Annotated in this window: 56 protein-coding genes, 2 tRNA genes and 3 rRNA genes (1 of these 61 only partly in view); 56 read left to right on the forward strand and 5 right to left on the reverse strand. The window is 40.2% G+C overall.

Annotation, left to right across the window (positions count from 1 at the left end):
* The 12 genes from MKZ25_RS00215 to rsmI all read left to right on the forward strand — a co-directional run.
* A 23S ribosomal RNA gene (locus MKZ25_RS00215) occupies positions 1 to 1480 on the forward strand; it begins 1449 nt to the left of the window's first position.
* Between the two features lie 109 nt (positions 1481 to 1589).
* Positions 1590 to 1705, forward strand: a 5S ribosomal RNA gene (rrf, locus tag MKZ25_RS00220).
* Between the two features lie 252 nt (positions 1706 to 1957).
* Positions 1958 to 3370, forward strand: coding sequence for an aminotransferase class I/II-fold pyridoxal phosphate-dependent enzyme (locus MKZ25_RS00225; RefSeq protein ID WP_340799629.1), 1413 nt, complete (start codon positions 1958 to 1960; stop codon positions 3368 to 3370).
* 18 nt (positions 3371 to 3388) lie between these two features.
* Positions 3389 to 4018 (forward strand): dTMP kinase, encoded by a 630-nt coding sequence (tmk, locus tag MKZ25_RS00230; RefSeq protein ID WP_340799630.1) that lies wholly within the window; start codon positions 3389 to 3391, stop codon positions 4016 to 4018.
* A 195-nt stretch (positions 4019 to 4213) separates the two neighbouring features.
* A complete protein-coding gene (locus MKZ25_RS00235) occupies positions 4214 to 4543 on the forward strand; it encodes a cyclic-di-AMP receptor (RefSeq protein ID WP_079523149.1) in 330 nt (109 codons plus the stop codon).
* Positions 4544 to 4669: 126 nt separating this feature from the next.
* Positions 4670 to 5110, forward strand: a complete 441-nt coding sequence (locus MKZ25_RS00240; protein ID WP_340799631.1) for a YaaR family protein — start codon at positions 4670 to 4672, stop codon at positions 5108 to 5110.
* Between the two features lie 109 nt (positions 5111 to 5219).
* Positions 5220 to 6242, forward strand: a complete 1023-nt coding sequence (gene holB, locus MKZ25_RS00245) for a DNA polymerase III subunit delta' (protein WP_445326845.1) — start codon at positions 5220 to 5222, stop codon at positions 6240 to 6242.
* The gene (locus MKZ25_RS00250; RefSeq protein ID WP_008408311.1) at positions 6235 to 7050 is read left to right on the forward strand and encodes a PSP1 domain-containing protein; all 816 of its coding nucleotides are present in this window, start codon (positions 6235 to 6237) and stop codon (positions 7048 to 7050) included. Before holB ends, MKZ25_RS00250 begins: the two co-directional genes overlap by 8 nt.
* Before the next feature lie 24 nt (positions 7051 to 7074).
* Positions 7075 to 7434 carry a DNA replication initiation control protein YabA gene (gene yabA, locus MKZ25_RS00255; RefSeq protein WP_079523146.1) on the forward strand — a complete coding sequence of 120 codons (360 nt, stop codon included), beginning with the start codon at positions 7075 to 7077 and terminating at the stop codon, positions 7432 to 7434.
* Positions 7435 to 7522: 88 nt separating this feature from the next.
* Positions 7523 to 8272, forward strand: a complete 750-nt coding sequence (locus MKZ25_RS00260) for a tRNA1(Val) (adenine(37)-N6)-methyltransferase (RefSeq protein ID WP_340799632.1) — start codon at positions 7523 to 7525, stop codon at positions 8270 to 8272.
* On the forward strand, positions 8256 to 8534 hold the full coding sequence (locus MKZ25_RS00265) for a GIY-YIG nuclease family protein (RefSeq protein WP_340799633.1): 279 nt from the start codon (positions 8256 to 8258) through the stop codon (positions 8532 to 8534). The genes MKZ25_RS00260 and MKZ25_RS00265 overlap by 17 nt, the downstream gene beginning before the upstream one ends.
* Positions 8515 to 9384: a 16S rRNA (cytidine(1402)-2'-O)-methyltransferase gene (gene rsmI, locus MKZ25_RS00270; RefSeq protein WP_340799634.1), complete on the forward strand. Its 870-nt coding sequence runs from the start codon at positions 8515 to 8517 to the stop codon at positions 9382 to 9384. The genes MKZ25_RS00265 and rsmI overlap by 20 nt, the downstream gene beginning before the upstream one ends.
* A gap of 115 nt (positions 9385 to 9499) precedes the next feature.
* On the opposite strand, the gene MKZ25_RS00275 is transcribed toward rsmI, so the two are convergent.
* A complete protein-coding gene (locus MKZ25_RS00275; protein ID WP_008408305.1) occupies positions 9500 to 9778 on the reverse strand; it encodes an AbrB/MazE/SpoVT family DNA-binding domain-containing protein in 279 nt (92 codons plus the stop codon).
* Between the two features lie 342 nt (positions 9779 to 10120).
* Between MKZ25_RS00275 and metG the strand changes: the two genes are divergently transcribed.
* From metG to mfd, 18 genes are all read left to right on the forward strand, one after another.
* Complete coding sequence (gene metG, locus MKZ25_RS00280; RefSeq protein ID WP_340799635.1) at positions 10121 to 12082, forward strand: methionine--tRNA ligase; 1962 nt, start codon at positions 10121 to 10123, stop codon at positions 12080 to 12082.
* A 252-nt stretch (positions 12083 to 12334) separates the two neighbouring features.
* Positions 12335 to 13108 carry a TatD family hydrolase gene (locus MKZ25_RS00285; RefSeq protein WP_340799636.1) on the forward strand — a complete coding sequence of 258 codons (774 nt, stop codon included), beginning with the start codon at positions 12335 to 12337 and terminating at the stop codon, positions 13106 to 13108.
* 213 nt (positions 13109 to 13321) lie between these two features.
* A complete protein-coding gene (locus MKZ25_RS00290) occupies positions 13322 to 14521 on the forward strand; it encodes a ubiquitin-like domain-containing protein (protein WP_340799637.1) in 1200 nt (399 codons plus the stop codon).
* Between the two features lie 402 nt (positions 14522 to 14923).
* Positions 14924 to 15487, forward strand: a complete 564-nt coding sequence (gene rnmV / locus MKZ25_RS00295) for a ribonuclease M5 (RefSeq protein WP_340799638.1) — start codon at positions 14924 to 14926, stop codon at positions 15485 to 15487.
* On the forward strand, positions 15480 to 16367 hold the full coding sequence (gene rsmA, locus MKZ25_RS00300) for a 16S rRNA (adenine(1518)-N(6)/adenine(1519)-N(6))-dimethyltransferase RsmA (RefSeq protein WP_340799639.1): 888 nt from the start codon (positions 15480 to 15482) through the stop codon (positions 16365 to 16367). The genes rnmV and rsmA overlap by 8 nt, the downstream gene beginning before the upstream one ends.
* A gap of 138 nt (positions 16368 to 16505) precedes the next feature.
* Complete coding sequence (gene veg, locus MKZ25_RS00305) at positions 16506 to 16763, forward strand: biofilm formation stimulator Veg (protein WP_008408296.1); 258 nt, start codon at positions 16506 to 16508, stop codon at positions 16761 to 16763.
* A 107-nt stretch (positions 16764 to 16870) separates the two neighbouring features.
* A complete protein-coding gene (locus MKZ25_RS00310; RefSeq protein WP_079523137.1) occupies positions 16871 to 17059 on the forward strand; it encodes a small, acid-soluble spore protein, alpha/beta type in 189 nt (62 codons plus the stop codon).
* Positions 17060 to 17315: 256 nt separating this feature from the next.
* Positions 17316 to 18182: a 4-(cytidine 5'-diphospho)-2-C-methyl-D-erythritol kinase gene (gene ispE / locus MKZ25_RS00315; RefSeq protein ID WP_340799640.1), complete on the forward strand. Its 867-nt coding sequence runs from the start codon at positions 17316 to 17318 to the stop codon at positions 18180 to 18182.
* A 71-nt stretch (positions 18183 to 18253) separates the two neighbouring features.
* Positions 18254 to 19081 carry a pur operon repressor gene (gene purR, locus MKZ25_RS00320; protein WP_340799641.1) on the forward strand — a complete coding sequence of 276 codons (828 nt, stop codon included), beginning with the start codon at positions 18254 to 18256 and terminating at the stop codon, positions 19079 to 19081.
* A gap of 1 nt (position 19082) precedes the next feature.
* Positions 19083 to 19457 carry a RidA family protein gene (locus MKZ25_RS00325; RefSeq protein ID WP_251691549.1) on the forward strand — a complete coding sequence of 125 codons (375 nt, stop codon included), beginning with the start codon at positions 19083 to 19085 and terminating at the stop codon, positions 19455 to 19457.
* Between the two features lie 320 nt (positions 19458 to 19777).
* Positions 19778 to 20077 carry a septation regulator SpoVG gene (gene spoVG, locus MKZ25_RS00330; protein WP_008408289.1) on the forward strand — a complete coding sequence of 100 codons (300 nt, stop codon included), beginning with the start codon at positions 19778 to 19780 and terminating at the stop codon, positions 20075 to 20077.
* A gap of 284 nt (positions 20078 to 20361) precedes the next feature.
* A complete protein-coding gene (gene glmU / locus MKZ25_RS00335) occupies positions 20362 to 21732 on the forward strand; it encodes a bifunctional UDP-N-acetylglucosamine diphosphorylase/glucosamine-1-phosphate N-acetyltransferase GlmU (protein ID WP_340799642.1) in 1371 nt (456 codons plus the stop codon).
* A 26-nt stretch (positions 21733 to 21758) separates the two neighbouring features.
* Positions 21759 to 22718, forward strand: coding sequence for a ribose-phosphate diphosphokinase (locus MKZ25_RS00340; protein ID WP_079523132.1), 960 nt, complete (start codon positions 21759 to 21761; stop codon positions 22716 to 22718).
* Between the two features lie 166 nt (positions 22719 to 22884).
* The gene (locus MKZ25_RS00345) at positions 22885 to 23538 is read left to right on the forward strand and encodes a 50S ribosomal protein L25/general stress protein Ctc (protein WP_340799643.1); all 654 of its coding nucleotides are present in this window, start codon (positions 22885 to 22887) and stop codon (positions 23536 to 23538) included.
* 127 nt (positions 23539 to 23665) lie between these two features.
* Positions 23666 to 24877 (forward strand): MFS transporter, encoded by a 1212-nt coding sequence (locus MKZ25_RS00350; RefSeq protein ID WP_340799644.1) that lies wholly within the window; start codon positions 23666 to 23668, stop codon positions 24875 to 24877.
* A 72-nt stretch (positions 24878 to 24949) separates the two neighbouring features.
* Positions 24950 to 25513: an aminoacyl-tRNA hydrolase gene (gene pth / locus MKZ25_RS00355; RefSeq protein WP_340799645.1), complete on the forward strand. Its 564-nt coding sequence runs from the start codon at positions 24950 to 24952 to the stop codon at positions 25511 to 25513.
* Positions 25514 to 25572: 59 nt separating this feature from the next.
* On the forward strand, positions 25573 to 25800 hold the full coding sequence (locus tag MKZ25_RS00360; protein WP_079523129.1) for an anti-sigma-F factor Fin family protein: 228 nt from the start codon (positions 25573 to 25575) through the stop codon (positions 25798 to 25800).
* Between the two features lie 84 nt (positions 25801 to 25884).
* On the forward strand, positions 25885 to 29397 hold the full coding sequence (gene mfd / locus MKZ25_RS00365; RefSeq protein WP_340799646.1) for a transcription-repair coupling factor: 3513 nt from the start codon (positions 25885 to 25887) through the stop codon (positions 29395 to 29397).
* A 79-nt stretch (positions 29398 to 29476) separates the two neighbouring features.
* Here mfd and MKZ25_RS00370 read toward each other — a convergent pair whose 3' ends face one another.
* A complete protein-coding gene (locus MKZ25_RS00370; protein WP_340799647.1) occupies positions 29477 to 29788 on the reverse strand; it encodes a hypothetical protein in 312 nt (103 codons plus the stop codon).
* A 246-nt stretch (positions 29789 to 30034) separates the two neighbouring features.
* On the opposite strand from MKZ25_RS00370, the gene spoVT reads away from it, so the two are divergent.
* The 8 genes from spoVT (at position 30035) to MKZ25_RS00410 (ending at position 36053) form a co-directional block, all read left to right on the forward strand.
* Entirely contained in the window at positions 30035 to 30571 is a 537-nt protein-coding gene (gene spoVT, locus MKZ25_RS00375) for a stage V sporulation protein T (protein ID WP_340799649.1), read from the forward strand.
* Between the two features lie 114 nt (positions 30572 to 30685).
* Positions 30686 to 32290 (forward strand): putative polysaccharide biosynthesis protein, encoded by a 1605-nt coding sequence (locus MKZ25_RS00380; protein WP_340799650.1) that lies wholly within the window; start codon positions 30686 to 30688, stop codon positions 32288 to 32290.
* 9 nt (positions 32291 to 32299) lie between these two features.
* The gene (mazG, locus tag MKZ25_RS00385; protein ID WP_340799651.1) at positions 32300 to 33766 is read left to right on the forward strand and encodes a nucleoside triphosphate pyrophosphohydrolase; all 1467 of its coding nucleotides are present in this window, start codon (positions 32300 to 32302) and stop codon (positions 33764 to 33766) included.
* A gap of 4 nt (positions 33767 to 33770) precedes the next feature.
* Positions 33771 to 34061, forward strand: coding sequence for an RNA-binding S4 domain-containing protein (locus MKZ25_RS00390; protein ID WP_340799652.1), 291 nt, complete (start codon positions 33771 to 33773; stop codon positions 34059 to 34061).
* Positions 34062 to 34146: 85 nt separating this feature from the next.
* Complete coding sequence (gene yabP, locus MKZ25_RS00395) at positions 34147 to 34446, forward strand: sporulation protein YabP (protein WP_008408271.1); 300 nt, start codon at positions 34147 to 34149, stop codon at positions 34444 to 34446.
* Complete coding sequence (gene yabQ / locus MKZ25_RS00400) at positions 34443 to 34904, forward strand: spore cortex biosynthesis protein YabQ (RefSeq protein WP_340799653.1); 462 nt, start codon at positions 34443 to 34445, stop codon at positions 34902 to 34904. The genes yabP and yabQ overlap by 4 nt, the downstream gene beginning before the upstream one ends.
* A 47-nt stretch (positions 34905 to 34951) precedes the next feature.
* A complete protein-coding gene (locus MKZ25_RS00405) occupies positions 34952 to 35386 on the forward strand; it encodes an FtsB family cell division protein (RefSeq protein ID WP_340799654.1) in 435 nt (144 codons plus the stop codon).
* Between the two features lie 238 nt (positions 35387 to 35624).
* Complete coding sequence (locus tag MKZ25_RS00410) at positions 35625 to 36053, forward strand: S1 domain-containing RNA-binding protein (RefSeq protein ID WP_008408265.1); 429 nt, start codon at positions 35625 to 35627, stop codon at positions 36051 to 36053.
* 121 nt (positions 36054 to 36174) lie between these two features.
* On the opposite strand, the gene MKZ25_RS00415 is transcribed toward MKZ25_RS00410, so the two are convergent.
* The 3 genes from MKZ25_RS00415 to MKZ25_RS00425 form a co-directional block, all read right to left on the reverse strand.
* On the reverse strand, positions 36175 to 36366 hold the full coding sequence (locus MKZ25_RS00415) for a sodium:potassium antiporter (protein ID WP_340799655.1): 192 nt from the start codon (positions 36364 to 36366) through the stop codon (positions 36175 to 36177).
* 128 nt (positions 36367 to 36494) lie between these two features.
* Positions 36495 to 36566 (reverse strand) — tRNA-Glu (locus MKZ25_RS00420).
* Between the two features lie 6 nt (positions 36567 to 36572).
* Positions 36573 to 36649 (reverse strand) — tRNA-Met (locus tag MKZ25_RS00425).
* 255 nt (positions 36650 to 36904) lie between these two features.
* Between MKZ25_RS00425 and MKZ25_RS00430 the strand changes: the two genes are divergently transcribed.
* From MKZ25_RS00430 to MKZ25_RS00515, 18 genes are all read left to right on the forward strand, one after another.
* Positions 36905 to 39259 (forward strand): SpoIIE family protein phosphatase, encoded by a 2355-nt coding sequence (locus MKZ25_RS00430; RefSeq protein ID WP_340799657.1) that lies wholly within the window; start codon positions 36905 to 36907, stop codon positions 39257 to 39259.
* A gap of 21 nt (positions 39260 to 39280) precedes the next feature.
* Positions 39281 to 40687, forward strand: a complete 1407-nt coding sequence (gene tilS / locus MKZ25_RS00435) for a tRNA lysidine(34) synthetase TilS (RefSeq protein ID WP_340799658.1) — start codon at positions 39281 to 39283, stop codon at positions 40685 to 40687.
* A 32-nt stretch (positions 40688 to 40719) separates the two neighbouring features.
* Complete coding sequence (gene hpt, locus MKZ25_RS00440; protein WP_339174675.1) at positions 40720 to 41262, forward strand: hypoxanthine phosphoribosyltransferase; 543 nt, start codon at positions 40720 to 40722, stop codon at positions 41260 to 41262.
* Between the two features lie 184 nt (positions 41263 to 41446).
* Positions 41447 to 43483: an ATP-dependent zinc metalloprotease FtsH gene (gene ftsH, locus MKZ25_RS00445; protein WP_340799659.1), complete on the forward strand. Its 2037-nt coding sequence runs from the start codon at positions 41447 to 41449 to the stop codon at positions 43481 to 43483.
* Positions 43484 to 43733: 250 nt separating this feature from the next.
* Positions 43734 to 44501 (forward strand): type III pantothenate kinase, encoded by a 768-nt coding sequence (locus tag MKZ25_RS00450; RefSeq protein ID WP_340799660.1) that lies wholly within the window; start codon positions 43734 to 43736, stop codon positions 44499 to 44501.
* Between the two features lie 17 nt (positions 44502 to 44518).
* A complete protein-coding gene (gene hslO, locus MKZ25_RS00455; RefSeq protein WP_340799661.1) occupies positions 44519 to 45400 on the forward strand; it encodes an Hsp33 family molecular chaperone HslO in 882 nt (293 codons plus the stop codon).
* Positions 45384 to 46361, forward strand: a complete 978-nt coding sequence (locus MKZ25_RS00460) for a peptidyl-prolyl cis-trans isomerase (RefSeq protein WP_340799662.1) — start codon at positions 45384 to 45386, stop codon at positions 46359 to 46361. Before hslO ends, MKZ25_RS00460 begins: the two co-directional genes overlap by 17 nt.
* Before the next feature lie 390 nt (positions 46362 to 46751).
* Positions 46752 to 47687: a cysteine synthase A gene (gene cysK, locus MKZ25_RS00465; RefSeq protein ID WP_340799664.1), complete on the forward strand. Its 936-nt coding sequence runs from the start codon at positions 46752 to 46754 to the stop codon at positions 47685 to 47687.
* A 148-nt stretch (positions 47688 to 47835) separates the two neighbouring features.
* On the forward strand, positions 47836 to 49245 hold the full coding sequence (locus MKZ25_RS00470; protein ID WP_340799665.1) for an anthranilate synthase component I family protein: 1410 nt from the start codon (positions 47836 to 47838) through the stop codon (positions 49243 to 49245).
* Positions 49242 to 49811 (forward strand): aminodeoxychorismate/anthranilate synthase component II, encoded by a 570-nt coding sequence (pabA, locus tag MKZ25_RS00475; protein WP_340799666.1) that lies wholly within the window; start codon positions 49242 to 49244, stop codon positions 49809 to 49811. The genes MKZ25_RS00470 and pabA overlap by 4 nt, the downstream gene beginning before the upstream one ends.
* 13 nt (positions 49812 to 49824) lie before the next feature.
* A complete protein-coding gene (pabC, locus tag MKZ25_RS00480) occupies positions 49825 to 50688 on the forward strand; it encodes an aminodeoxychorismate lyase (protein ID WP_340799667.1) in 864 nt (287 codons plus the stop codon).
* A complete protein-coding gene (folP, locus tag MKZ25_RS00485) occupies positions 50672 to 51532 on the forward strand; it encodes a dihydropteroate synthase (RefSeq protein WP_340799668.1) in 861 nt (286 codons plus the stop codon). Before pabC ends, folP begins: the two co-directional genes overlap by 17 nt.
* A gap of 10 nt (positions 51533 to 51542) precedes the next feature.
* Positions 51543 to 51911, forward strand: a complete 369-nt coding sequence (gene folB, locus MKZ25_RS00490) for a dihydroneopterin aldolase (RefSeq protein ID WP_340799669.1) — start codon at positions 51543 to 51545, stop codon at positions 51909 to 51911.
* A complete protein-coding gene (folK, locus tag MKZ25_RS00495; protein ID WP_340799670.1) occupies positions 51908 to 52432 on the forward strand; it encodes a 2-amino-4-hydroxy-6-hydroxymethyldihydropteridine diphosphokinase in 525 nt (174 codons plus the stop codon). The genes folB and folK overlap by 4 nt, the downstream gene beginning before the upstream one ends.
* A complete protein-coding gene (locus MKZ25_RS00500; protein WP_340799671.1) occupies positions 52384 to 52587 on the forward strand; it encodes a helix-turn-helix domain-containing protein in 204 nt (67 codons plus the stop codon). Before folK ends, MKZ25_RS00500 begins: the two co-directional genes overlap by 49 nt.
* A gap of 21 nt (positions 52588 to 52608) precedes the next feature.
* Complete coding sequence (gene dusB / locus MKZ25_RS00505; RefSeq protein WP_340799672.1) at positions 52609 to 53619, forward strand: tRNA dihydrouridine synthase DusB; 1011 nt, start codon at positions 52609 to 52611, stop codon at positions 53617 to 53619.
* Between the two features lie 175 nt (positions 53620 to 53794).
* Positions 53795 to 55297 carry a lysine--tRNA ligase gene (gene lysS, locus MKZ25_RS00510; protein ID WP_340799673.1) on the forward strand — a complete coding sequence of 501 codons (1503 nt, stop codon included), beginning with the start codon at positions 53795 to 53797 and terminating at the stop codon, positions 55295 to 55297.
* 567 nt (positions 55298 to 55864) lie between these two features.
* A 16S ribosomal RNA gene (locus MKZ25_RS00515) occupies positions 55865 to 57421 on the forward strand.
* The last annotated feature ends 250 nt before the right edge of the window (positions 57422 to 57671 follow it).

Here is a 57671-nt window from a genome sequence, read left to right on the forward strand (position 1 = left end):
CCTCCTCACCGTTTGAGAAATGGGGGGACGCAGTAGGATAGGGTAAGCACGCCGTTGGTTGCGCGTGTTCAAGCAGTAAGGCGTGTATGTAGGCAAATCCGCATACTATAACGTTGAGCTGTGATGACGAGCTCGTATGAGCGAAGTTCCTGATTTCACACTGCCAAGAAAAGCCTCTATCGAGGTGAGAGGTGCCCGTACCGCAAACCGACACAGGTAGTCGAGGAGAGAATCCTAAGGTGTGCGAGAGAACTCTCGTTAAGGAACTCGGCAAAATGACCCCGTAACTTCGGGAGAAGGGGTGCTTCTTTGGGTGCATAGCCTAGAGAAGCCGCAGTGAATAGGCCCAGGCGACTGTTTAGCAAAAACACAGGTCTCTGCAAAACCGTAAGGTGACGTATAGGGGCTGACGCCTGCCCGGTGCTGGAAGGTTAAGAGGAGCGGTTAGCGCAAGCGAAGCTGTGAATTGAAGCCCCAGTAAACGGCGGCCGTAACTATAACGGTCCTAAGGTAGCGAAATTCCTTGTCGGGTAAGTTCCGACCCGCACGAAAGGCGTAACGATCTGGGCACTGTCTCAACGAGAGACTCGGTGAAATTATAGTACCTGTGAAGATGCAGGTTACCCGCGACAGGACGGAAAGACCCCGTGGAGCTTTACTGTAGCCTGATATTGAATTTTGGTACAACTTGTACAGGATAGGTAGGAGCCAGAGATCTCGGAGCGCCAGCTTCGAAGGAGGCGTCGGTGGGATACTACCCTGGTTGTATTGAACTTCTAACCCATGCCCCTTAGCGGGGTAGGAGACAGTGTCAGGCGGACAGTTTGACTGGGGCGGTCGCCTCCTAAAGAGTAACGGAGGCGCCCAAAGGTTCCCTCAGAATGGTTGGAAATCATTCGTAGAGTGTAAAGGCATAAGGGAGCTTGACTGCGAGACCTACAAGTCGAGCAGGGTCGAAAGACGGGCTTAGTGATCCGGTGGTTCCGCATGGAAGGGCCATCGCTCAACGGATAAAAGCTACCCCGGGGATAACAGGCTTATCTCCCCCAAGAGTCCACATCGACGGGGAGGTTTGGCACCTCGATGTCGGCTCATCGCATCCTGGGGCTGTAGTCGGTCCCAAGGGTTGGGCTGTTCGCCCATTAAAGCGGTACGCGAGCTGGGTTCAGAACGTCGTGAGACAGTTCGGTCCCTATCCGTCGTGGGCGTAGGAAATTTGAGAGGAGCTGTCCTTAGTACGAGAGGACCGGGATGGACATACCGCTGGTGTACCAGTTGTCTTGCCAAAGGCATCGCTGGGTAGCTATGTATGGACGGGATAAGTGCTGAAAGCATCTAAGCATGAAGCCCCCCTCAAGATGAGATTTCCCATTACGCAAGTAAGTAAGACCCCTGAAAGACGATCAGGTAGATAGGTTCGAGGTGGAAGTGCGGTGACGTATGCAGCTGACGAATACTAATCGGTCGAGGACTTAACCACATTTTATTGCATAATTCAATGAAACGTTTATCCAGTTTTGAAAGAATGAAATTTCTTTTAAAAAACAAGAGGGTTTCAAGACACACTCGTGGATTGGAAGCCGTAATAGTGAAGTGATGATGGCAAAGAGGTCACACCCGTTCCCATACCGAACACGGAAGTTAAGCTCTTTAGCGCCGATGGTAGTTGGGGGCTTCCCCCTGTGAGAGTAGGACGTCGCTTCGCACATGTAGACCCACTGAGAAATCAGTGGGTTTTTTGTTTTGTTTAAAAGCTTATACTATATATTATTTTACTGCAGACAGTAATCATTTTAGTTTGTTCAAAAATGGTTTTGTTGTCATTGAGTATTGGGGAAATGAAAGCCTAGAAGCAATGATGGATGCAGTTACTAATAGTCGTAATTCCAACGCCAATGGTGGTCTGAAAGATGGATGCATCTTATAATAGAAGGACAATGAAAATGAGGTGAACGTGGTGAACAATGATCGACCAATCGTTCAAGCATTAAAAAAGTTTGTTGCGGATGATCCGCAATCTTTTCATGTGCCTGGACACAAAAATGGGTTGCTTTCGAATTTGCCCAATGAAATAAAAAAGGCATTAAAGTACGATGTAACTGAACTGACAGGACTGGATGACTTCCATCATCCAGAAGAAGCCATTCAACAGGCAGAGCAGCTCCTCGCATCAACATATGGAGCAAGTCGTAGTTTCTTTTTAGTGAATGGCTCAACAGTTGGAAACTTGGCTATGATCTATGCAACATGTGAAAAGGGAGATACAGTACTTGTTCAAAGAAATGCACATAAATCTATTTTTCATGCATTGGAACTTGTAGGAGTGAACCCTGTATATGTTTCACCAAAATGGGATATAAAAAGTCAGACAGCAGGTTGTATTGATTTTAAAACATTAGAGCAAGCGGTAGCGAGCTATCCCAATGCGAAAGCTGCTATTTTTACGTATCCGACGTATTACGGGGTAACAGCAGATGATTTGGCAAAACAAATTGAATTGTGCCACGCATATAACATTCCTGTTCTAGTTGATGAGGCACATGGAGCCCATTTAACTGTATCTGAGAAGCTGCCCGCATCGGCACTGGAGCTAGGTGCAGATATTGTTGTCCAGTCCGCACATAAAACATTACCCGCTATGACCATGGCTTCCTTTTTACATATGAAATCATCATTAGTAAATGAGCAGAAAGTAAACCGTTATTTACGTATGTTACAATCGAGTAGTCCGTCGTATTTACTGTTAGCTTCCCTAGATGATGCAAGAAGTTATGTGGCGAATTACACGGAAGCTGATTACACGTATCTTATGGAGAAACGTAAGGTATTTATTGAGTCTTTAATAGATTTGCAGGTTGTTGAAGTGAGTGATCCATTAAAACTATTAGTCCGTGCTCCGGGTTATACAGGATTTCAATTAAAAGAGGCATTAGAGAAATTTCATGTATATGTAGAATTGGCAGATGTAAAACAAGTACTTTTAATTTTACCATTGTTAAAGCAGGGGGACTCTTATTCGATTGCGGATATATGTAACCGTATGAAAGAGGCATATACACATTTAAAAAAGTTTCTAACCATTGAAAATACAAATGAAATCGATGGCTTTGAAACGACGGCTATTACACAACCTCAGTATAGCTTTGATGAAATAGAGAGGGCAGAAAAAGAATGGATACCCTACAACCGAGCTATCGAACGTATTGCAGCTACAACACTTATTCCGTATCCGCCTGGAATTCCATTACTTGTACAAGGTGAAAAAATTACGGGAGTACAAATTGGCCGGTTAGAGGAGCTGCTTGCCATCGGGGCAATGTTCCAGGGAGATCATAGATTACAGGAGAAATTAATACAAGTCATAATATAGATGCAGGGAGAATATAAAATGCAAAGGAATTTATTTGTTACGTTTGAAGGCGGGGAAGGTGCCGGAAAAACAAGTGTATTAAAGGCAATCGGCGAGCGTTTAATAGAAAAGCGTATTGAAGCCTTGCTTACGCGTGAACCAGGCGGGATTGAAATTGCCGAGAAAATACGGGCGGTTATTTTAGATCCGGCACATACAGAAATGCATGAACGCACAGAGGCATTATTATATGCAGCAGCACGGGCACAACATTTTTACGAAAAGATTATGCCGGCATTGCAAGAAGGGAAGCATGTATTATGCGATCGGTTTATTGACTCGTCATTGGCATATCAGGGCTATGCAAGGGAAATCGGAGTCGATGATGTACTTTCCATCAATGAATTTGCGATAGGAAAGCGCTTGCCGGATGTAACGATTTTCTTTAATATTGCACCGGAAAAAGGATTAGCGCGTATTCATGCGACACGCAGTGATGAAATTAACCGACTGGATGCGGAAGGGTTGGCATTCCACCAAAAAGTATATGAAGGGTACGAGGAAGCGATGAGACGATACCCTGAGCGTTTTAAAATGGTGAATGCCGACCAGGATATTGATAAGGTCATTGAAGAAGTATGGGGGATTTTAAATCCGTTATTAGGGTAAAAGTAAATGAAGTGGACCTTTTATGTGTTCAGCGGGTTTCTAGAACAACCGCTGAATAAAAATAAGCTTCTGGCAGATGTCACAGATTTTTAAAGGTGATTTTTTGAGTAAACTCAAAAAAAATCCGGACACATTACACCGAGGCGTAATTGATGATATAATAGAGGAACCAATTCAATGAAGGGGTGAGTACGGATGAAGTTAGTAGTAGCAGTAGTGCAAGATCAAGATAGCAACCGCTTATCGAATGCATTGACAAAAAACAACTATCGTGCGACAAAATTAGCGAGTACAGGTGGATTTTTACGATCGGGGAATACGACATTTTTAATAGGTACGGATGATTCTTTAATTCCGAAGTTATTAGATATTATTCGCGAAAACTGCCGATCACGTGAGCAAATGGTTGCTCCTGTATCTCCAATGGGGGGAAACGCAGATTCATACATCCCGTACCCTGTTGAAGTTGAAGTTGGAGGAGCGATTGTATTTGTATTACCAATCGAACAATTCCATCATTTTTAATTTCTTTTCAGCAGACTGAAGGAAATTGAATCCCCATTCGGTATTGGTAAGTTCGTGCAACTATTTATTGTGCGTATAAAACCGAGTAGTATAGTGGGGCGTTATTTTTATGGAGGCGAATGGTAAATGAAGATTAATCAAGATCTCCGTACAAGTTTAAATGCGAATCGCAATGATTTGCGTCCGGCAAATCAAAACGGCAATCGCTTTGGTGACATGATTGTAAAGCAAGAGTCCAAAATGCAGTCAGAGCAGCTCACAAGATTAATGGGTGATATTTCTACAGCGGGAGACCGAGTAGCACGATCACGGAATCTACGTGAATTAGCGCGCTTTAAAATGCTTGTGAAACGTTTTTTACAGGAAGCAGTAGATTATGGGCTTGAGACAAAGCAATCACATACATGGAACCGTTTTGGAGAAGGGCGCCGCTTAAAAATTGTCGAAACAATTGATGAGCGTCTTGTCGAATTGGCAGAAGATATTTTAAATGAAGAAAAAGAGTCTATTGATTTATTGGCGAAAATTGGCGAGATTAAGGGACTATTAATAAATCTGTATATGTAAAAAATGCCCGTGTCTTTGTTGTGCACTAGACACGGGCATTTTTCCAAGCAGAATATATATTGTTTGAATTGTACATAGGGGCATTCATTCAAATAAATAGAAGCAGGAAATGAAAAAGGTGAAGGAATTGACACGAACTATTGAAGAGCTTACGAAACTGCAACCAGTAGTGATGAAGCAACTACAAACAATTGTAGATAAAAATCGTTTAGCACATGCCTATATATTTGAAGGTGAAAAAGGTACGGGTAAGCGAGATATCGTCTCTTTTTTTATGAAACTTCTTCTTTGCGGAAATTTGTCAGAAAATGTTCCATGTGAAACATGTCGAAATTGCAGACGGGTCGATTCGGGAAACCATCCGAATATTTGGCAAGTAGAGCCTGATGGACAATTTATTAAAATTGATCAAATAAGAGATTTAGTTGCGGAAATGAAGATGACAGGTGTAGAGGAAGGCAAGAAAATTTATGTGCTTCATCATGCAGATAAATTAAATATTGCTTCTGCTAATATGCTTTTAAAGTTTTTAGAAGAACCGGACGGACAGGTCGTGGCGATTTTATTAACTGAGCAAATTCAATCTATCATTCCGACGATTCGTTCTCGTTGTCAGCATATTAAATTTGCTAAGGCCCCTCGTACTACTATGCTGGAACAGCTTGTGGAGCAAGGGATTACAAATTCAATGGCATCGACAACAAGCATGGTGACAAATGATCTTGAAACAGCTATTGCACTTGCAAATGATGAGCAATTTGTACTTGCACGAAAAACAGTGTTAAAATTAGTAGAGATTGTTCATCAAAATGTTCATGAAGCACTATTATATATTCATGAAGAATGGCTCCCGCTCTTCAAAGAAAAAGAAGATATGGAGCTAGCACTGGATTTGTTGCTGTTTGCATACCGCGATATTGTAGCGATTAAGGCAAATCAGCAAGCAAAGTGCACGTATCCCGATATGTATCAACGATTTAGTGAACTGGCACTCGTATTGACATATGAAAAACTGTCACGCCAAATGCAATCTATTTTGCAGGCCCGCACGAATTTAAATCGTAATATGAATCGTACGTTATTGATGGAACAGCTTATGCTGAATCTTCAGGAGGGATATACATTTGTATAATGTAGTCGGAGTTCGCTTTAAAAAAGCGGGTAAAATATATTATTTTGATCCAGCCGCTTATATTTTGGAAGTTGGCGAATATGTAATCGTAGAAACTGCGCGGGGAATTGAATATGGCAAAGTAGTTGTGCCAATGCGCCAAGTCGGCGAGAATGACGTTGTTTTACCATTAAAACAAGTAGTTCGACCAGCCGATGAACGTGATCGTTTCCAGGTAGAAGAAAATACAATTGAGTCAAAACGTGCTTTTGAGTTAGCGAATACGAAAATTGTTGAGCATTCGTTGGATATGAAGCTCGTTGACGTTGAATATACATTTGATCGCAATAAAATTATTTTTTATTTTACAGCAGAAGGACGTGTAGATTTCCGGGAATTAGTAAAGGATTTAGCTAGTGTGTTCCGTACGCGAATCGAGCTGCGTCAAATTGGTGTTCGCGATGAAGCTAAACTGCTCGGTGGAATTGGTCCATGTGGAAGAATGCTTTGCTGTTCGACATTTTTAGGCGATTTTGAGCCTGTGTCGATTAAAATGGCAAAGGACCAGAATTTATCGCTGAATCCGACAAAAATCTCCGGTTTATGCGGACGTTTAATGTGTTGTCTAAAATACGAAAATGATGATTATGAAATTGCAAAAGAAGGTATGCCGGACATCGGTGATTTATCAATGACACCAGAAGGCGAAGGCAAAGTCGTCGGATTAAATGTATTAGAGCGACTCATTCAAGTATATTTGACTAAGCAGGAGCGTATGGTTGAATATACGCTTGAAGAGCTTATGCAATATGAGAAAAATCTGATATAGATAGAAATTAATGGGGTGGCTTGAGTGAAGGACCGTAATTTTTTGGATACTGTTATGGAGTTCGAACAACAGCTTGAATCAATGCAACAGCAATTTAGCGCACTTAAGCAATTTGTTGCGCATATGATGGAGGAGCATCAGACGCTTCAAACAGAAAACCTTCACCTACGTACGCGCTTGGAAGAACTATTAGCGAATGAAGCAACTGCAAGTAAACGAGTGGAAGAGCTGAAAAAAGAACCAGTAGATATTGGCGAAGGTTACGATAATTTAGCAAGGCTTTATAATGAAGGCTTCCACGTATGTCATGTACATTTTGGAAGCTCGCGTAAAGGTGAAGATTGTTTGTTCTGTCTATCATTTTTAAATAAACAAAATGGTTAAAAACAAAAGGCTGAATCTGCTAAAGTAGATATCAGTCTTTTGTTTAGAAAAGACTGGTTAAAATAGCAGTTAAGTGGAGGATTTAAGAGTGGAGCAATGGTTGAAGGATGATGAACGATTAGATTATTTACTGGCGGAAGATTTAAGAATTATTCAAAGCCCATCCGTCTTTTCGTTTTCATTGGATGCAGTATTATTGGCGCGATTTGTACAAATCCCGAAAAATAAAGGACATATTATTGATTTATGTTCAGGAAATGGGGTAATCCCATTGTTTCTGAGTGCACGGACAAATGCAAAAATTACAGGTGTAGAATTACAGCCACGCCTGCATGATATGGCAACACGCAGTATTGCATACAATAATTTGACGCAACAAATCGACATGCAGCTTGGTGACGTGAAAGATGCGCCTGGAACACTTGGTATTGAAAAGTACGATGTTGTCACATGCAATCCTCCTTATTTTTTGGCGCATGAGTTAAGTGAAAAAAATATAAGCGAGCACTATGCGATTGCGAGACATGAGCTGTATTTAACGCTTGATGAGGCAATCGAAGCAACAAGTCGTCTATTAAAACAAGGCGGAAAGGCAGCCTTTGTACACAGACCAGGCAGGCTTTTGGATATTGTCAGTGCAATGCGCGCAAACCGGCTGGAGCCAAAGCGCATACAGTTTGTCTATCCAAAACGCGGGAAAGAGGCAAATACATTACTGATTGAAGCAATTAAAGACGGCAAGCCGGATTTAAAAGTGTTGCCTCCATTATACGTGTATGAGGATAACAATGAGTATACGCCAGAAGTGAGGGCACTTTTATATGGAGATGGAAACTAAGCATTACTTTTATGTATTAGAGTGTCGTGATGAATCACTATATGCTGGCTATACGAATAATTTAGAGAAGCGAATTGCAGCACATAATGCAGGTAAAGGGGCAAAATATACACGGGCACGCATTCCGGTAACGTGTATCTATTTTGAAACATTTGAAACAAAACAGCAGGCAATGTCCGCTGAATATGCATTTAAACAATTAAAACGTCCCCAAAAAATAAAGTATATAAGGAGTGCTACAGATGAACTCACAAAAAAGTAGCCAGCATGAACAAGGAAGCTGCCTGTATTTAGTAGCGACACCTATTGGCAATTTAGAAGACATGACGATGCGTGCACTGCGTATTTTAAAAGAAGTCGATATTATTGCTGCAGAAGATACGCGCAATACGAAAAAGCTATGTAATTATTTCGATATTCAAACACCGCTCATTAGTTATCATGAGCATAATATTGAAGTAGGCGGCGAGAAACTGCTTGGCTATTTACAAGAAGGGAAATCCATCGCATTAGTAAGTGATGCAGGTTTACCATGTATTTCGGATCCTGGTGCAGATATTGTCGTAAAAGCAATTGCTGAAGGATTTGCTGTCGTACCAATTCCTGGAGCAAACGCTGCTTTAACCGCATTAATTGCATCCGGTCTTTCCCCACAGCCATTTTATTTCTTCGGCTTTTTAAAGCGAAATAAAAAGGACCGTCGAGAACAGCTGGAAAAATTGGCGAAACGAGAAGAGACGTTGATCTTTTATGAAGCACCACATCGTTTAAAGGAAACATTAAAAGACTTGCAGCTCGTATTAGGTGATCGCAAAATTACATTGGCGCGGGAGCTAACGAAGAAGTTTGAAGAGTTTTTACGAGGTACAATAGAAGAAGCGATTGTATGGGCAAGTGAAAATGAAATTCGCGGTGAATTTTGTATCGTGCTGGAAGGCAATACTTCAGATGAAATCGATGAAGAAGAAGCGTATTGGACGACAATGTCATTGAAAGAGCATGTTACTTATATAATAGAAGAAACTCAAATATCTTCAAAGGAAGCCATTAAAGAAGTGGCTAAGTTACGAAACTTGCCAAAACGTGATGTTTATCAGGCATATCACCAATAAAAAAGCGTTGAAAAGTCAACATACTTTTCAACGCTTTTTATATTTGGTAAAATAATACTTTGCATTACATAAACTAGTGAACGCGTAACCGCTTCAGTTGTTTAAATAAGTGTTATTATTTCTTTAAGTTTTCTTGAATTTCTTTCATTAATGCTTCTGCACCTTCAGAAGACAAGATTAATTTACCGCCTACTAAACGCATGTTTTCATCAGAAACTTCACCAGTTACTGCACATGTCATGTTAGGCATATATTTTTTTAAGATGATTTTGTCGTCATCCACATAGATTTCTAAAGCGTCTTTTTCTGCAATACCTAATGTACGGCGTAATTCGATTGGAATTACTACACGTCCTAATTCGTCTACTTTACGTACGATACCTGTTGATTTCATATTAATATTTCCTCCTATATAAAAAAAGTTATTTAAATTCGTCAAAATTCGACATTCATCTTGATCTAGTTAAAATCATAACAATTAATACCATAAACGTCAATAATTTAGCATTCATATTTCCTTCGTTTAAGAAACTTTTTTGTCATATTTGTACTTTTTAAGGAAATTATAAAAAATATTTACTATAGAATATTTCGAATAGTCGGAAAGATTTAAACAATTACCAAGAATTAGTTTAGATTTTTCGACAAAACTGAAATCCAATAAACTTTCATTGAAACAATTTTCGTACTTCGTTAGAATAAGGATTATACTTAACAAACAAATGGAGGCACTTTCGTGAGTGAACAACAAACATTCTATATAACAACCCCAATTTATTACCCGAGTGGAAAATTCCATATCGGTACTGCATATACGACGGTTGCATCTGATGCAATAGCGCGATATAAGCGTTTAAAAGGATTTGATGTCCGTTTTTTGACAGGCATGGATGAACACGGACAAAAAATTCAGGAAAAAGCACAAGAAGCTAATATGCATCCACAAGATTATGTAAATGAGATTGCAGAAGGCGCCAAAAAATTATGGAATACTATGGATATTTCCTATAATGACTTTATTCAAACCACTGAAACACGTCATAAAGAGTCTGTAGAGAAAATTTTCCGGAAATTTTTAGACAACGGCGACATTTACAAAGGCGAGTATGAAGGACTTTATTGTGTACCTTGTGAGTCTTATTATACTGAGACGCAATTAGTCGATGGAAAGTGTCCGGATTGTGGACGAGATGTGCAAAAAGTTAAAGAAGAGTCATATTTCTTTAATATGAAGAAATACGCAGACCGCCTGCTTGCTTATTATGAAAATAATTTAGAATTTATCGAGCCGGAATCTCGCAAAAATGAAATGATCAATAACTTCATTAAACCGGGTTTGGAAGATTTATCTGTATCCCGTACATCATTTGACTGGGGAATTAAAGTACCAGGGAATCCTAAACATGTTATTTACGTATGGGTCGATGCATTATCGAACTATATTACTTCATTAGGATACGGTTCTGACAATGAAGAACTATTCAATAAATACTGGCCGGCAGATGTCCATGTAGTAGGGAAAGATATTGTTCGTTTCCATACAATTTACTGGCCGATTTTCTTAATGGCATTGGATTTACCATTACCTAAGAAAATTTTTGCACACGGTTTCATTATGATGAAAGACGGAAAAATGTCGAAATCTAAAGGGAATGTCGTGTATCCGGAAATGTTAATCGAGCGATATGGTTTAGATGCAACACGTTATTTCTTATTGCGTGAGCTGCCATTTGGTCAAGATGGCGTATTTTCACCTGAATCATTTGTTGAGCGTACAAATTTCGACTTGGCAAACGATTTAGGAAATCTTTTAAATAGAACAGTTTCCATGATGAATAAGTATTTCGATGGGGTAATTCCTACTGAAAACTTGGAAGCAACACAATATGATGCAGCATTAAAAGAACATGCTGAAAATGTACGTGTTAAATATGAAGAAAGTATGGAAAAAATGCAGTTTAGTGTCGTACTTTCTGAAATATGGTCATTAGTTTCACGCACAAATAAATATATTGATGAAACTTCTCCATGGGTATTGGCAAAAGAGGAATCTGACAAAAATAAACTTGCCGCTGTTATGAATAATTTGGCAGAAAGCTTACGTCATATTGCAGTTATGATACAGCCATTTATGACAAATGCGCCAAAACAAATTATTGAACAATTAGGTCTTGATGAAAAATCATTACATTGGGACACAATTGAAACATTCGGTAATGTTATTCCGAAAAACATAAAAGTTGCAGAAAAAGGAACTCCAATCTTCCCACGCCTTGATACAGAAGTGGAAGTTGCTTACATTCGTGAGCAAATGCAGAGCTCTGTAAAAACAGTACAGGAAGAGGAAACAACAACGGTTGAAGCACCGGATACAGAAGAAATTACAATTGACGATTTCATGAAAGTAGATTTACGTGTTGCAACAGTAGTAGCATGTGAACCAGTTGCGAAAGCTAAGAAGTTATTAAAGCTTCAGGTTGATTTAGGTTATGAACAACGTCAAGTTGTATCGGGTATTGCAGAGCATTACAAACCGGAAGAACTTATCGGTAAAAAGGTAATTGTCGTTGCCAATTTAAAACCTGTTACGTTACGCGGCGAATTATCTCAAGGGATGATTTTAGCAGGCTCACATGACGGAGTTTTAACATTAGCCACTGTTGATCCGAAATTAGCAAATGGTGCACAAGTGAAGTAATGTGAAAAGAGTCTGTTGGACCAGAAGAGTTCAGCAGACTTTTTCATTATTTTAAAAATAGTATTACAATAAAACTATTTTAATATAATTTATATTTGGTTGAAAAAGGATTTTAAGTGGCTTTTTGGGACTTAACTCCCCACTTTATAACACTTATACAATAATAAATATGTATTTTGTAACCTATATGTAATAATACTGAAAACTAAGAAATATGACCAATGAGTACAATACACGATAGGAGAAATGAAGATGAGCACATTTATAGATACACATGTCCATTTAAACGCAGATCAGTATGATGAGGATTTACAGGAAGTAATTGACCGTGCTATTGAAGCCAATGTAGAAAAGATGGTTGTAATCGGATTTGACAAAAAAACGATAGAGCGCGCGATGCAGCTAATAGAAGATTATGATTTTATTTATGCAGTAATTGGTTGGCACCCGGTAGATGCAGTTGATTGTACAGATGAGTATTTAAACTGGATCGAACAACTGGCACAGCACCCTAAAGTTGTCGGGATTGGTGAGACAGGACTGGATTATTACTGGGATAAATCTCCGAAAGATGTTCAACAGTATTGGTTCCGTAAGCAAATCCAATTGGCAAAAAAACTCGAATTACCAATTATTATTCATAATCGCGATGCAACAGGGGATGTCGTGCGGATTTTACAAGAGGAAAACGCAGCTGCTGTAGGCGGGATTATGCATTGTTTCGGCGGTAGTGTTGAAACAGCTCGCGAATGCATAAACATGAATTTCATGATTAGTCTTGGAGGACCAGTTACATTTAAAAATGCACGTCAGCCAAAAGAAGTCGCGGCAGAAATTCCACTGGAACATTTGCTGATTGAAACAGATGCGCCGTATTTAGCGCCCCATCCATTTCGAGGAAAACGAAATGAACCGGCATTCGTTACGTTAGTGGCAGAGGAGATTGCTCGTCTGAAGGAATTGCCTGTGGAAGAAGTTGCGTATAAAACAACGGAAAATGCAAAGCGCTTTTTTAAAATTCAATGATGAAACTATCAAAATAACGGCAGAAATAGATTCAGGACTTTTGCGTTAAGATGATATTTCAACGTGCAGAAGGTTTACCATGATAAGTCGCCTCCAATACTAGTTGCAGTACGAGTTCAAGCAAAATGCCCAATTTTTGATAAATTCTTTTTTATTGACAGTAGGAAAACTAGTACGTATAATCCAACTTTGTATTAAGGAGGCGTTATTTTCATGTCAAATCAATCCATGAAAAGCCAGTTCTTAGGATCATTGAGGAGTAAGCAAACAGGGGTCCGAATTCTTTCTGTAGTCCTGTTTGTATCTGTAATTGCATTTGTTCTATATCACGGAACTAAAACTCCCGTTATGTTAACAGCAGACGGAGAGACCACAAAAATTTATACACACGCAACTACGGTTGATGAGCTTCTGACAGCTCAAAATATAGATTATACAAAATATGATAAAGTATCACCCTCACTGAGTACCAGTATTGATAGTGGAATGTCAATAGAATGGGAACAGGCAAAAGAAGTAGTAATTTCAGTTGATGGAAATCAGTCTAAAGTTTGGACAACTGAAAATGTAGTGAAGAACATTTTGGAAGAAGCAAATATTGAAGTAACAGAGCATGATCTTGTATCACAAAGCTTGGATACAGAAGTAGGAGCCGATAACAAAATCGATATTCAAAAAGCGTTTCAGTTAACGCTTGTCGATGGCAAAAAAGAGAGACAAGTATGGTCCACTTCGACTACGGTCGCTAACTTTTTAAAACAACAAGAGGTTCAATTAGGTGAATCGGATCGTGTCGACAAAGGTTTGGAAGAAGTTATTGCTCCAAATGATAAAATCGCAGTTGTTCGCGTAGAAAAGGTTACCGATGTAGTGGAAGAATCAGTAGATTTCGCAATTGAAAAGAAAAATGATTCTTCTTTATTAAAGGGCAAAGAAAAGGTTGTTTCAGAAGGTAAAAAAGGTAAGGTAGAGCGTACATACGCTATCGTTAAAGAGAACGGAAAAGTCGTCTCGAAAAAGCTTGCTTCTGAAACGGTAATTGAAAAACCAAAAACAAAAGTTGTATCTGTAGGGACAAAAGTTGTCACTGCAAACGTTTCCCGTTCTAGTGAACCGAGTTCCGGGAAAGAGTTTTATGTAACTGCAACAGCATATACACCAAATTGTGCAGGCTGCTCGGGTATTTCGGCAGCAGGTCTTAACCTGCGCGCAAATCCGGATATGAAAGTCATTGCAGTAGACCCTAAAATTATCCCATTAGGAACAAAAGTATGGGTTGAAGGTTACGGGAATGCTGTAGCTGCTGACACAGGCGGTGCTATAAAAGGTAATAAAATCGATGTTTTAGTACCGACAACGTCCAAAGCAAAGAGCTGGGGACGTAAAAAAGTACGTATTAAAGTACTTAAATAAATTTTATCTTCATTGATTAACAATCCAAAATGTATATACGGCTTTCTCGCTTTTTGACTGATGGCGAGGGAGCTTTTTTCATTGTGAAGGAAATATAGATTTTAGCATTGGGTATAACTTTGTAAGAAAGTTTTGTCCCCGTCTAGGCTAAATCGCCAGCTCCTCGCACCATTAGGTCCCTCGTGCAAAAGTGGTGAAGCGTTTACTTTTGCGTCGGGCCCTCCTAGTCTTGCGGCTCACACGACGTGAGTCATTGGGGGCATGCCACATGGATGTGGCGTTTTGCCCACTCGGAGCTAAACGGGCGCTTGAGCACTTTTGTTCTTGAAGTTAGCACAGCGGTAACAAAGTACAATCTATGGTAAAATAGCGAAAGACTATGTTGGAAATGAGGAACGTTTCTTGGATATACAAGAGATTATAGTTGTAGAAGGAAAAGACGATACAACAGCGATTAAGCGTGCAACAGGAGCAGATACTATCGAAACTAACGGCTCTGCCATTTCAGATGAAGTGCTGCGCCGTATTGCACATGCCCAGAAAAAAAGAGGCGTCATTGTATTCACTGACCCGGATTATCCAGGCCGCCGTATTCGCGCGATTATAGAAGAGCGGATACCAGGTGTGAAGCATGCGTTTTTAGCAAAGGCGAAAACAATTGCCAAAAATGGCAAAGGGTTAGGTATTGAACACGCAAACGATGAAGATATCCGTGAAGCGTTAAGCAATGTTTATACATTGGCGGATTCACAAATTGAAGAAAAAATTACACTGGAAGATTTAATGACAGCTAAACTGATAGGACACCCGCAATCAAAAAAACGGCGTGACCAGTTAGGTGAAATTTTAAATATAGGTATGACAAATGGTAAACAGCTTCATAAACGGTTGATGATGTTTCAAATTACAATCGAGCAGTTTGCAGAGGCAATTTCGCAATTAGATCAGGAGGATATGCATGCATAAAGACATTGCTACACCGGTACGTACAAAAGAAATTTTAGAAAAATACGGATTTTCATTTAAAAAGAGCCTAGGGCAGAACTTTTTAATCGACCCGAATATTTTACGTAATATCGTCAGCCACGCTAATTTAACGGAAAATAGTGGAGCGATTGAAGTCGGGCCGGGAATTGGTGCTTTGACAGAGCATCTGGCCCGCGAAGCAAAAAAAGTCGTATCGTTTGAAATCGATCAGCGCCTTTTACCTGTTCTGGAGGATACATTAAGTCCTTATGACAATGTAAAAATTGTTCATTCGGATATTTTAAAAGCGGATGTTGTAAAAGTAATCGAAGAAGAAATGCCAGGTATTGAAGATATTATGGTTGTGGCTAATTTACCTTATTATGTAACAACGCCGATCTTAATGAAACTTTTAAACGATCGTTTACCGATCCGCGGCTTTGTCGTGATGATGCAGAAGGAAGTAGCGGACCGTATTACTGCAAAACCGGGTACGAAGGCATATGGATCTTTATCAATTGCCATTCAATATTATGTAACGGCGGAAATCGCGATGGTAGTACCGAAAACCGTTTTTATGCCACAGCCGAATGTAGATTCAGCTGTCATCCGCTTAATCAAACATGAGAATCCGCCGGTGAAAGTAATTGATGAGGACTTTTTATTTGAAGTATCCCGTGCATCTTTTGCGCAGCGTCGTAAAACAATATTGAACAATTTACAAAACGGACTTGTAAATGGAAAGCAAAATAAAGAACTTATTTTAAAAGCGTTAGAAGAAGCTGGAATTGAACCATCACGCCGTGGTGAAACATTGTCGATCCAAGAATTCGGAAAATTAGCGGACTGCTTATATCCAACCTTTTGTGTACGACAATAAAATGAAATTACATTAAAAAATTTTAAGAAATCTTAAGAAAAAAGTTGACGACTCTGTATCCCGGTGATAAAATATTATATTTTATTGACATTTTAACTACATCATGGTATACTGTTTTATAGTGAGGTGTATGCAAAAATGCCAAAAACGTTAGCAGACATTAAAAAATCATTAGATAGTCATTTGGGTAAACGTTTGCAATTAAAAGCAAATGGTGGTCGCAAGAAAACGATTGAATGCGAAGGCGTCTTAAGTGACACTTACCATGCGGTGTTCGTCATTGAACTAAAGCAGGAAGATAATGCGTGTAAACGCGTATCTTACAGTTACACAGATATACTTACTGAAGCAGTAGAGATTACTTTTTTAGATGATGCTGTAGCTACCATCAAATAGTTTTTCTAGTACTTATTTTAATATTTTAAAAAAAGCGCTCATTTAAAGTGAGTGTTTTTTTCTTTTTTGCACATGCTAAAAGCGTCAACGAAAAGGAGGTTTTTTGCATGGCAAGACAAAAAATCATGTCGAGTCGTCTAAAGGAAGAGATTGCAAAAGAACTTGGATTTTACGACGTAGTTCAACGTGAGGGTTGGGGCGGTATTAAAGCTCGTGATGCAGGAAACATGGTAAGACGTGCGGTTGAAATGGCTCAGGAAAACTTGGCTAGACAATCGCAGAATAACCAAAAATAAGTTGACACAAAGATGGCACCATCGTAGGTTCTCGCTTACGGTGGTGTTATTTTAATTGTAGTTAAGCATTTTACATAGCTTACATAGAAACTCTAACTACTGGATTATCCGGCGAGCATTTTTTAACGGTAATTTGCATAGAAAAGTGAATGTTTATGTGCATAATACACGGCTTTCGTATGGTAAAATAGGGGCAATAGAATTTTAATCGCGTATTACATACTATGCGTGCCTTATACAGTAGGAGGAATTTTTAATGTTATACGTAAAAGCACCCGCAAAAATTAACTTAACACTCGATGTGCTTTATAAACGACCAGATCAATATCATGAAGTGGAAATGATTATGACAACGGTCGACTTGGCCGATCGAATTGGACTGGAATCACGAGCAGATGGCCAAATTAAAATTGTTTCGACAGATAATTTTGTTCCGGACGATCAGCGGAATTTTGCTTATCAGGCAGCAGAGCTTTTAAAAAATACATACAGTATTAAAGAAGGCGTAACCATTTCAATTGAGAAGCAAATTCCTATAGCGGCGGGTCTAGCTGGTGGAAGCAGTGATGCAGCGGCTACATTGCGCGGTTTAAATGAGCTTTGGGATCTGAATTTAACGTTGGACGAGCTGGCGGAACATGGAGCAAAAATTGGTTCGGATGTTTCATTCTGCGTCTATGGCGGTACAGCATTGGCTACAGGGCGCGGAGAAAAGATTAAAGAACTATCCGCACCTCCAACTTGCTGGGTCGTTTTGGCCAAACCGAAAATTGGCGTATCGACAGCAGATGTATACGGTGGACTCAATATAGACGGGCTACAACATCCAAACACGAAAGAAATGATTAAGGCAATTGAAACGGAAGATTATGAGCTAATGTGCAACTCACTTGGAAATGTTTTGGAAACTGTAACATTTAAGCTTCATCCGGAAGTAATAACAATTAAAGAACAAATGCAGCGCTTTGGTGCCGACGCGGTACTGATGAGCGGCAGTGGTCCGACAGTATTTGGGCTAGTGGAAAATGAAGCACGTGTCAGCCGGATTTATAATGGATTACGTGGTTTTTGTGAGGAAGTTTACGTAGTACGTATGTTAGGGGAACGAAATCCACTTGCATAAATACGTATAATTATGGTAATTTGACTATTAAATATTCGTATTTTAATAATTAATGTTTAGGAGAGGGTCGCATGAAATGGAAGCGCAGTGAACGCCTTGTAGATATGACTTATTATCTACTTGAGCATCCACATCAGTTGATCCCGCTAACTTATTTTTCTGAGCTTTACAGTTCTGCAAAGTCTTCAATCAGTGAAGATTTAACAATTGTAAAGGAAACATTCGAAGAAAAAGGAATTGGGCTTTTAATTACCGTACCTGGAGCAGCAGGCGGTGTTAAATATATCCCTAAAATGGCGGAACAAGAAGTTCGTGATATAATTGGGGAATTTATGGGAGAACTTAGTCAATCCGATCGACTATTACCCGGTGGTTATTTATTTATGACGGATCTTTTAGGAAATCCGGAATTGATGAATCGCGTAGGTAAAGTATTTGCGAGCGTGTTTGCAGATCGTAAAATTGATGTCATTATGACCGTAGCAACAAAGGGAATTTCAATTGCACATGCGATTGCAAGACATTTAAATGTCCCGGTTGTTGTTGTCCGTCGTGACAGCAAAGTGACTGAAGGTTCAACGGTGAGTATTAATTATGTATCAGGATCTTCTCGTCGTATTCAAACGATGGTTTTATCAAAACGTAGTATGAAAAGTGGCCAGCGTGTATTAATTACCGACGATTTCATGAAAGTCGGAGGCACGATGAACGGTATGAAAAACTTACTGGAAGAATTCGAATGTGAGTTGGCAGGTATTGCTGTATTAGTAGAAACACAGCATGCTGATGTTTCATTAGTAGATGATTACTATTCTTTAGTAAAACTACAGGAAGTAAATGAGAAAGATCGCACAATTGCATTAAGTGAAGGTAATTTTTTTCAAAAGGAGAGAAATTAAAATGAAAACAGTTTCAACAACAAATGCACCAGCAGCAATTGGTCCATATGCACAAGGTATTGTAGTAAATAACATGTTTTATTCTTCAGGTCAAATTCCACTGACAGCTTCAGGGGAACTTGTGGAAGGCGATATCGAAGTACAGACAAATCAAGTATTCGAAAACTTAAAAGCTGTTTTGGCAGCAGCCGGTTCTTCTTTAAACCAAGTAGTTAAAACAACAGTATTTATGAAAGATATGAATGATTTCGCTATAATGAATGAAGTGTATGCAAGCCATTTTGGAGAGCACAAACCAGCTCGTTCTGCAGTAGAAGTTGCTCGTTTACCAAAAGATGTAAAAGTTGAAATTGAAGTCATTGCATTAGTAAAATAATAATTTCTTAGTTGTAATTTTGAATAATCTAGTTTATAGCTTAAATCCACGGCTTTCTAATTTTAGAAAAGACGTGGATTTTTTTTATTAAGAAAATATTTCGACTCTATTTCCGGCATTTATTAAGAAAATTCATATAAATAAGTAGAATATTTAGTTTATTTTAATAATTATAAAAATTGTAGATAGAAAAAAATTACATTATATTGTATTCTATTGATAAATGATGTATTTTTAGAAATTTACTGGATGATAGAAGGAATATAATCTTTCATCCCGAATACTAAAAACTACGCATCAAACTACAGGGGGTATAAATAATGGAAGTTACTGACGTAAGATTACGACGTGTTCAAACAGAAGGACGTATGCGTGCAATTGCCTCAATTACACTAGATGATGAATTTGTCATCCACGATATTCGTGTAATTGATGGGAATACTGGTTTATTTGTAGCTATGCCTAGCAAAAGAACACCAGATGGCGAATTCCGCGATATTGCACATCCGATTAATTCGAATACGCGCAATAAAATTCAGGAAATCGTTTTGGAAGCTTTCCATGCATCTGCTGAGGAAAATACAGAGGAAACTTTGGAGCTTGAAGAAGTGAATGTTTAATATAAATTAGGGTCACTCATATGAGGAGGCTCTTTTTTTTTATGAATTATTTTTTATGCAGAAATGTTCTATAACAGAAAAATAAAATGAGAATATGTTCGAAAATATACTGATTATTTACTTTTTAACGTTAAATTTTGCTGAATTAGTACACAAAAGAAATTGTGTCAAACTAATATAGATATTTTAAATTCAAACATTTGTCAAGTCTGAATACCTTGAAAAGATTATGAAATTGCTTTATAGTCATAAGAGAAAATGAGCTAAAATGGAGGACTTGTAATATGACGAATATTTTTGCGGTCGTGCTAGCGGCTGGTCAAGGTACACGAATGAAGTCCAAATTATATAAAGTGCTTCACCCAGTATGCGGAAAGCCAATGGTGGAACATGTAATCGACCATATCAGCTCATTAAATGTCGAGCGTGTCGTATCTGTTGTAGGACATGGCGCGGAGCTGGTAAAAGAAACTCTTGGAAATAAGAGTGAGTATGTTTTACAGGAAGAACAACTAGGTACAGCACATGCAGTTCAGCAAGCTGAGCCGATTTTAAGCGGACTTAGCGGAACTACACTTGTCGTATGTGGTGATACTCCCTTAATTCGCCCTGAAACAATGCAGGCCCTGCTTGATCAACATGCATCTCAAAATGCAAAAGCTACTATTTTGACAGCGGTTACAGAAGACCCGACTGGCTATGGTCGTATTTTACGTGACGAACATGGACAAGTGTCACAAATTGTTGAACAAAAAGATGCTACATCTGAACAGCAGCTTGTAAAAGAGATTAATACAGGCACATACTGCTTTGATAATGAAGCGCTGTTTGAAGCACTTAAGCTCGTAAAAAATGAAAATGCACAAGGTGAATTCTACTTGCCTGATGTTATTGAAATTTTACAAAAGCAAGGTGAAACAGTTGCAGCTTATGTAACAGAAAACTTCGATGAAACGCTTGGCGTAAATGATCGTTTTGCACTGTCTCAGGCAGAAGAGCTAATGCGTGCGCGTATTAACGAACGTCATATGCGCAATGGTGTAACGATTATTAATCCGAATTCTACACATATTAGTGCAGACGCAGTAATCGGCAGTGACACGGTTCTTTTACCTGGAGTGATCATCGAAGGAAAAACGGTTATTGGCGAATATTGTAAAATTGGCCCGAATAGTCATATTGTGAACAGTCAAATTGGAAATGCAACAACGATTCATAGTTCAGTCGTGCTAGACAGCCAAGTCGGCAACGAAACAGCAGTAGGTCCGTTTGCACATTTACGTCCGGAATCTTCATTAGGAAACCATGTGAAAATCGGTAATTTCGTTGAAGTGAAGAAGAGTACGCTAGGTGATGATACAAAAGTGTCTCATTTAAGCTATATCGGCGATGCGGAAGTCGGCAGTAACGTAAATATTGGCTGTGGTTCAATCACTGTTAACTATGACGGTAAAAACAAATATAAAACAACTATTGAAGACGATGTATTCATTGGATGTAATTCAAACTTAGTTGCTCCGGTAACATTGAAAAAAGGTTCTTTCATTGCTGCGGGATCGACAATTACTAAAGAAGTACCGGAAGATGCATTGGCAATTGCACGTGCTCGTCAGGAAAACAAATTAGGCTATGTGAGTAAATTAAATTCAAAATAAAATTAACTAAAATACAGGAGGCCATCATGCCGTATCAATACGCTGACTCAAAATTAAAAATCTTCTCATTAAATTCCAACAATCCCCTTGCTAAAGAGATTGCCGATGAAATGGGTCTAGAACTAGGAAAATCATCTGTTAAACACTTCAGTGATGGAGAAGTCCAAATTAGCATTGAAGAAAGTATTCGAGGAATGGATGTATTTATCGTTCAATCTACTTCTGCCCCTGTTAATGAGCATTTAATGGAACTTTTAATTATGATTGATGCTGTTAAACGTGCATCTGCTCGTACAGTAAACGTTGTTATGCCATACTATGGCTATGCACGTCAAGACCGTAAAGCAAAAGCGCGTGAACCAATCACTGCTAAATTAGTAGCAAACTTACTTGAAACTGCCGGTGCAACTCGTGTAATCGTATTGGATTTACATGCACCTCAAATTCAAGGTTTCTTTGATATTTTAATCGACCATTTAGTGGCTGTACCACTGCTTGCTGAACATTTCGGAACAAAAGGATTCAATGAAGAGGAATTGGTTATTGTTTCTCCAGACCATGGTGGTGTAACTCGTGCGCGTAAATTGGCAGAGCGTTTAAAAGCTCCGATCGCAATTATTGATAAGCGCCGTCCAAAACCAAACGTGGCAGAAGTAATGAACATTGTTGGTAATGTAGATGGTAAAGTATGTATTTTAATCGATGATATTATCGATACGGCAGGTACGATTACGATTGGTGCAGAGGCATTGATTAAGAGCGGTGCTAAAGAAGTTTACGCATGTTGTTCACACCCTGTATTATCAGGTCCGGCAATTGAGCGTATTGAAAATTCTCCGATTAAAGAATTAGTTGTAACAAACACAATTCAGTTATCTGAAGAAAAACTTTCTCCAAAAATTCAACAGTTATCAGTTGCGAAGTTAATGGCAGATGCAATCTCTCGTATTTACGAAAATAAATCTGTTAGTACATTATTCGATTAATCAAATGCAAAACAGCTTAGGAATATTATTTCCTAGGCTGTTTTTTTATGTCTTTGTATTTTTATAAGCAAATATTTGCAAAAAATCTGACAATTGATTATGTTTAGGGTGGACAAAGGTAGGGTAAATGTATCTTTGTATAATTATTTAAGGGGGACGATGGAATATGACTACAGTATTACAAGCAACGAAGCGAGAAACTGGGAAACGTTCGATATTAACCCAACTAAGAAATGAAGGCCAACTGGCAGGTGTGCTGTATGGCTATGAAACTGAAACAACACCAATTTCGTTGGATTATAGAGACACTGCTAAAGCAGTTCAAACATATGGTTCAACAAGTGTGTTTAAAATTGAAGTAGGCGGGAAAAGAGTCAATGCAGTACTTACTGATATCCAACGTGATGCACTAAAAGGACATGTGAAGCACGTTGACTTCCTTGCTATCAATATGAAAGAAGAACTTGAAGTGGATGTTCCAATCGTATTTATCGGAACTTCAGTTGGTGTAAAAGAAGGTGGAGTAATTACTCAACCGAACCATACATTGAAAATTAAAGTGAAACCAAGTGAAATTCCAGACACTATAGAAATCGATGTATCCGAATTAGCAGTTGGTGAATCGTTATCTGTGGGTAATGTTCGTGATCAATTTACAGCGTTTACGATTGTAGATAATGACGACTATACATTAGCAACAGTAACACCGCCAGCAGCACCAGTTGAAGATGTTGATGCAAATGCGGAAAATGTAACAGCCGATGATCTTGATGCAACGGGAGAAAAATTATCGCCTGAAAAACCAGGTAGAGAAGATTAAGCAATTGGACAGGCCGCTCTATTATATAGAGCGGTTTTTTAGTGTTTAAAAAATACTTCGACATCCGAAAGAAAATCAGTATAATAATAGGGAGATGAGTAAATATTAAGAAAAATTAGAGGTCTTTATGAGAACACATAATGAAAAAATGAGTATTTATCACGGAATGGCATCTGCTGTTGCACAAAATACTTCAAGCAGCTACATTCCGATTTTTGCAATGACGATTCTTGGTGCGACAAACTATCAGGTCGGGCTGATCAGTTCTTTGCCGCCGCTAATTACACTGTTAATGACATTGCCTGCTGCGATTTTACTAAACCGTGCATTCGAGCAAAAAAGGCTTGTTGCTTTTTCCATATTAACAGCACGCTTTGTTTTCCTGCTCATTGCCTTTATTAGTTATGTACCGGGTAGTTTTGGTTCATGGTTGCTGCTGGGCCTGATTGCTGCAATGAGTGTACCGAATACGATGGCCAATATGGGCTGGCAGTCTTTTATCGGCAGTATTATCGAAGAATCACGGAGAGCCCAGTTTTTCAGTGACCGTAATCGCTTGCTGACAGTAGTTGGCCTATTTGTTACATTAACAATCGGTATTGTTATGAAAGATATGACCGCTAATCGGATAGCTTATCAAGTGCTATTTATGTTTACGTTTGTTGTCGGGGTTGTTGAACTGTATTTTTTATTGAAGCATGATGAACCCGTGCGTGAGCGTAATTTGGAAAAGAACCGTGCAATGGACTGGTCGATTTTTAAAAACAATAAATATGTCCTGTTTTTAATTGTTGCGCTTGTTTTTAACTTTGGCTGGCAAATGGCTTGGGGTGTTTTTAATATTTATAATGTTCGTTATGCGGAAGCGACAATCTTCTGGATTAGTATGTTCAATGTTGCAAATATGATTGCCCAAATTTTTTCATTTTCACTTTGGCGTAAATGGTCTCAAAAATACGGTAACATGAGTGTATTCGTCTGGGTTGCCTTTGGGATGTCGACAGCACCATTACTGATGGTTTTATCGACAAACCTTTATTATTTAGTTGCGATGTCTTTTCTTTCCGGACTGTTTGTTTCAGGAACGGTTTTAATATTGTTTAATTTACTGCTGGAAAATTCACCGCAGGAGGTCCGCACATATTGTATAACAACATATAATGTGCTGCTTGCCGTCGTTGCGTTTTCTTCCCCGCAAATTGGAATTTGGCTGCTCGAAACGTACTCGATGGAAACGGCGATGTATTTATCGACAGCAGTTCGCTTTTTTGCAGCAGTAGGCTTTTTAGTGCTCTTCATTGTAAGGAAAATGCGCGAGAAATCATTGGCACAATACTAGAGGACGATACATACTTTTCAGAAGCATATATGATAAAATAAAGGCGATCAGAGAAAAAGGATGCGATTACTAGTGAAATTAATTATTGGTTTAGGAAATCCGGGAAAACCATATGAACATACACGCCATAATATAGGTTTTGATGTGATTGATGAATTAGCCAATCGATGGAATGCACCATTAAACCAAACTAAATTTAATGGTATGTATGCAACGGTTCATCGTCCTGAAGGAAAAGTCATTTTATTGAAGCCGCTAACATATATGAACTTATCAGGAGAATGTGTTAGACCTCTAATGGATTATTTTGATATAGAAATTGAAGATATTATTGTTATTTATGATGATTTAGATCTGGAAACGGGTAAGTTAAGATTACGTGGCAAAGGAAGTGCTGGAGGACATAATGGGATTAAATCATTAATTCAGCATTTGGGGACACAGGAATTTAACCGAATCCGTGTCGGAGTAAGTCGCCCGCCAGCGGGTATGAAAGTTGCGGATTATGTATTGGCCAAATTTTCAAATGAGGATCAGCCAATTGTAAAAGAAGCTGTCGAAAAGAGCTGCGATGCTGTTGAGACAGCTTTAGCAAAGCCGTTTTTAGAAGTGATGAACAAATTTAACGGCGCATAAATTAATCAAAAAATGGTTAGACTTTAATATACATAAGTGTTTAAAGGAGGCCATGGGAGATGCCTGTACGCTACCGCTGCAGACATTGTGAGGTAGAGATTGGTACTTTGCCTTTCGATGCAGAAGAAACGGTTCAAAAGCTTCATTTGTTTGAAATAGGTGAAATCGATGAATTCATAAAGAAAAATGAGCGTGGAGAAACGACCGTTTACAGCATTTGTGAGCATTGTGAAGATTCATTGCGTCAGTTTCCCGATTACTATGCGTTAAAAAGATGGTTACAGTAAAGGAGTTGCTTTGGTCGCATAAACTGCGCCAAGGCTTTTTCCATTTCCGTTTTCATTTATCGAAAAAGAGAAGGGGGACTAGACGTGGATACGATACATCAAATATTTATAAAAGATAAACAGATTAATAATATGATAGAGCAAATTCAGAAAGAACAAGCAAACGATCACCTTATTACAGGGTTAACAGGAAGTGCAAGACCTGCTCTGATCCATACAATCTATCAAGAGACAAATAAACCGATTTATATCGTGTCCTCAAATTTACTGCAGGCACAAAAATTAGTAGATGATCTGACTGCGTTAGTTGGTGAAGGGCATGTCCATTATTACCCGGCTGAGGAATTTATCGCAGCGAATATGACGACTTCTTCCCATGAACTGCGTGCACAGCGTATTGCAACTTTAGGGCGTTTAGTCAATCAGGAACGCGGTATCTATATTATTCCCGTTGCAGGTATGCGCAGCATGCTAAATGCACCTTCAAAGTGGCTTGGATACGAACTTTCAACTTCTTTAGGCCAAGATGTCGACATCAATATTTGGCTGGATAAGCTTGTTGAAATGGGCTATACGAGAAGTGAAATGGTTACAACACCAGGTGAATTTACAATGCGCGGCGGAATTTTGGATATTTATCCGCCATATGCACAAGATCCGATCCGTATTGAGTTATTTGATACGGAAGTGGATTCGATCCGTACTTTTTCTGCCGATAACCAACGCTCGATTGAAAAATTAAATGAAATCCAAATTTTCCCTGCTACAGAGCTGCTTTTAACGAAAGAGGAACGTATAAAACTTGCAGAACGCCTTGAAGTATCATTGGCAGCCAGCTTAAAAAAGGTCCGTAAACAGGAAACACAGGAATTGCTCATGCAAAATATTCAACATGATATTGAGCTGCTGCGTCTTGGCCATCTGCCGGATCATATTGCAAAATATGGCTCGTTGTTATTTGAGCAGCCGTATTTTTTGGGTGATTACTTCAAAGAGAACGGCCTTGTCCTCTTTGATGAATTGGGCCGCATTCAGGAAGTGATGGAGGCTTGGGAACGCGAAGAAAACGAGTGGTTTATTTCATTGATCGAATCGGGCAAAATGCTTCATGATGTAAAGCCCTCCCATTCGTTAAAAGAAGTGCTTTCAATGCTGAAACAGCAGAAAATGTATTTCGCATTATTTACAAGAACATTTGCAGGCGTCACTCTTAAAAAGACTATCAACATTTCCTGTAAACCGATGCAGCAATTCCATGGACAAATTGCATTACTGCAAAATGAAATTGAACGTTGGACCCATGAGAAATTTGTCGTGCTATTTACGGCCAGTTCAGAAAGCCGGATAAAGGCGATGCAAAATTTACTGGATGACTATCATATTGCGTCAACAATCGGCTATGCTGATGCACCGGGGATTTATTTAGTTAACACGGCATTGTCTTCAGGCTTCGAGCTGCCATTGCAGAAAATAGCGGTTGTCACGGATGATGAGCTCTTTAAACAGCAGGCAAAGAAAAAATCACGTCCGCAGCAGATGACGAATGCTGAGCGAATCAAGTCTTATACTGAAATTAAATCAGGAGACTATGTTGTTCACGTACATCATGGGATCGGGAAATATATTGGCATTGAAACACTTGTTGTGAATGGCACGCATCAAGACTATTTGCATGTACGCTACCGTGAGGACGATAAGTTATATGTACCTGTAGATCAAATCGAACTGATTCAGCGTTATGTACCATCAGGTGAAAAAGAACCGAAACTTCATAAACTGGGCGGTACGGAATGGAAGAAAACCCATAAGAAAGTTTCGAATGCGGTCCAGGATATTGCGGATGACCTAATCAAACTTTATGCAAAGCGCGAAGCAGAAAAAGGTTATGCCTTTTCTCCGGATTCCGATGAGCAACGAAGCTTTGAGGCTGCTTTCCCATACGAGGAGACGGAAGATCAGTTACGCACAATCGCTGAAGTGAAAAAAGATATGGAACGAGAACGTCCAATGGATCGCCTCGTTTGCGGGGATGTAGGATACGGAAAAACAGAGGTTGCCATTCGAGCTGCATTTAAAGCCATTTTAGATGGCAAGCAAGTTGCCTTCTTAGTACCGACTACCATTTTGGCGCAACAGCACTATGAAACGATCTCGAAGCGTTTTGAAGACTATGCAATCAATGTAGGTCTGCTCAGTCGGTTCCGCTCCAAAAAGCAGCAGACAGATACGTTAAAAGGTCTAAAAGAAGGAACAGTGGATATAGTGATCGGTACACACCGCATTTTATCCAAGGATGTAGTGTATCAGGACTTAGGTTTGCTTATCGTTGATGAAGAGCAGCGATTTGGTGTTACGCATAAGGAAAAAATTAAGCAACTTCGAACGAATGTCGATGTGCTGACATTAACCGCAACACCAATTCCGCGTACACTTCATATGTCGATGGTTGGTGTGCGTGATTTATCGGTTATCGAAACACCGCCGCAAAACCGTTTCCCTGTCCAAACGTATGTAATGGAGCATAACGGCGCGCTTGTACGTGAAGCAATCGAGCGTGAAATGGCGCGCGGTGGACAAGTATTTTATTTATATAATCGTGTAGAGGATATTACAAGAAGAGTAGAAGAAATTCAGATGCTTGTTCCGGATGCACGAGTTGCCTTTGCGCATGGTAAAATGACGGAGGCAAAGCTTGAATCGGTTATTTTATCGTTTATCGAAGGTGAGTATGATGTACTTGTCACGACAACGATTATCGAAACAGGTGTAGATATTCCGAACGTAAATACTTTAATTGTGCACGATGCGGACCGTATGGGTCTTTCCCAGCTTTATCAGCTGCGAGGGCGTGTAGGGCGTTCCAATCGTATTGCCTATGCGTACTTTATGTATGAACGTGATAAAGTTCTTACGGAAGTGGCAGAGCAGCGTTTGCAAGCAGTAAAAGAGTTTACGGAATTAGGATCAGGATTCAAAATTGCGATGCGTGACTTATCGATTCGCGGAGCGGGGAATTTACTGGGTGCGCAGCAACATGGCTTTATTGATTCAATCGGTTTTGATCTGTATTCGCAAATGCTGGAAGAAGCAGTGGAAGAACGTCGAACAGGTGTGAAGAAAGAAGAGAAGCAGGATGTCGAGATTATGCTGCATGTTGATGCGTATATTCCGGATGCGTATATTCCGGATGGCTATCAGAAAATCCAAATGTATAAACGGATTAAGGCGATGGAACGCATAGAAGATTATTTGGAAATCATCGATGAACTGCAAGACCGCTTTGGAGATTTACCGGTTGAAACAGAACGATTGATGCGTGTGGCCCGTATGAAAGTTTGGGCAAAAGAGGCTAATGTGCTTTCAATAAAAGAAAAGCAGCAAGTTGTATCTATTATCCTTTCCGAAGAAGGAACGACCAATACAAATGGTGCTCAAATTGTCGAGCAGTCGATGGAGTTTGGTCGTGCGGTCGGCTTCGGAATGGACGGAACACAACTTGTAATTACAGTAGATTACAATAAGTGCGGGAACCACCTGCCATTTGAAGTAGTAGAAAAAATGATGCAGATTATCGCATCTGCAAAAAAAGATTCATAAAATAAGAGAAAGAGAGGAAAAATTAAAAGTTTCGGGCTTTTAATATTTCCTCTCCTTTCGTTTGGAAACAAGGAATGGATTATAAGAAAGAATGTTGCACACTATAATGTACTCCATTCGAATAATTTAAACGTTGAAGCAATTCTTCGCGGTTATGGTGTTCTTCACGCATGGCCAAAAATTGTTTTTCTCTTGTAGTGGAAGCGGAAACTAAATCGCGCTGACCATTTGGCTTTTCTAAATAACGTTTGAAAATACCGTTTTCAAATTTTGAAACAGATGTTGAACGTTCTTTCGACAAATCGGGGTAATAGGCTAAATGAGTACCTGCGTAATACTGATGCTGACGATATGCATCAGGTGTTGACGTAATAGGGTCGACTCTTACCATTACTGCACCTCCAAAAAGTTTGTTTTATTTTGTTTATTGCCTCTTTCATAAAAATAAAACTTAAAGTGAACGAACGCGTTGTAATTTCCTATACGGTGTTTCAAAAAAATAGGTCCTTCATCATATTCATTGCAACATGTACGAAATATTATTTTATCGATTTCAAACAATGCATAGTTTCATGTATTTCTTTCCATACTAGTAGCATCATGCTGTGAATTGATGGAAAGTGAGGGAACATGAACGATGAAAGCAACAGGAATAGTTCGCCGCATCGATGATTTAGGTCGTGTTGTTATCCCAAAAGAAATTAGAAGAACACTTCGTATCCGTGAAGGGGATCCCCTTGAAATTTATACGGACCGCGAAGGAGAAGTGATTTTGAAAAAATATTCGCCAATTAATGACTTAGGCGAATTTGCGCAACAATATGCGGAATCATTATTTGAAACAATAGGTACCCCAACATTAATAAGTGACCGAGATGAAGTAATTGCTGTTGCAGGCGTTTCGAAAAAGGATTATGTGTCGAGACGTTTAACTGTATTTGCAGAAGATATTATTAAAAACAGGTCACCTGTAAGTGAAAAGCTGGAGATGTCGATCGAACTTGTAGCAGGACAGTATGAACAGGTGAAATCGTATTGCATCGTACCAATAGTTTCGAATGGAGATCCGATAGGTGCTATTTATTTAATATCACGGGCCCATTTCATCGGTGAAGTCGAACAAAAAACAGCTGAAACAGCAGCCAATTTTTTAGCAAAACAAATGGAAAACTAAAATCACTTCAAAACGTCCATATTAATGGGCGTTTTTTTAATTCCTCGAGTAAAATTAGCAATTGGTTTTCGTGATATAATTAGTACATTGTATGAAATAGAGGAAGGAAATAGAATGACTTCGCAAAGTTATGGTATGAAAAATTATATGAAGGGCGCTCTTCTCCTGACAGTTGCGGCGCTATTAGTAAAAATATTAAGTGCAATCTACCGTGTTCCTTATCAAAATTTAGTAGGTGACCAAGGGTTTTACGTATATCAGCAAGTGTATCCATTTATTTCGTTTTTTGTCGTATGGACATCCAGCGGGTTTGCTGTTGCCATTTCAAAAATGCTCGCGGATGTTGAAGGTCGTGGTGGTACATATGAGGAAAAACGGTCTGTATCCCGCATCATCTTTTATTATTTAACAGCATTGGCTCTTATCTTCTTCTGCCTTTTATTTTTTGGAGCACAGCCATTAGCTGATTTGATGGAAGATCCTCAGCTGGCAGGGCTATTAAAAGTTGGCTCATTTATTACGCTATGTATGCCACTTTTAGCTGTTTTAAAAGGCAACTTTCAATCGGAAAGTAAGATGCAGCCGGTTGCCTATGCTCAAGTGTTTGAACAAATGATTCGGGTAGCGATCATATTGGTCGGAACAATTGTTTTGCTGCAGTACACACAATCTGTTTACGCAGCGGGGAAAATGGCGATGCTCGGTACAGTTGTCGGAGAAATAGCAGGGATTATCCTGTTGCTCTACTTTATGAAACGTCAGTATCAGCCAACCGGGAAAAGAGCCTGTGTAAAAATTTGGCCAATCCTAAAAGAGGTTACATTATACAGTATCGCGATCAGTATGAGTGCGCTGCTCCTATTATGTTTCCAGCTTGTGGATTCCTTTACGATTTACAAAATGCTTGTCCATTCGGGAATGAGTACACTCGAAGCAATGGAAGTGAAGGGGATTTATGACCGTGGCCAACCACTTGTCCAGCTGGGAATCGTTATTGCAACTTCTTTATCGCTGGCAATAGTGCCGCTTGTTGCATTAAAGGCAAACCAGCCAAATGGTCGAGGTGTAAAGCCATTTATCCAATTGACATACCGGAGCTCCCTCATATTCGGTGTAGCTGCGGCACTCGGATTAATACTTGTTATGCCTTATGTGAATCAAATGCTGTTTAAGACGGATGCCTACTCGAATGTATTGAAGCTATATTCGTTTCAAATTGTTCCATTATCGGTTATTTTAACATTTACAGCTATTTTACAAGGGTATAGTAAATTAAAAGGTCCTGCCGTTTTTTTAGGACTCGGAATCGGATTAAAATTTATAGGGAACATTATTTTTGTACCGCATTATGATGTGTTGGGCGCGGCAATTGCGAGTAATATTGGACTCATTTTTACAGCAGCTGCCCTTATCATTTATCTGAAAAAATTGACGGCGATCAACTTGGCGAATCGTACGTTCTATAAAAAACTGGCCATTGCCTGCCTCATCATGATAGTCGTTGTACAAGGCGCGGTTTATTGCTTGAATAGCTTGTTTACCGGCTTGTTCAGTCGCTTTGATGCACTTATTTACAGCGGGATGCTCGTCATGCTCGGCGCAGGGGCTTTTATTACAGCAGTCGCAAAAATGCGTGTATTAACAGAAAAGGATTGGTTTTTAATCCCGCTCGGCAGGAGAATGGCTGCATATCAACTATTGTTAAATCGAAAGAAGTAGGTGTATAACTTGAATCAGTTAACCGTTATTGGCTTAGGAGCAGCCGATTTTGAACAAATGCAAATGGGTGTTTATAAAAAAATTAAAGCAGCAAAAAAAATATATGTCCGAACAGAGGACCATCCTGTTATCCAGGATTTAAAACTGGAAGGAATCGAGTTTACGAGCTTTGATGATATTTATATTAAGCATGGTTCGTTCGGTCCTGTTTATGAAGAAATTGCACAGCGTCTTATTGAAGCTGTGGCACAGGAGGACATTATGTATGCTGTGCCAGGACATCCGCTCGTAGCGGAGCAGACCGTCCAGCACTTGATTGAAGCGGACCAGAGCGGACAGATCAAGCTTGAAATTGAAGGCGGACAAAGCTTTTTGGATCCGATTTTCGGGGCTTTAAAAATTGACCCGATTGAAGGGTTTCAGCTATTGGACGGGACGAGCATGTCCATTCATGATATGAATATGCGTCAGCACATTTTGATTGCCCAAGTATATGATTCGTTCAGTGCATCAGAAGTAAAACTCACATTAATGGAAAAGTATCGCGATGATTACCCCGTAACGATTGTGACGGCAGCAGGATCCTCACAGGAGTCATTGCGTACTGTGCCGCTTTATGAGCTTGATCAGGCAGCAGAGATCAATAATTTAACGACTGTATATGTGCCGCCTGTGAAATCTGATGAGGAGGCATTGCGGGACTGGACAACATTCCGTCAGATCATTGCCGCGTTGCGTGGTCCTGATGGCTGTCCTTGGGATCAGAAGCAAACACATGAATCTTTAAAAAAATACTTATTGGAAGAAGCGCATGAGTTTTTGGCAGCGGTAGATGCCGAAGATGACTTTGCTATGGTTGAAGAGCTCGGCGATGTTCTTTTACAAGTGTTTTTACATGCGCAAATCGGGGAAGATAATGGTTATTTCACATTGGAAGAAGTGCTTGCCTCGATTAGCGAAAAAATGATTCGCCGCCATCCGCATGTTTTTGGGGATGTGACTGCTGAAAATGCGGAAACAGTTGTTGCCAATTGGGAAGCGATCAAAAAGCAGGAAAAAGGCAATGCAGATGACGAATTACTATTAAAGAACGAATACAGTCCATATTCATCGCTTCAAACATCGTACAACTACCAGAAAAAAGCAGCGACAGTTGGTTTTGACTGGCCGAATGCTGACGATGCATGGGAAAAGTTTACGGAAGAGTGGCAAGAATTCCGCGAAGAAATAACGCAAGGGAATGAAATAAGCCGTACTGATGAATTCGGGGATGTATTATTCACTCTTGTGAACATTGCACGCTTTTATGAAATTTCACCGGAAGAAGCGATGCTGCATGCCAATGAAAAATTTGCACGTCGCTTTCATTATGTTGAGCAAAGTGTAGCAAAGAGCGGCAAGGCGTTCAGTGATTTTACTTTAGAGCAGCTGGATGCATTTTGGAATGAAGCAAAACAATTGGAAAAAGGAGAATAATGGGATGCGCTTAGATAAATATTTAAAAGTTTCACGTTTAATTAAACGTCGGACATTAGCAAAGGAAGTGGCGGTACAAGGCCGTATCACGATCAATGAGAAAGTTGCAAAAGCAAGCAGTACCGTAAAAGTAGGGGATGAGCTGGCAATACGTTTCGGTCAAAAAATCGTAACGGCACGTGTCGAAGAAATCCGTGAAAATGTAAAAAAAGAAGATGCATTAAAGATGTTTACAATAATAAAAGAAGAGCGTCTGGAAAAAGTTGAACCTGAATTTATTGATGATGAAGAATAAGAATAGGGCATGACCAACTTTTGAGTCATGCTTCTTTCCGTTGTTGCATATAGTGTACAACTATAAGCTCAAAGGGGGACTTGCATTGACTATTCATCAAGAAAGCGCGCGCTATACCATTTCGTCTGGGGATCACTTAGTAACGGTACGGAATCGTAAACGGATGGACATGACATCTGTTAAAAGTATCGAGCGATTTGACCAGGAAGAATTTTATGTGAATACATCACAGGGTCATTTATTGATTCGTGGGGAAGAACTGCGTATTGTTCATTTAGACGTGGACAAGGGATTACTGACGTTAGAAGGGGAAGTGAAGCAATTCCAATACGATGAAAGCGAGAGTGGCTTATCGAAAAGTTTCCTTCATAAATTGTTTGGATGATGATGAGTGCGCAGCTTATAAGCATTCTTGTCATGTTTATAAGCGGAGTTGCTGTAGGTGCAATAATCGATTGTATCCGAATTAATATAAATCGTATCCCTCTAAAAAATATTCGACGTATTACATGGGTTTTAGAATGGATAGTCTGGCTAATATTAGGGGTTACTACGTTTTATCTATTATTTTTAGTAAAAGGAGGGCAATGGCGGGTAGTTGATCCACTTGCCCAAATCGCCGGAATTGCAACATATGAATTGCTGTTCCAAAAAATTATCCGCTTAATTGGAAGAGTGTGTATTAATTTATTTGTGAAGCCGGTTTTTTTTATTGGACATGTAGTAGTAAAAATGGTGAAAAGTTTAATAAGACTATTAATAGGGATTGTATTATTTATTTGCCGTCCCTTTATTAAGTTTTTCAAGAAATATTTGTTGAAAAACTTTAAAACACAGCAGTGAACTCGTATAATGATAACAACTATTGATTGTGAGGGAGGAGACGGAAAATGGGAAGAAGAAATGTGCAAGATGAGCTACATAACCATAACGTCCAGTCGTTGAATAACGATTATGTCCGCTCAAATCCGCAAGCAAAAGCTCAAATAAAAGCAAAGATTGCTGTAAGACGTCGCAGAAGATTAGCAGTATTTTTCATTTTAGCAACTGTAGTAATAGCTGGATTAGTAAAAGCAAACATGGTCCAAAGTGAACGCCTCGCCGCAAAGGAAGAAACGAAAGCGGCGGTTGAAGAACGATTGGGAGAAGCGCTTCACAGACAAGAGCTATTAAATTTGCAGATTGCGAAGCTGGAAGATGATGAGTATATTGCAAAACTGGCAAGAAAGGAATTTTTCCTTTCTGAAGAGGGTGAGATTATTTTCACAATACCGAATACATCGGACAAGGAAAATAAAGACAAGCCTGAAGACGAAAAAGAGTGATTTAACCGCGAGAAAAAAAGAAAAATGTGACTTTGAAATTTAATAAAAAACCAGTCTGTATGGTAATTTCATGATAAAATATCTGGTATTAATTGCCTTTAGGTAGAGTGTCTTGTTGACACTCTTTTTATGTTAGCTATAATTAGAGAAGAAGCTATTGAACAAAAGTTTCATTATAATTGATAAATGGCTTTTCAATCGAAGAGTCTCTTAAAATTTAAGGAGGAGCATTTTTTTTATGTCAATTGAAGTAGGCAGCAAAGTACAAGGTAAGGTAACAGGCATCACAAATTTCGGTGCATTCGTTGAGCTTCCTGATGGGAAAACAGGTTTAGTTCACATTAGTGAAGTGGCAGATAACTACGTAAAAGATATTAACGAACATCTTAAAGTAGGCGATGAAGTCGAAGTTAAAGTGATGAATGTTGAAGCGGATGGAAAGATTGGTCTTTCAATTCGTAAAGCAAAGCCTCAAGCTGAGCGACCAGAGCGTCCACAGCGTCCTCGTCGCGAAAACAACCGTTCTAACGATCGTAATGATCGTCAACCAAAAGAGAACTTTGAACAGAAGATGGCGCGTTTCTTAAAAGATAGCGATGAGCGTTTAACTACACTAAAGCGTGCAACTGAGTCTAAGCGCGGTGGCCGTGGAGCTCGCAGAGGATAATTTTGCTGGCTGTTTGAACGTAGAAAAAGTGTCAAATAGATGATAAAGCGATGGATTGTAAGTGCAAACTTACAGTCCATCGCTTTTTTCGTGAAGAAGATATAGTGGTCCTGTAATTAGATCATTCTTTTTCGGTATTGTGCTTGATGAGTACACGAATTAGGGTAACAAAGCAAAAAATGCCTCCAATTAATCCGATTGCAATCATAATTATTTGTAGTGGGAGCGGCAAGTTTGTCAGGATGACGCCTCCAGCGACTAGAAGCATGCTAATACCGCAAAGAAAAGCTAAATATGTAAAGTTTTGTACCAAAGAAAACGCCTCCTCTTATGTTATAAGTATAAGGTATAAGGGAGATGGTGTGTCAGAAATATACAGAGTAGAAAAAGGGTAAAATAAAAGCCGCCTAGGAAAACCAAGTTCCTAAACAGCTTTTGAGATGACCCGTACGGGATTCGAACCCGTGTTACCGCCGTGAAAGGGCGGTGTCTTAACCACTTGACCAACGGGCCTATAAATGGTGGCGGCAGAGGGAGTCGAACCCACGACCTTTCGGGTATGAACCGAGTGCTCTAGCCAACTGAGCTACACCGCCAAAATTAACAACAAAATTAATAATACATTGCAGTCTATATAGTGTCAACACTATTTATTAATTATTTCCCCTTGCATATGATGCAGAATATTAATGTCTACTATTTTTTGTGATTACTAATAAAAAAAGCGTAAAAACGCGCATATTCCCGTAAAAAAACCGTCGAACAGTTTTTTTGTGCCAAAACTACAAACAGACAAAATTCACTTTTTCAGCTTTATATAATAGCGTTAAAAAGAAAAGGTGATAGTAAAAATGGTGACATTAAATAATCAAAACGAGTTTCAAACACTAAACTTAAGCTTATTCTTATACAAAGAAAAATCGAGAATAATAATAGCGGGTGTTATAGCGTTTGCAGCTTTTTGTTTTGCTCAAGCAGTCTTCTTTGAAGCTGTTACTCCGTTGTTTTTACCTTTTTGGCTTGTGATTCGAACGAGATTTGTCTCATTTCAGAAGAGTGCTCTACTAGGTGGAATACTCGGAACGCTTTTTCTTGGCTTTGGCCAGGCTGCCATTGTGTTAGTACAGCTCTTCTTCATGGAATGTCTTGTCCGGTTTAAGTTTATAAAACTATCCCCATACTTTTTATTGGGAAGTACAATTATTGCTATTCAGCTGGCATGGCAAATGATGCTTCATAGTGGTATGCCATCTATCATGACGTTATTTTATATCGTATATGAATGTTTTTTTGCAGTTTCCATATTATTTTTTATGCGTATTTTGACATTGCCAAGTAAAGAAAATGGAAACATTGAGTGGACAAGAGAAAAAATAACGGCAATTATTGTCGTTTTGGCCGGTATGTTGATCGGTATGGAAAACTTGACTCTTTTTTACTTTTCACTGGCACTGATCGTCCTTCATTTCCTGATTTGCCTTGTAGCTTATGCCTCAACGGTAGGAGCTGCAGTCATCTTTTCATTATCTCTTGGCTTTTTTATCGGTTTAGCGAACTTATCTTTCACAGGTATGATGATTTTATATGCTTGTACAGGGCTGGTTGCTGCATTTGTACAAAATCAGGGCCGTTACGTCGTTGCGGTATTTAGCTTTCTGCCAAGTATTTTTTTCTTCTTTTATGATGCGACATTACCGATTGATAGTGTTTATTTTATGTCGATGCTTACAGGAGCGGTAATTTTTCTGCTTTTGCCGAAAAATATACTCGAATATTGCAAAATGTATTATAAACAAAATACGATCAGCGTCATTCAGGTGAACCGCAATGAAGTGGTGGAAGTGCAACTCAAGCAATTTCAGCAATTTGTTTCTTTTATGAAGGAGCTTGTGTTCGATCATTTTACCCAAAATAAGACTAAAAACAAGACGGTGGCCGAACCGTTTCTAATTTGCTCCAGCTGTTTCAAATATGAAGAATGCTGGGGGAGGAACGGGGAGATGGAAGGAATTATCGATTCGTGGCGCTTAGCGAAAAGAAGTACGAAACCGGTAAGCTGGATTCGGGTAGAAGAGCAGCTGAAAGGGAAATGCATCAAATCTTCTAAATTGCTGGAAGAACTGGAGTCTGCTTTGCACAAAGAGCATATGGAAAGACAGTTCTATCATGGCAAAAAAATGATTGCCTTACAGCTTCGTGATTTGAGCAGCCACTTTGAAAAACTGTTGAACAGCCAGCGATTAGAAATCGGAACATCTGAAATAGATGGGGAGATGCAGCAATTTTTAAAAGAACATGATATTCACTGTTTGCATATTCAGTGGATAAAAAATGAAATAGGAAATCGGGAGTTCGTTTGTTATGTCGCAGATCATCGCGATGCACATGTCGTTATCCAGCAACTAGAGCAGCAACTGTTTGAATTTTTGCATGAACCTTTGAGAGGGGAACAGGTTTACGAGCAGCACTCGCCCATTTTTTATCGTCAAATTAAGTTTACTTCAGCAATTCGTTATCAGTTGGAGTATGATATATATACGTATTCCCATGCAAACCATGCAATTTCCGGTGATTCCTACCGTGTATTTCCAATTCATCCGGGTCTTATGGCGATTATGCTGTCGGATGGAATGGGGACGAATGTGCGAGCAAATCGTGAAAGTGAACGCCTAATTCAAATGATGCAGGACTGCCTTACGTACAATATGGATCCTGAAACAGCGATGCATACAATGCATTATGTGATGTCGCTGAAAAACGATTCGGACATGTATGCAACGATGGATTTTGCGCTTGTAGATTTACAGTTCGGCCATTTATGGTGCTGGAAAGCGGGAGGCATGACGACATATGTATTAAGAGGGAACGATTTATTCAAAATTGAAAGTACAAGCGCCCCGATTGGTTTTTTACCTAATTTCGCGATTGATACAGAAATGACACAACTATTGTCAGAGGATGTTATTTTAATGATTTCCGACGGGTTATTCTCACCATCTGCGCAATGGGATGCACAGGAGCAATTATTTATCCGGCTGATTCGTCAAGGGCTGGAAAACGGTGCTTCCATCCAGGTTGTACTATTCGATGTTATGACACAATTCAAACAAAAATACCCGATTGCAGACGATTGCACCGTAATGCTGTTCCGATTGCAGCATGTAATAAAACCGTGGCAAGTATTCAGACCAGCAATCACACATTGAAATGTAATTTGAGGTGAGTAAATGCACACTTTAGAACATCAAGTATTAGCGTATATAAAAGAGCAGCAGCTTATTAAAAGTGGTGATAGACTACTAATTGCTTGTTCAGGAGGCGTTGATTCAATGGCGCTTCTTTCTTTTTTTTATTATTTCCGGCACTACTTTAAGATTGATCTCGCCGTGGCGCATGTGGACCATATGCTGCGCGGCGAACAATCTGCCGAGGATCGCCAATTTGTTGAACAAGCTTGTAATGACTGGGCGATTCCTTTCTATAGCTGTGCGATTCCCATTGCGGAAATCCGCAAAAAGGAAGGTGGAAATATTCAGGCGATTTGCCGGAAGGAACGCTATCATTTCTTTGAAACCGTCATGCATACCCATAAGTTTTCAAAATTAGTAACTGCACATCATGCGGACGATCAGCTCGAATCAATGTTAATGGCATTGACGAAAGCGAGTTCGCTAAACGGATTAAAAGGCATTTTACCGTCACGAAAATTTCAGCAATTTACCGTAATTCGTCCTTTTTTGATGGTTACAAAAGACGAAATTGGGGAATATTTACATAGTAAAGGTCATTTATACCGTGAAGATCCGAGCAATGCAAAGAAAGATTATACCCGCAATCGTTTCCGTCACAATGTCGTACCAGTTTTGAAGGAAGAAAACCCCCTTGTTTCCCGGCACGCAGTCCACATTGCACAGCAACTTTTAGATGATGATTCGTATTTATCGAAGCTTGCGGAAGAGCGCTTTTCGAATCTTTTTCAGAAAGTCGACAAAAATTGTTATAAAGTGAAGGTTTCAGAACTACAAAAAGAGCCACTTGCTTTACAAAGAAGGTTCATTTTAATACTATTAAGTTATCTTTATAACGATTCAAATACGATTCAAAGCTATGCACTTTGTTCGACGATTTTGACGTTATTTTCAACGTCGGATGGAAGTCGTACACTTGATTTACCGGAGAATTTTATTGCGCGTCAACAATACGATGAAGTTGTATTTGAAAATAGGCAGCAGGACTTGCCGACATCAAATCAGCAAATCGCTTTGAATGAGTGGTGTGTGCTTGGAACGATGCGCATATATATTGGGGAACTTGCACGATGTGATGAGGAGTTACTGCAAAAGTATCCGCATCACTTTTTCGCCGCATCATCTGTATCGTTTCCTTTATTCGTAAGGGCTCCCAAACAAGGGGATCGTATTTTGCTACAAGGTATGCAGCATCAGAAAAAAGTATCTCGCATTTTTATTGATGACAAGATTCCTTTCACAAAAAGAGCTGGCTGGCCATTGTTAGTCGATGCTAATGATGACCTTTTGGCGATAGTAGCTGTACGCGTTAACAATAAATTTTCTAATGTAAAATCGGCAGGGCATGAAATGGTGCTCCTTGTCGATAGCGATGAACGTCTTTAGAAAGTTTGAACAATAAAAGGAGGAATCTACTCATGATTCAAAATGACATCGAAAAAATTATGATTACAGAAGAACAAATCCAGGAACGTATTAAAGAGCTTGGTGCTCAACTGACAGAGGAATACAAAGACATGTTCCCATTAGCTGTCGGGGTATTAAAAGGTGCAATGCCATTCATGACGGATCTGATGAAGCGTTTCGATTCTTATATAGAGCTGGACTTTATGGATGTTACTTCATATGGGAATGCAACGGTTTCATCTGGAGAAGTAAAAATTCTTAAAGATTTAAATACAAGTGTAGAAGGTCGCGATGTCATTATTATTGAAGACATTATCGACAGTGGTTTAACATTAAGCTATTTAGTAGATTTATTTAAATACCGTAAAGCAAAATCGATTAAAATCGTAACATTACTGGATAAGCCATCTGGACGTAAAGTGGAATTGAATGCAGATGTTGTCGGCTTTGAAGTACCAGACGGTTTTGTTGTAGGCTACGGCTTAGATTACGCAGAGAAATATCGTAACTTACCTTACATTGGAATTTTAAAACGTGAAGTATACTCATTTTAATATTTTCTAGATTGTACAACCCTTCTATTTGAGGCTAACATCTAGATAAAAGTAGTAAATGGGCGGATTTTGTTATAATTCGTTTCAACGTTTAAAATGTGCGGTGCTTTTTATTGTATGAAAATTTCAACGTATGTTAAGATTTTACTTATAGTTTTTCTGTAACGTTGTGAGGAGGCTGGGGATGAATCGAATATTTCGATACACCATATTTTATTTACTAATATTTCTCGTGATTATCGGGATTTTTGGAACATTTAATGGTGGAAAAAAGACAACTGAAAACCTTGATTACTATGCATTTTTTGAGGCTTTAGAGAGCAATGAGATTGCTTCTATGGATATACAGCCTGAAAGAGGCGTGTATAAAATTGTAGGTCAGATGAGAGACGCTGAAGATGGCGAAACTTTCACAGTAAACGTTTTACAAAATGACCAAACTTCTGTTGACCGTATTTTGCAAATTGAAGAACAAGTTGCTAACGGTGAATATCCAGGAGTGGAAATTTTAGAACAACCGCAAACAAGTGGGTTCGTGACATTCCTTACGAGCATCATTCCATTTGTCATCATTATTATTTTATTCTTCTTCTTACTAAGCCAATCGCAAGGTGGCGGTAATAAGGTGATGAACTTCGGGAAGTCAAAAGCAAAACTATTTGATGACACGAAGAAAAAAGTTCGCTTCAATGACGTGGCAGGTGCCGACGAAGAGAAACAAGAACTTGTAGAAGTAGTAGATTTCTTAAAAGATCACCGCAAATTCACTGATATCGGTGCGCGTATACCTAAAGGGATTCTACTGGTAGGTCCTCCAGGTACAGGTAAAACATTACTTGCACGTGCTGTGGCAGGTGAAGCGGGCGTACCATTCTTCTCGATTTCAGGTTCTGATTTCGTAGAGATGTTCGTCGGTGTCGGTGCATCTCGTGTTCGTGACTTATTTGAAAACGCTAAGAAAAATGCCCCATGTATCATTTTCATCGATGAGATTGATGCAGTAGGTCGTCAACGTGGTGCAGGTCTTGGCGGTGGACACGATGAGCGTGAACAAACATTAAACCAATTACTAGTTGAAATGGATGGTTTCGGTGCAAACGAAGGTATTATTATCATCGCTGCAACAAACCGCCCGGATATTCTAGATAAGGCGTTACTGCGTCCTGGTCGTTTTGACCGTCAAATTACGGTTGGTCACCCAGACGTAAAAGGCCGTGAAGCAATTCTTAAAGTACATGCACGTAATAAGCCATTATCGGATACAGTTGATTTAGGTGCTGTTGCACAACGTACACCAGGATTCTCAGGTGCGGATTTAGAAAACTTGTTAAACGAAGCAGCTCTTGTAGCAGCTCGTAAAAACAAAAAATCGATCAACATGGCTGATATTGATGAAGCTTCTGACCGCGTAATTGCCGGTCCTGCAAAAGCAAGCCGTGTGTACTCTCCTAAAGAGAAAAAGCTTGTTGCATTCCATGAAGCCGGTCACGTAGTTGTCGGTCTTGAATTGGATGAAGCAGATACTGTTCATAAAGTAACGATTGTCCCTCGTGGTCAGGCTGGTGGTTATGCCATCATGTTACCGAAGGAAGAGCGCTTCTTCACAACGAAGCAAGAGTTACTTGACCGTATCGCCGGATTACTTGGCGGACGTGTTGCGGAGGAAATCGTGCTTGGCGAAGTATCAACAGGTGCACATAATGACTTCCAGAAAGTAACGAGCATTGCGCGTGCAATGGTAACAGAATACGGAATGAGCAATAGTCTTGGTGCTGTTCAATACGGTTCAAACCAAGGCGGCAATCCATTCTTAGGTCGTGACTTCGGTTCAGATCAAAACTATTCTGATACAGTAGCATATGAAATTGATAAAGAAGTTCAGCGTATCGTTGATGAGCAATATGCTCGTACGAAACGTATTTTAACAGAGCGTCGTGATTTACTAGACTTAATTGCCAACACGTTGATTGATAAAGAAACGTTAAATGCACAGCAAATCGAACATTTACGCGACCACGGTATACTACCTCCTGAAGAAGCGGTAGTAGAATCAGAGCTTCCAAAAGAACAAAATGAAGCAACACCAACAATTGAAACTGCTGGTAATGTTTCAATCAATGAAGAAATTCAAGGTGAAAAGAAATCACCAACAGTTGAAGATTTACCTAAAGATGTGTCAGATGATCGCCCGCAAGGCATCGATGAAGACCGTCCTAAGTAATACAAAGAAACTGACTATTTCCTGGGAAAAGGAGATAGTCAGTTTTTTCTTCTGGAAATCTTGCCCTTTGGTATAACGGGAATTGGCTATGGCAGGGGGCGGCAGATTCTAACGGAAAGCGTCGTCCGCTTAGGAAATCAACGGATGTTGTGGAAAGGGAAGGATTGCCGGCAAAAAATACTGAATACTGTATAGTAGATGGCCAAATATGGTATGATTTTTTTCAGTACAGGAAAAGTAGGTGCCACTTGTGATTTTAGTGATGAATGCTGGTAATTCCAATATCATTTTAGGTATTTATGATCAAGATAAACTTATCCATCATTGGCGGACAGAAACAAATATAAGAAAAACTGAAGATGAATATGCGATGCAGTTTAAGGCGTTTTTTGCTCATGAAGGCATTTCATTTGAACAAGTAAAAGGGATTATTATATCCTCAGTTGTGCCACCTATCATGTTTGCACTTGAATTAATGTGTAAAAAATATTTCAATATCCAGCCTTTAATTGTCGGACCCGGTGTAAAAACTGGCTTGAATATAAAGTATGAAAATCCGCGTGAAGTAGGGGCGGACCGTATCGTGAATGCGGTTGCCGCATTACAGCAATATAGCGGCAGGCCACTAATTATTATCGATTTTGGTACAGCGATTACGTATTGCTTTATTAATGAGCGCGGGGATTATGCAGGGGGCGCTATTGCACCCGGTATTGCCATTTCAACAGAGGCGCTCTATACGCGTGCTGCCAAATTACCTCGCATAGAAATTGCCCATACATCACAGGTTGTAGCAAAAAATACGGTAGCGGCTATGCAAGCAGGAGTCTTTTACGGTTTTTTAGGACAAGTAGAAGGCATCGTCAGCCGCATGAAAGCGCAAAGTAAAGAAGAGCCCCTTGTTATTGCAACTGGCGGGCTGGCAAAGTTGATCGCTAATGAAACCCAGATGATTGATGTCGTTGATCCGTTTTTGACACTCAAGGGACTTGCGACGATTTATAAAAGAAATCAATAGAAAAGAGGAATTTCAACATGAAAGACTACTTAGTAAGAGGAATTGCATATGACGGCCAGGTTCGTGCATTTGCAACAAATACAACTGAAACTGTAGGAGAAGCACAACGCCGTCATAATACATGGCCCGTTGTATCTGCTGCGTTAGGCCGTTCAATGACAGCATCGGTAATGATGGGTGCGATGCTAAAAGGGGACGACAAAATTACGGTAAAAATCGAAGGGGACGGTCCAATCGGTCCAATGGTTATCGATGCAGATGCCAAAGGAGATGTGCGCGGCTTTGTTACAAACCCACATGTTCACTTTGAATTAAATGAACAAGGAAAACTTGATGTACGTGCAGGTGTCGGTTCTGCAGGAGCACTGACAGTTGTTAAAGACCTAGGCTTACGTGATATGTTCTCAGGTCAAACACCGATTGTTTCTGGAGAAATCGCTGAGGACTTCACATATTACTTCGCTTCATCTGAACAGGTACCTTCTTCAGTAGGTTTAGGTGTATTAGTAAACCCGGATAATACAATTTTAGCTGCAGGTGGCTTTATCATTCAATTAATGCCGGGTTGTGAAGAAGAAACGATCGAAGCAATCGAAAAACGTTTGTCATCAATTGAGCCTGTATCGAAAATGATTGAAAAAGGATATTCACCTGAGCAAATTTTAGAAGCGGTATTAGGAGAAGGAAATGTTCAAATTCTTTCATCAATGCCTGTACAGTTCCAATGTCAATGTTCAAAAGAGCGTTTTGGTGCGGCAATTATCAGTTTAGGTGTCGGTGAGATTCAGGAAATGATTGATGAAGATGGCCAGGCAGAAGCACAATGCCACTTCTGTCTAGAAAAGTACCACTTCGATAAAAGTGAACTTGAAGGCTTTGTGAATGAAATCCAATCGTAATTTACACCAAACACCACAACCAACACAAAATAATTTACCGTACACACAACGACGCTTAAAAACAAAACCTACATTGCTGTTATTGCTGCTATTGTTAATCGGAAATCTATTTTGGTTTGTGCTATGGGTACTCCCGTCTGATGAAAAAACATCAGAAAAAGAAGATGGCGGCGGCGAAAAAATTGCTGCCGTCGAGGGAGATCCGATTACGCGCCAACAATGGCTTGCTGAAATGGAAAACAGATACGGAAAAGAAACATTGCAGAGTTTAGTAAATGAAGCCGTTATGGAAAAGGCTGCGAAAAAGTATAAACTCGAAGTAAAAGAAGAAGAAATTGATTTAGAAATCGCTTTATTACGCTCGGCACAAGATTCAAACGATACAACCTTACATAGTCTATCTCCAGAGCAATTGCGTCAAAAAATGCGTGCTCAGCTCATTCTGGATAAAGTACTGACAAATGATATTGTAGTAAAAGAGGACGAGGCTAAAAAATATTATGAAGACAATAAGTCGATTTATAATATTCCAACAACACACCGAACAAGTATGATTATCGTGAATTCAAAAGAGGACGCTGAACGGGTAGAAAAAGAGCTGAAGGACGGCTCTGATTTTGCGGTTTTGGCACGTGAGCATTCATTGGATACGGCTTCAGCTAGTTTAGGTGGCGATATTGGTTTTATTTCATCAAGTCAGTCGGCAGTCGATCCAGCAATTTTACCGGTAGTGGAAAAGCTGAAGGAAAAGGAAACTTCGAAACCTTTTGTATTGAGCGATGGGCGCTATGCAATCGTCAAGGTTACAGAGAACATGGAAGGACAGTCATTCAGCTTTGATGAAGTAGAAGGCCATGTAAAACGTCAGCTCGCTTTAGAACAGCTGCCGCCTTCCATTACACCCGAAGCTTTCTGGGCAGAATTTGATGCTACATGGGTCTACGGAGAATCCAAAAATTAAAGCCAGATTTTAGACAGGCAAGGACAGAAGTTGAAGTTTTTAGTGAAAGAGGAACTTTTATTGAGAAACTGCTGCTTAATAAAATTGATTGGAATGGAGGGGCGACTCCTGGGGGAATAGCGCGAGCCTGAGACTAGGAACAAAAGCTAAGAACTCCACGTCCTGTGGCAACGCTTTTGTGACCAACATCGTGTTGGCCTCGTGCCCCCGGAAAGCGTCCCCGGAATGGAAATCAATTTTGCTGTCCTGCCTTTTTCAATTTCGATGGAATAGTCAGAAATTTTCCAAAAATTTCGTTTCAATTAATTGACAAGTAGTATTAAAAATTGATAAGATACAAATTAAGTAAAACCTATTGACTTGGTAGGGATTTGGAGAGGAATGGATAAAATGAGTAAATTAGCAAATTCAGTGGCGGACTTAGTAGGTCGCACACCAATCGTAAAATTAAACAATGCAACAAGTGAAAATGAGGGTACAGTTTATGTAAAACTTGAATACTTTAACCCAGGTTCTTCAGTAAAAGACCGTTTAGCTTTAGCTATGGTGGAAGCAGCAGAAAAAGATGGCACATTAAAGCCAGGCGGTACAATCATCGAGCCGACTTCTGGTAACACAGGTATCGGTTTAGCAATGATTGCTGCAGCAAAAGGCTATAAAGCAGTTTTAGTCATGCCTGAAACAATGTCATTAGAGCGCCGCAACCTTTTACGTGCTTATGGTGCTGATTTAGTTTTAACACCAGGCCCGGAAGGTATGAAAGGTGCAATTGCCAAAGCAGAAGAATTATCTAAATCAGAAGGTTACTTCTTGCCACAACAATTCAAAAACGAAGCAAACGCAGAAATTCACCGTTTAACAACAGGTCCTGAAATTGCGGAAGCATTCGAGCAAGATGGCTTAAAATTAGATGCATTTGTTGCTGGTGTAGGAACTGGCGGTACAATTACTGGTGCGGGCGAAGTATTGAAAAATAAATTCCCTGAAATCGAAATCATCGCTGTTGAGCCTAAAGATTCACCAATTCTTTCAGGCGGTAACCCTGGACCACACAAAATTCAAGGTATTGGTGCAGGTTTCATTCCGGATGTATTAAACACAGAAGTATATGATTCTGTATTACCGGTTGAAAACGAAACAGCATTCGAATATGCACGTAAAGTAGCGCGCGAAGAAGGTATTTTAGCTGGTATTTCTTCAGGTGCAGCGATTTACGCAGCAATCGAAACAGCAAAACGTTTAGGTAAAGGTAAAAACGTATTAGCGATTATCCCATCAAACGGTGAGCGTTACTTATCAACACCTTTATACCAATTTGAAGACTAATTGAAATTCATTAAGATCATCCTTAAAAGCTATTTTGCGAGTATAAACTCGTAAAATAGCTTTTTTTCTTAGAAACTGCTAAGTTAGAAATGGATTTTTACAGCGTTATCGAGTTTAATTAAGAAAAAGGTAAAGCGGGTGTAAATTGATGCAACAACTAGAAACACATACATTTTACATGACAAAAGATGAATTTTATTATAGTTTCCAGGAACAGACGGCAACGGAAAAACAGCGAGTGTTTATGGAAAGTGGTCGTGGAGGGCATTATTCAATCGCCGCGTGGCGGCCTATAGCAACCGCAAAATCAGTGTCGCAAGGTCTTGAACTGACTTGGAAAAATGGGAAGACAGAGCTGAGAACAGGTGAGGCACTTGCGGAGCTGGAAAAAGTGATCGCTGAGTACAAGCTTGAAGCGAACCCAAAACTTCCTGATTTCCAAGGGGGAGCAATTGGATTTATTTCATATGATTATGCACGTACGATTGAAACACTCCCGAATGAAGCGGAAGATGACTTACAAGTACCGGATCTTTACTTTTACTTGTTTGATCATTGGGCAGTACATAACGTCCAAACAGGTGAAGTGACATTAATGAAATTTGCTACTAGTGAAGTGGATTTATTTTTATGGCAAACGGATTGGCAGCAGCATGCGGAAGCCGGATTGGAAAAACGTCATTTTAACAAGGAAACAGCGAAAAATATGCAGCAGGATGATGCAGAATTGCAAGTTTCCTTCAGTGGGGACGCATTTGAATCTGCTATACATAAAATTCAGCACTATATTGGACAAGGCGATGTGTTCCAGGTGAACTTGTCTGTCCGTCAGGCGAAAAAGCTCTCTGCAGCACCGATTGCGATGTATGAGGCGGTTCGTTCGTTTAATCCTTCGCCGTATATGGCTTATATTGAAAGTGGAGATTTTGCAGTTGTGAGCGGCTCTCCGGAATTACTTGTAAAACGTAAAGGGAATGAGCTTTCGACAAGGCCGATTGCTGGGACACGTCCGCGCGGAGCATCGGAGGAACAGGATATAGCACTGGCCAATGAACTTATAGAACATGAAAAAGAGCGTGCAGAACATGTTATGCTAGTTGATCTGGAGCGCAATGATTTAGGAAGGGTTAGCAAGTACGGAACGGTAGAAGTAAATGAGTTTATGGTCATTGAGCATTACTCGCATGTAATGCATATCGTTTCGAATGTCCGCGGGGAAATTGCACAAGGAAAAACAAACGCGGATGTCATTCGGGCAATGTTCCCGGGTGGAACGATTACGGGGGCACCGAAAATACGTACGATGGAAATTATTGAAGAACTGGAACCGGTACGCCGTGGACTATATACGGGTTCGATTGGCTGGATCGGCTATACAGGCGACTTGGAGTTAAATATCGTTATCCGTACAGCGTATATTCAAGATGGCATTGCATACATACAGGCAGGTGCCGGAATAGTCATCGATTCGATTCCGGAAAACGAGTATATTGAGTCAATGAATAAGGCAAAAGCAATGTGGCAGGCAAAAGCAATGGCTGAAGAGGTGAGCAAATGATTTTAATGATTGATAACTATGATTCGTTTACTTATAACTTAGTGCAATACTTCGGCGAGTTTGGTCATGAACTGGTCGTAAAGCGCAATGACGAAATTACGGTAGAAGAAATCGAAAAGCTTCGACCAATGATGCTTGTCATTTCACCAGGGCCCTGTACACCGAATGAAGCAGGGGAAAGTCTTCGTATTATCGAACATTTCGCAGGGAAGCTTCCGATTCTAGGTGTGTGCTTAGGTCATCAGGCGATTGCACAAGTATTTGGTGGCGATGTTGTGCGTGCCGATAGATTGATGCACGGAAAAACTTCCTCTGTCCTGCATAATGGGATTGGTTTGCATAGAAATAACACGAATCCATTTTTAGCAACACGCTATCATTCACTGATTGTAGAACCAAAAACTTTACCGGACTGTCTGGAAGTGACGGCATGGACAGAGGAAGGCGAAATTATGGGGCTGCGTCATAAACAGTATCCGATTGAAGGGGTTCAATATCATCCGGAATCGATTATGACCGAAGATGGCAAGCAGCTGTTGCGCACATTTATAGAGACGTATTGTTAGGGGGGGATAGTCGATGCTTTGTTGGATGAATGGACAGTATATCAATGAAAAGGATTTGAAAATTTCCCCGTTTGACCACGGATTTTTATATGGACTCGGTTTTTTTGAAACGTTTCGTACATATGAAGGGAAGGCTATCTATCTGCAAGCACATTTCAGCCGCCTGATGGAAGCGTTGAAAGAATACCGTATACATTTCCCATATACGCTGCAGAACATAGAAAAGGTCATTGAAAAGCTCAATGAACAGGACGGGGAAGAAGGATATTTCCGTTTAAATGTATCGGCCGGAGTACATCCGATTGGACTTGCCCCGTCAGAATATACCGAACCAACTGTTATTCTGTTTCGTAAAGAACTACCGAAAATGGTGCGCGGTACAGAAAAGGAAGCGGTCTGGCTGAAAACAGCGCGTAATTCCCCTGAACAGCAGACACGCTATAAAAGCCACCATTACGGCAATAATGTTCGTGCGCGGTTAGAATTACCGAGCTTAGCGACACAAGAAGGCTTCTTTACCGATCAGGACGGGGTTGTCGCAGAAGGTATTACGTCAAATGTCTTTTGGATAAAAGATGGTATACTGTATACGCCTTCTACAAATTTAGGTATTTTACCGGGCATTACCCGAAAAATAGTCATTCAGCTTGCTGATGAACTCCAACTCCCGGTACGAGAAGGCCGCTTTATGGCATGGGAATTGGAACAGGCAGACGAATGCTTTATTACAACAGCTGTACAGGAGCTTGTACCGATTTCCCGTATCGGGAAGGTACAGTTTGCCGGCAGTGAAGGCAGACTTTATAAAAAGCTGCATCAAGCATATGTACAAAAAATCATTACGTGTTTAGGAGACCGTCATGTTAGAAAACTATAAAGTACTCACATTAAATGGGATTGAACTGGATTTTCGCAAAGAAACATTCGTAATGGGCATTTTAAATGTAACACCGGACTCATTTTCGGATGGCGGCAAGTTCAATTCGGTTGAAAAAGCGATTGCCCAGGCGAAAAAAATGGTGGCAGATGGTGCGAAAATTATCGATGTTGGTGGGGAATCCACTCGTCCCGGCTACATACGAATTTCCGATGAGGAAGAAATTGCACGTGTCGTACCGGTAATTCGTGCGCTTTTAAGAGAAGTACCCGCGATTATTTCAATCGATACGTATAAATCGAATGTTGCGCGTGCCGCCATTGAAGCAGGTGCCCATATGATTAATGACATTTGGGGTGCAAAAGCGGATCCGGAAATGGCCAATGTAGCGGCAGAACTGGATGTACCGATTATTTTAATGCATAATCGCCTTTCGGATCAGTACGATAACTACTTTGCCGAATATATGGCCGATATGCAGGAAAGTATTGCAATTGCAAAAGCAGCAGGAGTGCGTGATGAGCATATTTTCCTTGATCCGGGCATCGGTTTTGTGAAAAGTCTAAGTGAAAGCATTGAAACGATGCAGCGCCTCGATGAGCTTGTTGCACTAGGATATCCGGTTTTGCTTGCAACATCACGCAAGCGTATGATCGGATCGATTTTAGAATTACCTGTAGAGGAACGAGTGGAAGGGACAGCCGCTACTTGTGCATTTGGTGTCCAAAAGGGCTGCCATATGATGCGTGTACATGACGTTAAGGAAGTGGCGCGTACGGTGAAGATGATGGATGCGCTCGTTGGGAAATTTGAAGTACAAGGTGAATTGGCACCTAGACATTAAGGAGTTTGCAATGGATTATATTCATTTAAAAGAAATGCAGTTTTTTGGCTATCACGGTGTATTGCCGGAAGAGAATGTATTGGGACAACGTTTTCGTGCTAATGTTTCGCTTGCTGTTGACATGAAGCTTGCTGGTGAGACAGATGAGCTGAATCATACGGTAAGCTATGTCGGTGTTTATGATATATGTAAAGAAGTAATTGAAGGTAAGCCGTATAAATTAATTGAAGCGGTTGCGGAAAAAGTTGCTTCAAGTATTTTAGCGCAATATGAAGGTCAGATTTTTGGATGCCGCGTCGAAATTATTAAGCCTGATCCTCCAATTCCGGGACATTACAAAGAAGTCGCGGTTGAAATTACAAGAGGACAATTCGTATGACGACGACAGCGTATTTATCGATTGGTACGAATATCGGTGAGCGTGAGCAAAACTTGCAGGACGCGGTAGAGCTGCTCATCGCACATGAAGCGATTTCAGTAACAGCAATTTCATCGATTTATGAAACCGCAGCAGTAGGTTTTACAGACCAGGCAGATTTTTTAAATATTGCTGTTGCTCTTGAAACGGAGCTTGATGCCCATGACCTTCTTGCACTATGTCAAAAAATTGAAAATGATCTTGGCCGTGTTCGTGAATTCCGCTGGGGGCCGCGAATAATCGATTTGGATATTTTGCTGTATGGCCAAAAGCAGTATGAAACTGAAAACTTAACGATTCCACATCCGCGTATGTATGAACGTGCATTCGTGCTTGTACCGTTAGAAGAGATTATGACGCAAAATTATGATATGCTTGTAGGCGTGCAAAAAGCGTTACAAGCACTCGATATAGAGAAAGAAGGCGTCAATCTGTGGAAGAAAATCAATACGGTCGCAGAATTCGGGCCTTTCGAAAACTAAAAAGAATTCAGCAAATCGAATTTGCAAAATATATTGGTATATCTGTAACAATTCTAGGGCGTATTGAACGAGGCGAGAAAGATGCCTCTGAAGAACAGCTCCAAACAATTGCAGATGTATTAAAAATAGATATAAACGAATTAAAAGGTGAATAACCTGGTGGAGGGAACATAAAGGTGTCAAACATCGACCAAAAGCCTTTCCAAATAGGCGATATTATTATGGATAACCGTGTCGTTCTTGCCCCAATGGCTGGAATTTGCAACTCGGCTTTCCGTTTAACGGTAAAAGAATTTGGTGCAGGATTAGTCTACGCGGAAATGATCAGTGATAAAGCGTTGAATATCCGCAATAAAAAAACATTGGACATGCTTTATATTGATGAGCGTGAAAATCCGATGACACTGCAAATTTTCGGAGGAGACAAAGAAAATTTAGTAGAGGCGGCGAAATTTGTAGACAAACATACAACGGCCGACATTATCGATATCAATATGGGCTGTCCTGTAAATAAAATCATCAAATGTGAAGCTGGCGCAAAATGGCTGCTTGATCCGAACAAAATTTACGAAATGGTTTCAGCTGTTGTCGATGCAGTCGATAAGCCTGTTTCGGTAAAAATGCGTATCGGTTGGGATGAAGAGCGTGTATTCGCTGTAGAAAATGCCCAAGCAGCAGAACGAGCAGGTGCAGCCGCTATTGCAATGCATGGCCGAACACGCGTGCAAATGTATGAAGGTAAGGCAAACTGGGACGTTTTAGCCGAAGTGAAGAAAAATATCAGCATCCCATTTATCGCAAATGGGGATGTGGAAACACCGGAAGATGCAAAACGCATTCTGGAACATACGAATGCAGATGCAGTCATGATTGGTCGTGCTGCTTTAGGGAATCCGTGGATGATTTATCAAACGGTAAAATATTTGGAATCAGGTATTCAAATTCCGGAGCCTTCTGTTCGTGAAAAGATGGATGTTTGTTTACTTCACTTTGAACGTTTAAAAGCACTTAAAGGGGAAAAAGTGGCGGTAAGAGAAATGCGCAAACATGCATCCTGGTATTTAAAAGGAATTCGCGGAAACGGGAAGATCCGTAATGCGATTAATTTGACAGAGACGGAGCAAGATTTACGTATTCTTTTAAATAGTGTTGCGGATGAATACGTAGAAGAAGCGGTTATTGTATAAATAGGTTTGAAAGGCATCAACTGATGGTGCCTTTTTCTTATGGAAAGAAAAATCATTTGGCAGAATTATCTGATATTTAAAATTAATTCGAAACAGGTGAATCACTAAAAGAAATACTGTACAATAGAAACATTATGGACTATTGTGCCGTTTTGGAGCGCAAAAACATTAAGGAGTGAAATACGTGTCAAATATCGAAGAATTAAACGACCAACTTTTGGTGAGACGCCAGAAGATGACAGATATTCGCGAAAACGGTATGGACCCATTCGGCAGCCGTTTTGAACGCACACATTTATCGAACGAAGTTATTGCAGAAAATGAGCAATTTGATAAAGAGCAATTAGAAGAAAATCCACGTGAAGTTGTAATCGCTGGACGTATTATGACGAAGCGCGGTAAAGGTAAAGCAGGTTTTGCGCATATCCAGGACTTAGCTGGCCAAATCCAAATTTATGTACGTAAAGATGCCATCGGTGAAGAAGCATATGAACTATTCAACAAAGCGGACCTTGGGGATATCGTAGGGGTAAAAGGAAACGTATTCCGTACGCAAGTTGGAGAACTATCTGTAAAGGCGACGGAGTTCACTTTCCTAACAAAAGCGTTACGCCCGTTACCTGATAAATTCCATGGCCTGACAGACGTAGAGCAACGATACCGTCAACGCTATGTAGACTTGATGACAAACGATGAATCAAAAACAACATTCATCCAACGTTCAAAAATCATCCGTGCAATCCGCAACTACTTAGATAACAACGGTTATTTAGAAGTGGAAACACCGATGTTGCATACAATCGCAGGTGGTGCTGCGGCTCGCCCGTTCATTACACACCACAATGCATTGGATATGGAATTATATATGCGTATCGCTATCGAGCTGCATTTAAAACGTCTAATCGTCGGTGGCTTGGAGAAAGTTTATGAAATCGGCCGTGTATTCCGTAACGAAGGAATTTCGACTCGTCACAATCCGGAATTCACAATGATTGAATTATATGAAGCATATGCAGACTATAACGATATTATGGATTTAACAGAAAACCTTATTGCACATGTGGCAAAGGACGTACTTGGCACAACATCTGTACAATATGGTGAAGATACAATTGAATTAGGTATTGGCTGGAAACGTGTGCATATGGTAGATGCAGTTAAAGAAGCAACAGGTGTAGATTTCTGGGCTCCGATGACTGTAGAAGAAGCACGCAAACATGCTGCTGAGCACGGCGTGGAAATTAAAGACGCGCATGAAGTAGGTCATATCATCAATGAATTCTTCGAGCAAAAAGTAGAAGAAACATTGGTACAACCTACTTTCGTAACAGGTCACCCGGTGGAAATTTCTCCATTAGCGAAGAAAAACCCTGAAGACCCACGCTTCACAGACCGTTTTGAGCTATTTATCGTTCGCCGTGAGCATGCAAATGCATTCACAGAATTAAATGACCCGATCGATCAACGTGAGCGTTTCGAAGCTCAAATGGCAGAAAAAGAAGCAGGAAATGACGAAGCACATGAAATGGATAATGATTTCATCGAAGCATTAGAATACGGTATGCCGCCAACTGGTGGTTTAGGTATCGGTATCGACCGTTTAGTAATGTTATTAACGAACTCACCATCAATTCGTGACGTTTTATTATTCCCGACAATGCGCCATACAACAAAATAAGTTTAGTTTCACTAGAGCCCTGCGTTATTCGCAGGGCTCTTTTCTCTATTATAGAAAGCAGAGTGTAGTTATTTGTTGGTGGTGAACGGTGAGAGTGCATTTGCGGTGAGGGTATTATAGAAGAATATAAAGAAATAAGGGTGCTGTTAGGGACTCCTTTCTATATATAGGAAAAGAATTAAGAGAAACATAATAGATTTTAATAAAAAAGATAATATTTTTTAAATAGCTATTGCAATATAGTTGTAAGGGTGGTATATTATTTCTTGTCGCTAAAACGCGATGCAACAAATTACAAAGTTCTTTACTTTTCGACTTCAGAGTGATAAAGTATAAGAGTTACCGAATTTGCAGTGAAATATGAGTTAAAAACTTTTTTAAAAAAGTTGTTGACACATACATTGATAAAATGGTAAGATATAAAAGTTGTCACAATGACAACACAATGAACCTTGAAAACTGAACAAGCAACGTTAATGAAACAAGCTTCTTAAATGAAGCAAACAATAGATATCAACTTCTAACGAAGTTGGATCGCTAGCAAAGCAAATGAGCTTTCAAACTACTTTTATGGAGAGTTTGATCCTGGCTCAGGACGAACGCTGGCGGCGTGCCTAATACATGCAAGTCGAGCGGAAATTTTATTGGTGCTTGCACCTTTAAAATTTTAGCGGCGGACGGGTGAGTAACACGTGGGTAACCTACCTTATAGATTGGGATAACTCCGGGAAACCGGGGCTAATACCGAATAACACTTTTGAACACATGTTCGAAAGTTGAAAGACGGTTTCGGCTGTCACTGTAAGATGGACCCGCGGCGCATTAGCTAGTTGGTGAGGTAACGGCTCACCAAGGCAACGATGCGTAGCCGACCTGAGAGGGTGATCGGCCACACTGGGACTGAGACACGGCCCAGACTCCTACGGGAGGCAGCAGTAGGGAATCTTCCACAATGGACGAAAGTCTGATGGAGCAACGCCGCGTGAGTGAAGAAGGATTTCGGTTCGTAAAACTCTGTTGCAAGGGAAGAACAAGTAGCGTAGTAACTGGCGCTACCTTGACGGTACCTTGTTAGAAAGCCACGGCTAACTACGTGCCAGCAGCCGCGGTAATACGTAGGTGGCAAGCGTTGTCCGGAATTATTGGGCGTAAAGCGCGCGCAGGTGGTTCCTTAAGTCTGATGTGAAAGCCCCCGGCTCAACCGGGGAGGGTCATTGGAAACTGGGGAACTTGAGTGCAGAAGAGGATAGTGGAATTCCAAGTGTAGCGGTGAAATGCGTAGAGATTTGGAGGAACACCAGTGGCGAAGGCGACTGTCTGGTCTGTAACTGACACTGAGGCGCGAAAGCGTGGGGAGCAAACAGGATTAGATACCCTGGTAGTCCACGCCGTAAACGATGAGTGCTAAGTGTTGGGGGGTTTCCGCCCCTCAGTGCTGCAGCTAACGCATTAAGCACTCCGCCTGGGGAGTACGGTCGCAAGACTGAAACTCAAAGGAATTGACGGGGGCCCGCACAAGCGGTGGAGCATGTGGTTTAATTCGAAGCAACGCGAAGAACCTTACCAGGTCTTGACATCCCGGTGACCACTATGGAGACATAGTTTCCCCTTCGGGGGCAACGGTGACAGGTGGTGCATGGTTGTCGTCAGCTCGTGTCGTGAGATGTTGGGTTAAGTCCCGCAACGAGCGCAACCCTTATTCTTAGTTGCCATCATTCAGTTGGGCACTCTAAGGAGACTGCCGGTGATAAACCGGAGGAAGGTGGGGATGACGTCAAATCATCATGCCCCTTATGACCTGGGCTACACACGTGCTACAATGGACGGTACAAACGGTTGCCAACCCGCGAGGGGGAGCTAATCCGATAAAACCGTTCTCAGTTCGGATTGTAGGCTGCAACTCGCCTACATGAAGCCGGAATCGCTAGTAATCGCGGATCAGCATGCCGCGGTGAATACGTTCCCGGGCCTTGTACACACCGCCCGTCACACCACGAGAGTTTGTAACACCCGAAGTCGGTGAGGTAACCTTTATGGAGCCAGCCGCCGAAGGTGGGATAGATGATTGGGGTGAAGTCGTAACAAGGTAGCCGTATCGGAAGGTGCGGCTGGATCACCTCCTTTCTAAGGATTATTTCGGAATCATTCCCTCGGGGAATGAAACATTAACGGTTGCTGTTCAGTTTTGAAGGTTCATTCTTAATTGAATGGAATACTTCAAAAACTTGCTCCTGACGCTTGCGCATACGTCGCAAAGCTGCATGAAGCAAAATCAGTGAAGCTTTGTCACGATGTGATTGAAGTCAGCTGCTTCGTTCTTTGAAAACTGGATAAAACGACATTGAAAGCAATAAATCAAATTTCTATTTTATAG

It is taken from the genome of Solibacillus sp. FSL W7-1464, assembly GCF_038004425.1.
Taxonomy (GTDB): domain Bacteria; phylum Bacillota; class Bacilli; order Bacillales_A; family Planococcaceae; genus Solibacillus.

Bases quoted from the DNA above. Each gene is read 5' to 3' on its own strand.
- tmk (WP_340799630.1), top strand. From the start codon at position 3,389: ATGCAAAGGAATTTATTTGTTACGTTTGAAGGCGGGGAAGGTGCCGGA.
- MKZ25_RS00235 (WP_079523149.1), top strand. From the start codon at position 4,214: ATGAAGTTAGTAGTAGCAGTAGTGCAAGATCAAGATAGCAACCGCTTA.
- MKZ25_RS00240 (WP_340799631.1), top strand. From the start codon at position 4,670: ATGAAGATTAATCAAGATCTCCGTACAAGTTTAAATGCGAATCGCAAT.
- holB (WP_445326845.1), top strand. From the start codon at position 5,220: ATGAAAAAGGTGAAGGAATTGACACGAACTATTGAAGAGCTTACGAAA.
- MKZ25_RS00265 (WP_340799633.1), top strand. From the start codon at position 8,256: ATGGAGATGGAAACTAAGCATTACTTTTATGTATTAGAGTGTCGTGAT.
- rsmI (WP_340799634.1), top strand. From the start codon at position 8,515: ATGAACTCACAAAAAAGTAGCCAGCATGAACAAGGAAGCTGCCTGTAT.
- MKZ25_RS00275 (WP_008408305.1), bottom strand. From the start codon at position 9,778: ATGAAATCAACAGGTATCGTACGTAAAGTAGACGAATTAGGACGTGTA.
- MKZ25_RS00285 (WP_340799636.1), top strand. From the start codon at position 12,335: ATGAGCACATTTATAGATACACATGTCCATTTAAACGCAGATCAGTAT.
- MKZ25_RS00290 (WP_340799637.1), top strand. From the start codon at position 13,322: ATGTCAAATCAATCCATGAAAAGCCAGTTCTTAGGATCATTGAGGAGT.
- rsmA (WP_340799639.1), top strand. From the start codon at position 15,480: ATGCATAAAGACATTGCTACACCGGTACGTACAAAAGAAATTTTAGAA.
- veg (WP_008408296.1), top strand. From the start codon at position 16,506: ATGCCAAAAACGTTAGCAGACATTAAAAAATCATTAGATAGTCATTTG.
- MKZ25_RS00310 (WP_079523137.1), top strand. From the start codon at position 16,871: ATGGCAAGACAAAAAATCATGTCGAGTCGTCTAAAGGAAGAGATTGCA.
- ispE (WP_340799640.1), top strand. From the start codon at position 17,316: ATGTTATACGTAAAAGCACCCGCAAAAATTAACTTAACACTCGATGTG.
- purR (WP_340799641.1), top strand. From the start codon at position 18,254: ATGAAATGGAAGCGCAGTGAACGCCTTGTAGATATGACTTATTATCTA.
- MKZ25_RS00325 (WP_251691549.1), top strand. From the start codon at position 19,083: ATGAAAACAGTTTCAACAACAAATGCACCAGCAGCAATTGGTCCATAT.
- spoVG (WP_008408289.1), top strand. From the start codon at position 19,778: ATGGAAGTTACTGACGTAAGATTACGACGTGTTCAAACAGAAGGACGT.
- glmU (WP_340799642.1), top strand. From the start codon at position 20,362: ATGACGAATATTTTTGCGGTCGTGCTAGCGGCTGGTCAAGGTACACGA.
- MKZ25_RS00340 (WP_079523132.1), top strand. From the start codon at position 21,759: ATGCCGTATCAATACGCTGACTCAAAATTAAAAATCTTCTCATTAAAT.
- MKZ25_RS00345 (WP_340799643.1), top strand. From the start codon at position 22,885: ATGACTACAGTATTACAAGCAACGAAGCGAGAAACTGGGAAACGTTCG.
- MKZ25_RS00350 (WP_340799644.1), top strand. From the start codon at position 23,666: ATGAGAACACATAATGAAAAAATGAGTATTTATCACGGAATGGCATCT.
- MKZ25_RS00360 (WP_079523129.1), top strand. From the start codon at position 25,573: ATGCCTGTACGCTACCGCTGCAGACATTGTGAGGTAGAGATTGGTACT.
- MKZ25_RS00370 (WP_340799647.1), bottom strand. From the start codon at position 29,788: ATGGTAAGAGTCGACCCTATTACGTCAACACCTGATGCATATCGTCAG.
- spoVT (WP_340799649.1), top strand. From the start codon at position 30,035: ATGAAAGCAACAGGAATAGTTCGCCGCATCGATGATTTAGGTCGTGTT.
- MKZ25_RS00380 (WP_340799650.1), top strand. From the start codon at position 30,686: ATGACTTCGCAAAGTTATGGTATGAAAAATTATATGAAGGGCGCTCTT.
- MKZ25_RS00390 (WP_340799652.1), top strand. From the start codon at position 33,771: ATGCGCTTAGATAAATATTTAAAAGTTTCACGTTTAATTAAACGTCGG.
- yabQ (WP_340799653.1), top strand. From the start codon at position 34,443: ATGATGATGAGTGCGCAGCTTATAAGCATTCTTGTCATGTTTATAAGC.
- MKZ25_RS00405 (WP_340799654.1), top strand. From the start codon at position 34,952: ATGGGAAGAAGAAATGTGCAAGATGAGCTACATAACCATAACGTCCAG.
- MKZ25_RS00410 (WP_008408265.1), top strand. From the start codon at position 35,625: ATGTCAATTGAAGTAGGCAGCAAAGTACAAGGTAAGGTAACAGGCATC.
- MKZ25_RS00430 (WP_340799657.1), top strand. From the start codon at position 36,905: ATGGTGACATTAAATAATCAAAACGAGTTTCAAACACTAAACTTAAGC.
- tilS (WP_340799658.1), top strand. From the start codon at position 39,281: ATGCACACTTTAGAACATCAAGTATTAGCGTATATAAAAGAGCAGCAG.
- hpt (WP_339174675.1), top strand. From the start codon at position 40,720: ATGATTCAAAATGACATCGAAAAAATTATGATTACAGAAGAACAAATC.
- ftsH (WP_340799659.1), top strand. From the start codon at position 41,447: ATGAATCGAATATTTCGATACACCATATTTTATTTACTAATATTTCTC.
- hslO (WP_340799661.1), top strand. From the start codon at position 44,519: ATGAAAGACTACTTAGTAAGAGGAATTGCATATGACGGCCAGGTTCGT.
- MKZ25_RS00460 (WP_340799662.1), top strand. From the start codon at position 45,384: ATGAAATCCAATCGTAATTTACACCAAACACCACAACCAACACAAAAT.
- cysK (WP_340799664.1), top strand. From the start codon at position 46,752: ATGAGTAAATTAGCAAATTCAGTGGCGGACTTAGTAGGTCGCACACCA.
- MKZ25_RS00470 (WP_340799665.1), top strand. From the start codon at position 47,836: ATGCAACAACTAGAAACACATACATTTTACATGACAAAAGATGAATTT.
- pabA (WP_340799666.1), top strand. From the start codon at position 49,242: ATGATTTTAATGATTGATAACTATGATTCGTTTACTTATAACTTAGTG.
- pabC (WP_340799667.1), top strand. From the start codon at position 49,825: ATGCTTTGTTGGATGAATGGACAGTATATCAATGAAAAGGATTTGAAA.
- folP (WP_340799668.1), top strand. From the start codon at position 50,672: ATGTTAGAAAACTATAAAGTACTCACATTAAATGGGATTGAACTGGAT.
- folB (WP_340799669.1), top strand. From the start codon at position 51,543: ATGGATTATATTCATTTAAAAGAAATGCAGTTTTTTGGCTATCACGGT.
- folK (WP_340799670.1), top strand. From the start codon at position 51,908: ATGACGACGACAGCGTATTTATCGATTGGTACGAATATCGGTGAGCGT.